The following is a 55,718-nucleotide window of genomic DNA, read 5'->3' as shown; positions in this document are numbered from 1 at the left end:
TGTCTTGCCAGTGGGATGCGCTACCATGGCCCTCCCTTTTTTTGTTGCCTGCCACCATGCACTGTCCCTTCTGCGGTGCCAACGACACCAAGGTCATCGACTCGCGACTGGTCGCCGAAGGCGAGCAAGTCCGCCGCCGGCGTGAATGCCTGGCCTGTGGTGAGCGTTTCACCACGTTCGAAACCGCTGAACTGGTGTTGCCGCGCCTGATCAAGACTGACGGTAGCCGCCAGCCCTTTGACGAAGAAAAACTCCGCGCCGGCATGCAGCGCGCCCTGGAAAAACGCCCGGTGAGTGTCGAGCGTCTGGAAGCTGCTTTGGTGCATATCAAGCACAAGCTGCGAGCCACCGGCGAGCGCGAGGTCAAGTCCCTGGTGGTGGGCGAACTGGTCATGGGCGAGCTGCAAAAGCTCGATGAAGTGGCCTATATCCGTTTCGCCTCGGTCTATCGCCGCTTCCAGGACCTCAATGAATTCCGCGAAGAGATCGACCGTCTCGCCCGCGAGCCGGTTAAAGAATGACGCCCACGCCTGAGCAGTCCGTCCTCGACGCCCATTACATGGCCCGAGCCCTGGAACTGGCCCGCAAGGGTTGGTACAGCACCCATCCCAACCCACGTGTCGGCTGCGTGATCGTGCGTGACGGCCAGGTGGTCGGCGAAGGTTGGCATGTGCGCGCCGGCGAGCCCCACGCTGAGGTCCATGCCTTGCGTGCGGCCGGCGAGCTGGCCCGCGGTGCCACCGCCTACGTGACCCTCGAGCCCTGCAGCCATCACGGTCGTACCCCGCCGTGCGCCGACGCCCTGGTGAATGCCGGCGTGGCGCGGGTGGTCGCAGCCATGCAAGACCCCAACCCGGAAGTGGCTGGCCGTGGCCTGCAACGCCTGGCCCAGGCCGGTATCGAGATTGGCAGCGGCGTGCTCGAAGGCGAAGCACGGTCGCTGAATCAGGGGTTTCTCAAGCGTATGGAGCACGGCCTGCCTTATGTGCGGGTCAAGTTGGCCATGAGCCTGGACGGACGCACCGCCATGGCCAGTGGCGAAAGCCAGTGGATCACCGGCCCGGCCGCACGTTCTGCGGTGCAGCGCTTGCGGGCCCAGGCCAGCGTGGTGCTGACCGGCGCTGACACGGTGCTGGCCGATGCCGCCCGGCTCACGGTGCGCGCGCAGGAATTGGGCCTGGACGAGGAACAGACCGCCCTGGCCCTGAGTCGCCCACCCTTGCGCGTGCTGATCGACGGCCGTCTGCGGGTGCCTCTGGACGCGCCGTTCTTCAAGGCCGGGCGGCCCTGGTTGCCACCTGCGCAGCCGTGGAGGAGCAATACGCCAATGGCCCTGAGTGCCTGATCGTTCCCGGGGCGGACGGAATGGTTGATCTGCGTCGCCTGCTGCTTGAGCTGGCGGGGCGTGGGGTCAACGACGTTCTGGTGGAGGCCGGCCCGCGCCTGGCGGGTGCCTTCGCGCAACAAGGCCTGGTGGATGAGTACCAGATCTTTGTGGCCGGCAAGTTCCTCGGCTCTTCGGCCCGACCGCTGCTGGACTGGCCGCTGGCACAGATGGCGGATGCGCCGGTGCTGAAAATCATTGAAATGCGCGCTGTGGGCGATGACTGGCGAGTCACCGCCATTCCTGTGCCATCAGCGAGCGTATAATTCCCAGCTTTCGCGCCGACAAGGCCCTGTTCTCGAGGAGGACTCCATGTTCACCGGCATTATCGAATCCATCGGCAGCATCCGTGCATTGACCCCTAAAGGCGGAGATGTGCGGGTCTATGTAGAAACCGGCAAGCTTGACCTGGCCGACGTAAAACTGGGCGACAGCATCGCGGTGAACGGCGTCTGCCTGACCGCGGTCGAGTTGCCCGGTGACGGTTTCTGGGCCGACGTCAGCCGCGAGACCCTGGACTGCACCGCCTTCCATCAATTGAAAAGCGGCAGCCGGGTCAACCTGGAAAAAGCCCTTACCCCGACCACCCGCCTGGGTGGTCACCTGGTCAGCGGGCACGTCGATGGCGTCGGTGAAGTGGTGGCGCGGGAAGAAAATGCCCGGGCCATTCAGTTCCGCATCCGTGCCCCCAAGGAGCTGGCCAAGTACATCGCTCACAAAGGCTCGATCACCGTCGACGGCACCAGCCTGACGGTCAACGCGGTCAATGGCGCCGAGTTCGAACTGACCATCGTTCCGCACACCCTGGCCGAAACCATCATGGACGACTACCGTCCGGGCCGGCAGGTGAACCTCGAAGTCGACCTGCTGGCGCGTTATCTGGAGCGCCTGCTGCTTGGCGACAAGGCAGCAGAGCCTTCCAGCGGCGGCATCACCGAAAGTTTTCTGGCCGCCAACGGCTACCTCAAATCCTGACTCAAGGGGGTGCCGCGTGGCGCTCAATAGCATCGAAGAACTGGTTGAAGACATCCGCCAAGGCAAGATGGTCATCCTTATGGATGACGAAGATCGCGAGAACGAAGGCGACATCATCATGGCCGCCGAGTGCTGCAAGGCTGAACACATCAACTTCATGGCCAAGCACGCCCGCGGCCTGATCTGCATGCCGATCACCCGCGAGCGCTGCGAGCTGCTCAAGCTGCCGCTGATGGCTCCGCGCAACGGCTCGGGTTTCGGCACCAAGTTCACCGTGTCCATTGAAGCCACTGAAGGCGTGACCACCGGCATCTCCGCCGCTGACCGCGCGCGCACTGTACAAGCGGCGGTTGCCAAGGACGCCAAGGCCGATGACATCGTCAGCCCCGGCCATATCTTCCCGTTGATGGCCCAGCCTGGCGGTACTTTGGCCCGTGCCGGTCACACCGAAGCCGCGTGCGACCTGGCGCGCATGGCCGGGTTCGACCCGAGCGGTGTGATCTGCGAAGTGATGAACGACGACGGCACCATGTCCCGTCGCGCCGAGCTGGAAGCCTTCGCTGCCGAACATGACATCAAGATCGGCACCATTGCCGACTTGATTCACTACCGGATGATCCACGAACGTACCGTTCAGCGGATCTCCGAGCAGCCTCTGGACAGCGAATTGGGCCAGTTCAACCTGGTGACCTATCGTGATTCGGTGGAAGGCGATGTGCACATGGCCCTCACCCTGGGCGAAATCTGTGCCGAACAGCCGACCCTGGTCCGGGTGCACAACATGGACCCGCTGCGCGACCTGCTGATGGTCAAGCAACCGGGGCGCTGGAGCCTGCGGGCCGCCATGTCCGCAGTGGCCGAGGCCGGCAGCGGTGTGGTGCTGTTGCTCGGTCACCCCCTGGATGGCGACGTGGTCCTGGCGCATATTCGCGAAAGTGCCGATCACGCACCGGCCAAGACGCCGACCACCTACAGCATCGTCGGTGCCGGTTCGCAGATCCTGCGGGACCTGGGTGTGCGCAAAATGCGCTTGATGAGTGCGCCAATGAAATTTAATGCGATATCCGGTTTCGACCTGGAAGTTGTAGAATACGTGCCCTCCGAATAAAAGCCGCCCGCCAAAGGCCTCTTGTTCGCGGTTAAAACATCACTGAGGGGCGCGTACTGAACGCGTCCCGGCTCTTTAAGAGATTTGTCGAATGACCCTGAAGACCATCGAAGGTACCTTCATCGCCCCCAAAGGCCGCTATGCCCTGGTGGTCGGCCGCTTCAACAGCTTCGTCGTCGAAAGCCTGGTCAGCGGCGCGGTTGACGCCCTGGTTCGCCACGGCGTGAGCGAAAGCGATATCACCCTCATCCGCGCACCTGGCGCCTTCGAGATTCCCCTGGTCGCGCAGAAAGTTGCACAGAAGGGTGAATACGCGGCGATCATCGCTCTGGGCGCAGTGATTCGCGGCGGCACCCCGCACTTCGAATACGTGGCTGGCGAATGCACCAAGGGCTTGGCCCAGGTGTCCATGGAGTTCGGCGTGCCAGTGGCCTTCGGCGTGCTGACCGTTGATTCGATCGAGCAAGCCATCGAGCGTTCCGGCACCAAGGCCGGCAACAAAGGCGCTGAAGCTGCCTTGTCCGCCCTGGAAATGGTCAGTCTGCTGGCGCAGTTGGAGGCCAAGTGATTAGCGACGATAGCGATCGTTTCAACCCGCGCGATCCGAAACCTGCGGACGCTGGCAAGCCATCCAAGAGCGCCAAGCGCCGCGAAGCCCGTCAGCTCGCGACTCAGGCGCTGTACCAATGGCACATGGCCAAGCACTCGCTGAACGAGATCGAAGCGCAGTTCCGGGTCGACAACGATTTCACCGACATCGACGGTGCCTACTTCCGTGAAATCCTGCACGGGGTTCCGGCCAGCAAAGACGAGATCGACAGCGCTCTCACGCCTTGCCTGGACATCACCATCGATGAGCTGGACCCGGTTGAGCTGGCGGTGTTGCGCCTGTCCACCTGGGAACTGCTCAAGCGCGTCGACGTGCCGTACCGCGTTGTGATCAACGAAGGTATCGAACTGGCCAAGGTCTTCGGTTCCACCGACGGTCACAAGTTCGTCAACGGCGTACTCGACAAGCTGGCCCCACGTCTGCGTGAAGCTGAAGTGAAGGCGTTCAAGCGCTGATTCGCGCTTGTGGCTGCCATGGGCGAGTTTGAGCTGATCCGTAACTTCTTCGCTGCCGCGCCTTGTGCGCAGGCCGGCGAGGGTGTTGCCCTGGGGATTGGCGACGACTGCGCCTTGCTGGCAGTGCCCCCTGGCGAGCAGTTGGCGATTTCCACCGACACCCTGGTGAGCGGTGTGCACTTCGCCGATCCCTGCGAGCCCTTTCTTTTAGGTCAACGCTCCCTGGCGGTGGCCGTCAGTGATCTGGCCGCCATGGGCGCCGCCCCGCTGGCCTTTACCCTTGCCCTGACCTTGCCGACGGTGGACGCCGATTGGCTGCAATCCTTTGCCCGTGGTTTGAATGCCATGGCGCAAGATTGCGGCGTGCGTTTGATTGGCGGCGACACCACGCGCGGCCCCCTGGCCTTGACCCTGACCGTGTTGGGTCGGGTGCCGGTTGGCCAGGCCCTGGTCCGCAGCGGTGCCCGGCCGGGGGATTTGCTCTGTGTCGGCGGTGAGCTGGGCAACGGCGCGGGCGCCCTGCCGCTGGTGCTGGGGCAACGCAGCGCCGAGCCGGCGATCGCTGAGCCGCTGCTGGCTCATTACTGGTCGCCCCAACCCCAGCTTGGCCTGGGGCAGGCACTGCGGGGCAAGGCCACTTCGGCCCTGGATATCTCCGATGGCCTGCTGGCCGATTGTGGGCACATCGCCAAAGCCTCGGCCGTGGGTCTGCAGATCGACAGTCAGCGCTTGCCGATGTCCCCGGCGCTGGTGAGTTTTCTCGGCGAGGCCGGAGCACGGGTCGCGGCCTTGAGCGGCGGTGACGACTACGTGCTGGCCTTCACCCTGCCACCTGCCGAATTGGCGCCCTTGCTGGCCGAAGGCTGGCCGGTGCATGTGGTGGGGCGGGTGGTCAGCGGGGAGGGCGTGACGCTGCTGGACGCCAGTGGGCAAGACATCACCCCGAGTCTGCGGGGCTATCAACATTTTCGGGAGACACCGTGACAGATCATCCCAAACAGGTTCCGGCTGAGTTCGTGCCGCCGTCGGTCTGGCGTAATCCCTGGCATTTCCTGGCCTTCGGCTTTGGCTCCGGCACCTTGCCCAAGGCGCCGGGCACCTGGGGGTCGCTGGTTGCACTACCCTTTATTCCGTTGTGGCAGATGCTGCCGGATTGGGGCTACTGGCTGATGCTTGGCATCACCATGCTGTTCGGCTTCTGGCTGTGCGGCAAGGTGGCCAATGACCTGCGGGTCCATGACCACGAAGGCATCGTCTGGGATGAAATGGTCGGTATGTGGATCACCCTCTGGCTGGTGCCGGAAGGCTGGTACTGGTTGCTCGCCGGGTTCCTGATGTTCCGCTTCTTCGACATTCTCAAGCCCTGGCCAATCCGCTGGATCGACCGGCATGTGCACGGCGGTGTCGGCATCATGCTCGATGATGTGCTGGCCGGGGTGTTTGCCTGGTTGGCGATGCAGGGGCTGGTGTGGTGTTTTACCTGAGGGATTGAACATGGGGTTCAGCCGCGCTCTGGTGCTGTTGCTCTGTTTCTGCGGGTATAGCGTGGCCTGGGCTGGCGAGTCACCGGCGTCGCTCGGGCCCATTCGCCTGGCCAGTGAGGAATGGGACGACTACACCGAAGCCAACGGCCAGGGCCTGGCGTGGGACATCCTGCGGGAAGTGTTCGAGCCGCAAGGGATCAAGCTGGACATCCGCAGCGTGCCCTACACCCGCTCGGTGGGGCTGGTGCAGCGGGCCGAGGTGGATGCCCAGGTCGGGGCTTATCGTGGCGAGTCGGTGGGCCTGCTTTACCCTCGCTGGAATTACGACACCGACCATATCTACTCCCTGGGGCTGGCGAGCAATCCGCCCCTGACCCAGGACAACCTCGGTGCTTACCGGCTGGTCTGGGTGCGCGGCTACAAGTATCAGGATTACTTGCCCAATGTCCGGCGCTTCAATGAGATTCGCCGGCGTATCGGCATTCTGCCGATGCTGATGTACAACCGCGCCGACTACTACATCGATGCCTTGACCGAGGTGAATTACGTGCTCGGCCAGGCTGAAGACCCTTCGCGCTTCCGGCTCAGCCATCTGGCCGAATTGCCGCTGTACCTGGGCTTTACCGACAACGAGCGTGGTCGCGCCTTGCTCGCGGTGTTTGATCGACGCATGGAAGAGTTGGTCAAAAACGGCCACCTGCGGCCGATTTTCCAGCATTGGAAGCAGCCTTACCCCTTTGAATCCGGGCGAGCGGTGTTGACCCCTTGATCAAACTTATCGATCTTTATCTCCGATAATTCAGCCTAAGCGTCTGTCGAAAGCTGCTGTTACAATGCCGCCTCTGCGAATCTCCAGTCCCAATACAGATCAGGAGCACAACGGTGCCCGTCGTTTTTGTTGCCGCTTCCAAGTTGCCCACCCCTTTTGCGCAATTCACCATGCATGGCTTTCTCGATGAAGCCACCGGCCGTGAGCACGTGGTGCTCAGCCTGGGTGATGTCGCCGATGGTGCCCCGGTACTCGGCCGGTTGCACTCTGAATGCCTGACCGGCGATGCCCTGTTCAGCCAGCGTTGCGACTGCGGCTCGCAACTGGAAGCCGCCCTGCGGGCCATCGCCCGTGAAGGCCGTGGCGTGCTGTTGTACCTGCGCCAGGAAGGCCGTGGCATTGGCTTGCTGAACAAGATCCGCGCCTACGAACTGCAGGACGGCGGTGCCGATACCGTTGAGGCCAACGAGCGCCTGGGCTTTGCTGCTGACCAGCGTGACTACGCCATGTGTCTGCCGATGCTGGAGCACTTGGGCGTCACCTCCCTGCGCCTGATGACCAACAACCCGCGCAAGGTCAAAGCCCTGACCGAGATGGGCATTCAGGTGGCCGAGCGGGTGCCGTTGCACACCGGGCATAACCCCCATAACAAGCTCTACCTGGCCACCAAGGCCAGCAAGCTCGACCACATGATGGGCAACGAGCACCAGGGCGAGGTCGACCGCGCGTGACCCGCGGCCAAGTGCGGCGGCGCCTGGCCGTCAGCTGGTGGCAGTACCTGGCGCTGGCCTTGCTGCCGCTGTTCGTGATCAATGCACTGTTTGGTCAAGGCGAAGCCCTGTTGCCAGTGTTGGCCATGCCGTTCTTTATCGCTGGCGTGGCCTCGATGTTTGTCAGTTTGCGGTTCTTTAGTGGCTACAAGCACGCCCTGATCGCCACCCAGAAAGCCCTGGACACCCCGGAAGAACCCGCCGCCTGGATCGAGCTGGCCGCGCGCCGTCGCCTGGCCTTGCTGGTGGCCGCATTGCCGGCGTGGGTTGGCACCTTGGCGGTCTTCGTCGGCCTGGAAGCCGTGCCGCTGTTTCTTCTGGCACTGTCCACCACGGTGCTGTTCTACCTCTACCGTATTCCACGCCAGCTCGGCTGATGCGCTGCTGGCTGGCGCTCCTGCTGCTGGTCCTGTGTGGCCCGGCTTTGGCAGTGGAGCGGGTGGTCAGCCTGGCCCCTTCGCTGTCGGAAATCGTCGTCGAACTGGGGGCCAGTGAGCTGCTGGTGGGGGTGCTGGATGCCGGCGAACGCCCTCCCGAGTTGCAAGACCTGCCGTCCGTGGGCCGCTATGGCCAATTGGATGTGGAGCGTCTGCTCAGCCTCAAACCCGACCTGTTACTGCTCTGGCCTGCCAGTGTTGGCCCGGCCCAGCGTGAGCAGTTGGCTCGCCTGGGCATTGCCACCTACGTTGCTGAACCCCACAGCCTTGCGCAGCTCACCCGGCAGATTGCCGAGATCGGCGAGCGCCTGGGCCGGCCCGAAGCGGGGCATAAGCTGGCGGCGCAACTGGATGCGCGGCTTGCTGAGTTGCGCCAGCGCTATCAGCGCCCGTCCCCCTTGCCGGTGTTCTATCAGGTCTGGGATCGGCCGCTGTACACCATTGGTGGCCAGCAGATCATCAGCGATGCCTTGAGTGTGTGCGGCGCACGTAACGTGTTTGCCGACCAGGCACTGCCGGCGCCCCAGGTCAGTATCGAAGCGGTGTTGGCGCGCAATCCCCAGGCCATCCTTGCCACCCGCCAGGCACAGCTGGACGCCTGGAAAGCCTGGCCGCAGATCGCGGCGGTGGCTCAGGGGCGGTTGTTAAGGGTGATGGATAACGGCCTGGAGCGGCCCAGCGCACAGATGGTCGCGGCGACCGCCGCACTGTGTGCCTTGATTGCACCGCAACGCTGATCGCCCCCGCGCCAGGGGGCGAACGCTGCGGCGGCTATCAGTGCCCCAGCAGTTGCAGGCGCTGACGCACCGAGGCTTCGATCCCGGCAGCGTCCAGGCCGCACTCGGCGAGCATCTGTGCCGGTTTGGCGTGCTCGACGTAAGCATCGGGCAGGCCCAGGTGCAGGATCGACTTGAGGATGTTTTCCTGGGCCAGGAACTCGCTGACCGCGCCGCCGGCGCCACCCATGATGGCGTTCTCTTCGACGGTCACCAGCAGTTCGTGGCTGCCGGCGATCTCGCGGACCAGGGCTTCATCCAGGGGTTTGACGAAACGCATGTCGACCACCGTGGCGTCCAGCTTCTCGGCCACATGCAGGGCTTCGGCCAATTGCACGCCAAACACCAGCAAAGCGACCTGTTTGCCCTGGCGACGGATCACACCCTTGCCGATCTCGATCGGTTCCAGGTCTTTGTCGATCGGCGCGTTGGGGCCGTTGCCCCGTGGGTAGCGCACAGCCGCCGGGCCGTTGTACAGATGGCCGGTGCTGAGCATCTTGCGCAACTCGTTCTCGTCGCTCGGGGTCATCACCAGCATGCCGGGGATGCAGCGCAGGTAAGAAAGGTCGAAACTGCCGGCGTGGGTCGGGCCGTCTTCGCCCACCAGGCCGGCACGGTCAATGGCGAACAGTACGTCGAGGTTCTGCACCGCGACGTCGTGGACCAGTTGGTCGTAGCCACGCTGGAGGAAGGTCGAATAGATCGCCACCACTGGCTTGGCGCCTTCGCAGGCCATGCCGGCCGCGAGGGTCACCGCGTGTTGTTCGGCAATCGCCACGTCAAAGTAGCGCAGCGGGAAGCGCTCGCTGAAGGCCACCAGGTCGGAGCCTTCCTTCATCGCCGGGGTGATGCCCACCAGGCGCGGGTCGGCGGCGGCCATGTCGCACAGCCATTCGCCAAATACGCCGGAGTACTTCGGCCCGCCGGCTTTCTTCGGCGCAGCGGCCGGAGCGTCCAGGGGTTCCAGCTTGGTGATGGCGTGGTAGCCGATCGGGTCGACTTCCGCCGGGGCGAAACCTTTGCCTTTCTTGGTCACCACGTGCAGGAATTGCGGCCCCTTGAGGTCACGCATGTTGCGCAGAGTGGCGATCAGGGTCGGCAGGTCGTGGCCGTCGATGGGGCCGATGTAGTTCCAGCCCAGTTCTTCGAACAGGGTGCCGGGGACCAGCATGCCCTTGGCGTATTCTTCGGTGCGGCGGGCGATTTCCCAGGCGCCGGGCAGGCGCGACAGGACCTTCTTGCTGCCCTCGCGCATGCTGGCGTAGGTGCGGCTGGAGAGGATCTTGGCCAGGTAGTTGGACAGCCCGCCGACATTGCGCGAGATCGACATGTCGTTGTCGTTGAGGATCACCAGCATGTTGGCGTCCACTTCCGGCGCATGGTTCAGCGCCTCGAAGGCCATGCCGGCGGTCAGCGCGCCATCACCGATCACCGCAATCGCCTTGCGCTCGCTGCCTTGCAGGCGGGCGGCAATGGCCATGCCCAGGGCGGCGCTGATGGAGGTGCTGGAGTGGCCGACGCCAAAGGTGTCGTACTCGCTTTCGGAGCGTCGCGGAAAGGCGGCCAGGCCATCCTTCTGGCGCAGGCTGGCCATGCGTTCGCGGCGTCCGGTGAGGATCTTGTGCGGATAAGCCTGATGACCCACGTCCCACACCAGCCGGTCGTCCGGGGTGTCGAAGACGTAATGCAGGGCGATGGTCAGCTCGATGACTCCGAGGCCGGCCCCGAAATGCCCGCCGGTCTGACCGACCGTGTAGAGCAATTCCAGGCGCAACTCATCGGCCAGGGTTTCCAGCTCGGCTTCACCTAACCGGCGCAGGCCGTCCGGCGTGTTGGCGCGGTCGAGCAGGGGCGTGGTCGGGCGTTTGCGGGGAATCTCATGAAACGTCGTGGGCATCAGGCGAATCGTTATAGGTATAGAAGAGGCGGCAGTTTACCTTAAGCATCGCAAGCTGCCCACGCGGAGCGCCGAACTTGGCCGATATGCAGCCTGTGCAGCGCGGCCTTTCAGTTACGGCGTTCGACGATATAACGCGCCAGCTCGCGCAACGGCTCGGCCGCCGCGTCAAAGGGTCGCAGGGCATGCAGTGCCTGGTCCCGCAGCTCCAGGGCGTAGGCCTTGGCCGCTTCGAGCCCGAGCAGGGCCGGGTAGGTCGGTTTGTCACGGGCGATGTCGGCGCCCTGGCGTTTGCCCAGGGTGGCGGTATCGCTTTCCACATCGAGGATGTCGTCCTGCACTTGGAACGCCAGGCCGATGGCCTGGGCGTAGGTCTGCAAGGACTTGAGTTCGTCTTTCTGCGCCACACCGCTGGCCAGGGCGCCGAGCTTGACGCTGGCCTCGATCAGCGCGCCGGTCTTGTGCCGGTGCATGTACTCCAGGGCCTTTTGGTCCAGCTTGAGGCCCACTGAGCCGAGGTCGATGGCCTGGCCGCCGACCATGCCTGCCGGGCCTGCCGCCAGCGCCAGGGCGCTGACCATCTGCAGGCGGATCTCGCTGCTGGCCTGGCTCAGGTTCGGGTCCAGCAGGGCACTGAAGGCCAGGCTCTGCAAACCGTCGCCGGCGAGGATCGCGCAGGCTTCATCGAAGGCTTTGTGGGTGGTGGGCTGGCCGCGACGCAGGTCGTCATCGTCCATGGCTGGCAAATCGTCGTGGACCAGGGAATAGGCGTGGATCAGCTCCACCGCGCAGGCCGCGCCGTTGGCTTGCTCGGGCTTGCCGCCCAGGGCCTCGCAGGCGGCGTAGGCCAGCAATGGACGCACGCGCTTGCCGCCATTCATCACGCTGTAGCGCATGGCTTCATAAAGGCGGGCGAGTTCGGGGCTTGGAGCGATGAACAGGGATTGCAGGGCGGCGTCGACGCGGGCCTGACTGCTGGCCTGATAGGCGGCAATCATTCTGGCTGTTCCGCATCGAAAGGTTGCTCCGCCAGTTCGCCATCGCGCTCCAGCAGGACCTGCACTTTCTGCTCGGCCTGGGCCAGGGCGGCCTGGCAGTCACGGGTCAGGCCGATGCCTTGTTCAAAGGCGGTCAACGAGTCTTCCAGCGACAGCTCGCCGTTCTCCAGGCGCTCGACCAGGGTTTGCAGGTCGGCGAGGGATTGTTCGAAATCTAAGGCAGCTTTTTTGCGGGCCATGGCGGCTATCCCGGTTGACGTTAAACCGGCGCGACACTAGCAGACAGAGGGTTTTGGGGCAAATGAGAAGCGCTTGCTGGCGCCTACCTGCCAGCACTCTTCGTGGGCTGATTCAAGCCTGAATCCGGGACGTTTGATGGGGCTTGGCAAGACTCACTCTGCGCAAGCGATGGTGACGGGATTCCGGGTCGGTGATGTCGCCGTAATGGCACGTGTGGCGGGGTTTTCAGGGCATTGCCGATTCCCTCGCAAAATCCCCTTTCGCCAATTGTGTAACAGACGCCAAGTCGCTAATCTGCCGCCTTTCCAGGGCCCACTGTCGCTGGGCTCTTTTCTGAATCTTTGCAGCTGCGCCGCGGACCTGGCGCCAGGGTTTTCCCATGCATGGCAGGACGCAGTACATGCGCGCTCTATCCTCCCTTCTGCTGGCCCTGGGCGTGGCCGCGACGGCGTTCGCCGAGCCTTCCGCCGAACTGCAGGAACCCCTGGCCGGCTGGCGTTATTCCGGGTTGCTGGACCGCAGCGAAAACCCGCAAGTGGCCTACCCGACGCCACCCATCGACCGTGGCATCCAGCGCAATCGCACCATGATAGAAGGCCAGCTCAAGGCCATCGGGCACTTGCGCCAGCCCCACAGCCTGTCGGTGAACGGTAATCCGCTGAACCTGTACACCGATGAGCAAGGGCGTTTCGGTCGCCCCTATGCCTTTGGTGCCGGCTCCAACAGCGTTGAAGTGCGCAGCTCCGAGGGCAAGTCCCTCAAGCGTGTGCAGTTCTATGAAGCCAACGACTCCAAGACTCCGGCGCGTATCCGCGTGGTGCTGGGCTGGGACGACCCCAAGGCGGAACTGGACATGCACATCATTACGCCCGACGGGCAGCATGCATTCTTCGGCCACCCGGGCCTGACCAATGGCGGTGGCCTCGACCCGGATGGCGTCGACGGCCCCGGCCCGGAAATGTTCACCATGACCGCGCCCCTGCACGGCACCTACCTGATTTACGTCAACTACTGGGGCAACTTCGGCAGTGGCGGCTATAACTTCGAGGCGGGCAGTAACCAGAACGAGATGATCACGTCGCAGATCAACCTGGTGCTCAACGAAAACACCGTCAACGAAAAACGCGAGACCTTTATTGTTCCGATGCGCGCCATTGGCGACCTGTTGCTGGTCAAGTCTTTCACCTATTGAACATCCCGCTCCACGGATGAATTGGGCTTTGTGAATCATGAGCGAAAACACTGCATCCCCGTCGGCCGGCGTGCCCGGCACAGAACAACCCGGCAAGCCGCGGCGCTGGCCGGCCCTGGTCATGGGCCTGTGCCTGGTGGCCGCGGTCGCCAGCGGCCTGGGTTGCAAGCCCAAGGCGCCGGTGGCGGAACTGGCCGGTGACAAGCTGGGCCTGAGCCGGCCCGACGGCCTGCTGGAAACCCACTCCCTGACCCAATTGCCCAAGGACCTGCTGGCAGTGCCGTTCCTCAAGGAAACGCTGACCGAGGACTTCGTTTTCTATTACGAAACCCACGCGGATCGCCTGGGCCTGATCGGCAGCCTGCGACGAATCATCTACGAGCATGACCTGAAGCTGCAGGACAGCCTGATCGAGCAGCTCTTCGACCAGCCGGCGGACGTGGCCCTGTGGCGCGGCGCCGACGGTCGCCTGAAAGACTTCCTGCTGGTGATGGACCGCGGCGGCCTGGCCAAGCTGTTGGAGCCCCTGGCCAAAGCGGCCCTGGACGACACCCAGTTGAGCAAGCTGGCGGACCTGAAAGTTTCCGGCGATGAAGTGGCGCTGTACCAGCTCAATTACAACGCCAGCCGTTCGCTGGCGTTCGCTTCCTACGGCGACAAGCTGGTGGTGCTGTCCAACCCGACCAAGCTCTACGACCCGGCCAGTGGCCCCAGTGATGAGCCGGGCAGTGTTTCCACCACCGCCCTGGAGGCCTTGCTCAAGGGCGACAAACTCTTCCCTGAAGCCTTTGGCCTGGAAGCGCGCAAGCCCGAGGTTCAGCAGCGCCTGACGGTCAACGCCAGTGTCCTGGCCATGGGGTACCAACGGTTTATCCCGAACTTCTCCGGCCTGCGCTTCGACATGGACGACAAGGGCTGGCACAGCTATCTGGCCATGGATGAGCTGGAAGACCAGCCGGACTTTGACTTCAAGCCGATCTGGCAAGCCATGCCCATGGGCGCCAGCGCCTGCGTGGCACTGCCCCTGGCCGCCGAGCAGCAACAACCGCTGCTGGTGAAACTGGGCGCCGACGCCTCGATTGCCAAGGCCCTGACCGAGCAGATGGCCGGTGCCGCCGGCCTCTGCTGGTACGCCGACTCGCGGCTGTACACGCCGCTGCTGGTGGCCAGCCTGAAAGATCAGGACAACGCCAAGCTCGACGCTGAACTGGGCAAGCTGTTCGGCTCCATGGTCGGTTCGCTGGAAGGCAAGGTGCCCGAGAAGGTGTTCCCGGTGACCGAGCAGCAGAACGGCGACAGCCATCAGTGGCAGCGCCAGGTCAGCTCCAATTTTGGCCAGTACCCAGCCGACCAGGCCAAGGATCCGCAGGCGATTACCGGCCGTGCCTTTATGCAGGTGAGCCTGGCCCGCCATGGCTCCACCCTGTTGTTCTCCCTCGACGACAAACTGGTGGGCAAGGCCCTGGGCACCCTGGACAAGCGTTTCCCGCCCCTGGCTGACGTGGTACCCAAGGACGTGCTGATGCCGGTGTACCTGGGCCCGGACTCCCTGGCCCAACTGATGCAGCAGGAAACCTTCGACAGCCTGCCCCAGGACATGGAGCCGGTGTTCAACAACGCCGCGCAAACCTACCTGGTGCCCAAGCTGCGCAAGCTCGGTGGCTACGGCAAGTACGCCCTGACCCTGCCGGAGGGCAGCGAGCCCAATGGCCATTGGCAATGGCTGCCCCTGCAATGGCGCGCATTGTGAGTGCATGGCGCAACCGCCTCGGCAGCCTCGGCCTGTTGGCCCTGCTGCTGAGCAATGCCGTGGGCGCGACCCAGGTTTCGTCGCTGGACGTGCAGCAGTCCCAGGTGTTCCGTGCCTGGTTCGTGCGCATTGCCCAGGAGCAACTGAGCCAAGGCCCGAGCCCGCGCTGGTACCAGCAGGACTGTGCGGGCTTGGTGCGCTTTGCAGCCAATGAAGCGCTCAAGGTCCACGACAACAAATGGCTGCGGGCCAATGGCCTGTCCAACCGCTACCTGCCGCCGGAACTGCAATTGAGCGAAGGCCAGCGTCGCCTGGCCCAGCAGTGGCAGCAGGGCGGCGGCAAGGTCGGGCCCTACGTCAACGCCATCAAGCTGATCCAGTTCAACAGCCAGTTGGTGAGCCGCGACCTGGGTCAGGCGCGCCCCGGCGACTTGCTGTTCTTCGACCAGGGTGACGACCAGCACCTGATGATCTGGATGGGCCGCAACATCGCCTATCACACCGGCACCACTACCCCCACCGACAACGGCATGCGCTCGGCTAGCGTGCAGCAACTGATGACATGGAAGGACACCCGATGGATACCCGACTCAGCCAACCCCAACTTCATCGGCATCTATCGACTGAACTTCCTCACCCAATGAGCGAATCCCGTATGTCCCGTTTTCTGTTTCGCCTGACTGTGCTCCTGACCCTGGTGCTGCCGGTGTCGCTCGCCAACGCCGAAGACACGGTGCGGCCGAGCGATTACACGCCGCTTTCCGGTGAGAGCTTCTTCCTCCTGGCCGACAGCAGCTTCGCCAGTGACGAGCAGGCCATGGTGCGCCTGGAAGCCCCGGGCCGGGATTACCGGCGGTTTCGCATGGAGCCCTATGGCGGTGCGGATATCCGCGTGTATCGGATCAACCAGCCCTTGGATTTCCTCAAGCGCCAGAAGAACCTGCACCGGGTGGTCAGTGACGGTCAGTTCAAGGGCGAGGGCCTGTCCAACACCCTGTCGTACCTGTGGGACAACTGGTACCGCAAATCCCGTCGGGTGATGCAGCGAGCGTTCTCCTACGAGTCGCGCAAGCAAGTCATCGACGAAGTCCCCGAGCTGCGCATGGGCAACTCCATGCTGGCGCCGACGCCTTATGACACGCATCCGCAGTTCGCCTTGATGCCGGGCCTGCCGCTGGTCACCCAGTTCCGTTACCCGCTGTGGCAGGCCCGGCCGATCCAGCCGCCCGAGGGCGTGAACCTGGCCGGTTCGTCCAGCGAGTTTGTCAGCGTTTCCCCAGGCAACGTCTACATCCCCCTGGGCAATCTCAAGCCGGGCCTGTACCTGGTGGAGGCGCTGGTCGGCAAGTACCGCGCCACCACCATGGTCTTCGTTTCCAACACCGTGGCGGTGAGCAAGATTGCCGGTGACGAGTTGCTAGTGTGGGCCGCGCGCAAACACGAAGGCAGCTCGGTGCCCAAGGTCAATGTGCTGTGGACCGACGGCCTCGGCGTGATGAGCAGCGGCGCCACGGACGCTGAGGGCCTGCTGCGCCTCAAGCACGTCAGCCCGGAACGATCCTACGTGATCGGTGAAGACGAGGAGGGCGGGGTCTTCGTTTCCGAGAACTTCTATTACGACAGTGAAATCTACGACACCAAGCTCTATGCCTTTACCGACCGGCCGCTGTACCGGCCGGGGGATTGGGTGTCGCTGAAGATCGTCGGTCGCGAGTTCAAGAACGCCCGGGATTCGGTGCAGCCTGGCGCCGCGGCGGTCAATGTCAGTGTGCTCGATGCCACGGGCACCGCCTTGCAGACCCTGGCCCTGAACCTGGATTCCAAGGCCGGTACCCAGGCGCGTTTCCAGTTGCCGGAAAATGCCGTGGCCGGTGGTTACGAACTGCGTTTCAGCTACAAGGATCAGGTCTACAGCAGCGCCTTCCGCGTTGCCGAGTACATCAAGCCGCACTTTGAAATTTCCCTGGCCCTGGCCAAGCAGGACTTCAAGACCAACGAGCCGGTCAAGGGCAGCCTGGTGCTGCTGTACCCGGACGGCAAGCCGGTGGCCAACGCCAAGCTGCAACTGAGCCTGCGGGCCCAGCAACTGTCCATGGTGGATAACGAGCTGCAATACATGGGGCAGTTCCCGGTGGAGCTGACCAGCACTGAACTGACCACCGACGCCAAGGGCAGTGCGACCCTGGATTTGCCTGCGGCAGACAAGCCCAGCCGCTACATGCTTACGGTCTTTGCCAGCGACGGCGCGGCCTACCGGGTCAAGACCACCAAGGAAATCCTGATCGAGCGCGGCGCTGCCAGCTTCAGCCTGAAAGCCCCGCAACGCTTCAGTGCGGTGGGCGACAAGGTGCAATTCAGCTACGCCAATGAAAATACCAGCGAGCAAGCCAAGACCCTCAAGCCCAACCGCTACGGCTGGGTACGCCTGGAAGACCAGAGCACCGGCGAAGGCAAGCTGGCGGCCGGCGACAGCGGGTTCAGCCTGGCCTTCGAGCGTCCGGGGACTTACAACCTGACCCTCAAGGACGAGCATGACCGGGTATTGGGCGGCACCAGCCACTCGGTCACCGGTGACGGAGTCAAGGCGGTGCCGGGCACCGTGGAAATCGTCCTCGACAAGCAGGAGTACAAGGCCGGTGACGAAGCCCTGGCGCTGATCACTTTCCCTGAACCGGTGAGCGATGCCTTGCTGTCCCTGGAACGGGACAAGGTCGAGGCCACCGCGCTGCTGTCCAAAGGCGGCGACTGGCTGAAAGTCGAGGCCCTGAGCCCCACCCAATACCGCGTGCGGGTGCCGGTCAAAGACAGCTTCGCGCCGAACCTGACCTTCTCCGTGCTGTACACCAAGGGCGGCGAATACAGCTTCCAGAATGCTGGCATCAAGGTGGTCACGCCGCAGATCGATGTGGCCATCGCCACCGACAAGGACAGCTACCAGCCGGGCGAAACGGTGATCGTGGACCTGTCCACGCAGTTCGCCGGCAAGCCGATCCCGGCCCATTTGACGGTCAGCGTGGTGGACGAAATGGTCTACGCCCTGCAACCGGAAGTGGCCCCGAGCATCGATCAGTTCTTCTATCACCCACGGCGCAACAACGTGCGCACCAGCGCCAGCCTGTCGTTCATCAGCTACGACGTGGCCCTGCCGGGCAGCCCGACGGCCCCGGGCAAGGCCAACCGTAGCGAGCGCGGGGTCAAGGTGCTGGAGCGTCCGCGACGTGAAGAGGTGGACACCGCCGCCTGGCAGCCGGAGTTGTTGACCGATGCCAGTGGCAAGGTCCGTTTCAGCTTCCGCATGCCCGACTCCCTGACCCGCTGGCGCATCACCGCGCGGGCGATTGCCGACGCCGGCCAAGTGGGGCAGAAGAAACAGTTCGTCCGCTCCGACAAGGCTTTGTACCTGAAGTGGAGTGGCCCAACGCGCTTCCGCTCGGGCGACAAGCCGGACCTTGGTGTCTTTGCGTTCAGCCAGTCGGAGAAGGAGGTCAAGGCCGAACTGGTGATCCATTACGCCGGTGAAACCCAGCGCCTGCCCCTGACCCTGAAGCAGGGCATCAACTATGTGGCCTTGCCTGCCATCACCCTGGGCAACGGTGAGTGGACGGCCGAGTTGGTGCAGGGCGGTAAGGCCGTGGATGCCCTGGCCGTGCGCCTGGCCACCCAGGGTGCCGGCTGGCAGACCGTGCAGACCGAGCGCCTGGACGTGGTCACGGGCGACACGCCGCTGGGCCTGCCGGCCGATGCCGCGGACATTCACCTGCACCTGGACGACAGCCCGCAAGCGCTGTTCCGTTCGGCCCTGGACGATTTGCTCGAATACCCTTACGGCGGTGTCGAGCAGACGGCCAGCCAGTTGTTGCCGCTGAGCGTGGCGTATCCGGCCTTGGCCAATACTCCGCAAGTGCGCGATCGTCTGCGCTTGATGATGCAGAACAGCCGCCTGCGCCTGGTGCAGATGGCCGGCCCCGAGGCGGCCTTTACCTGGTGGGGCGAAGACGCCGAACCGGACGCCTTCCTCACCGCCTACGCCTATTACGCCGACTGGAATGCCAGCAAGGTATTGGACCTGAACCTGCCGCCGGAGCATTGGCAGCGGGTGCTGGAGGTCTACGCCAAGCAGGCTGGCAACACGCCGCTGTTGCAGCGTGCGCTGATCCTGTCGTTTGCCCGGGAAATGAAACTGCCGATCAACACCTTGGTCAGCGGTTTGATGGATGACCTGGCCAAGGCCGGTGAGGGCCGAGATGCCGACGTGCAGGACGATGGCGGCGCCAGCCTGGTGATGGAAGATCCGGATTCGGCCCTCGGCCTGGCCAGTGCCCGAGTGCTCGCGGCGGCCCTGGCGCGGGACGCCAAGGTCACGCCGCCGGTGGCCTTTGTTCGTCAATTGGACGCCGCACAGCAGCGCCTCGACGTCAGTTCGCAGCCTTTCGTCCAGGCCTTGAGCCTGTCCCTGAAACCTTTTGATCAAGGTACTGCTCGGGCCTTGTTGCAGCGGTTGCTGCCGTCGCAATCGACCCTGGAGCGGGCCCTGGCCCTGACCTGGTTGCAACACAGCATTGCCCAGGCCGCGCCGGCCGCGACCTTGAGTCCTGGGGCGGGTTGGCAGGCGCAGCAGGGCGCCAGCGGTGAAACCTCCTGGGTCTGGCAGGGGCCGCAGGTGCCCAGCGTGCTGACCTTGGCCAATGCCCCGGAGCGTCCGTTGCAGGCGTCCCTGAGCTACCTCAGCAAGCAAGCGCCAGCGACGCCGCTGCCGGTGACCATCAGCCGTCGCCTGCTGCGCCTGGTGCCGGGGGATGAGGCCTTCACCTTCAAGCTGGAAGCCGTGGGCAATAAGCCGATCGCCAGCGATGGCCTGTACCTGGACGAGGTGATCATCGCCAACCGTGGGGCGCGGGGCTTGGCGTACGGCATGCTCGAAGTGCCGCTGCCGCCGGGCGCCGATGTCGAGCGCACCACCTGGGGCATCAAGTTGGCCGGGCCGGCCGGTGCCGAAGCGGCATCCCTGGAGAAAGCGCGCTTCGAGCCGGGCCAGATGGCTTACGCCGTACCGCTGGACAGCCTCAACCCGAACGGTGAAGTGCGCCTGCGGCACCTGATCCGCTTCTCGCAGAAGGGGCAGTTCAACCTGCCTGCGGCGCGTTTCTTCCAGGTCTATGCCCCAGAGCATCAGGCCCTGGAGCAGCCGTCAGCGCTGGGCCAGGTCACGGTCAAATAACATGACGCGGCGTTTGGCCTGGTTGTGGTTGTGCTTGATCCCGGTGCTGGCAACAGCCCAGGACGAGCCGCTGCGCCTGGCCTGGCAAAGCGGCCAGGGCAGCGAGCTGGTGCAACTGGGCACGACCCAGGTACTGGCCCGCGAGCCCTTGCCGACCGACCTGCAAACCCCGCTGGGCAGTGTGTGGAAACTCTTCGTCTATGCCTGGCTGGTGGACACCGGCGCCCATGAGCCGGCCTACGACTGCCTGGGCCATAGCAAGGAAGAAGTCTACTGCTGCACCGTGGGCGGCAGCATCGCCCGCGACCAGGCGCTGGTGCGCTCCTGCGGCCTGTACTTCGAACCCCGGCGCTTGAACCTTCAAGCGGCCGACTGGCGCCACTACTGGCAGACGCGCCAGGCCCCTGAGTGGTTGCTGAACCTTGAGCAATTGCAGCCGCAAACCCGGGTGCCGGTGCACGAGCTGTTGCGCATGCTGGCGCTGATGCCGGCCCAGGATCAGGCGCGCCGGGTGCTGCTGGACGTGGTGCTCAATGCCGCAGACGGCAGGCTGGTCGGCGCCCTCGGTGGGCGCTTGCGGGTCAAGACCTGGAGCTGGCTGGGGGATCAGGACGTGCAATCGCGCCAGGGCGGTTTTGCCGGCTGGCTGGTGGACGGCACGCCGCTCTGGGCGGGCGGCCGGGGCACCAGCCAGCGAGTGCTGAAGGACCATGTCGAGGCCCTCGCCAGCCTGTTGCCGACCAACCCGTCTGTGGATAAAGGGCGCTGCGTGGAAGTCAGTCTGTTCGCCCGCTACCCGCTGCAACGCCTGACACAACAGGGCCGGGCGGTGCCAGCCGGTGCCTTGCAAGGCGATTACCGGGTTGAGTTTGCCAATGGCAACCAGCTGGATATCCACAGCGCCGGTGAGTTGTTCCTGCTGCAGGAGGCGGGAGCGTCGCGCCTGGTGGCCCGCCTGGACCGGGAGGAATACGTCGCCCGGGTCTTGCAGCGTGAAGCCAGCAGCGAGCCGGTCGAGGCGGCCAAGGCCCTGGCCGTGGCCATCCGCACCTACCTGCTGCAGAACGCTGGGCGCCGTGGCGAATGCCTGAGCATCGACGACAGCAGCGGCCGGCAACGGGTCGCCCCACGCCCGGCCACTGCGGACGCCCGGCGCATCGCCGCCTGGACCAGCGACCTGGTGCTGGCGGGTACTCAAGTCACTTATCACTCTGATCTGAGCGCCCCGGACAAGCTCTCTTGGCAGCAGGCGGTGGAACAGGCCCAAGCCGGCCAGCGCTACGACAGCATCCTGCTGCATGCCTACCCGCGCGCCAGCCTCAGCCGCTGGGACAATCCGGTGGCATCCTGCGAGCCGCTGCCGGCGGCCCAGGACTGGCTGCAAAAGCAACGTCCGCGCTGGCGCCAGCCGCTGCAAAACGAAGTCGGCTACAACGAAGTCAGCCAATTCGCCGTGTGCCGCCTGGCCTTCGGCCGGCCCTATGTGGACCGCGAACGCCAGCGCATCTATGTGCGCGGCGTGCTGTCGCTGCAGGACCGCCTGGACCTGACCCACGAATACCTGCACCTGGCCTTTGAAGCCCACCCCAACGGCCAGGATGAAACCTACATCGAAGGGCTTGCCCGCCACCTTTTACTGGAATAGGCCATGAAATTTCCTGCTCCCCCGGTCCTCCTGTTCCTCTGTGGACTGTTCAGCCTGCCATCGGCCCTGGCCGACAGCGGTATTCGACTCGACACCCCCAAGGGCGGTTGGCGCAGCGGCTCGGCCGATGGCGAGCAGTTCACCCAGACCGTCAACTACCCGGCCTCATCGGTCAACACCCCCCAGGGCCAGGCCGACACCGCGCGCATTAGCGGGCAGATCAAAGCTGCGCCCAAGGATGCACGGGAGCCCGGCAAGCTGATCGTCAACGGCATCAGCATGCCGCTGAAAATCGACAGTGCCGGTGGCTTCGATCGGCCGTTCTCCTTCCCCAATGGCAGCAACAGCGTGGAAGTGCGCAGCCCTGACGGCCAACAGCGCAAGCGCGTGCAGTTCCTCAACAGCGGCGGCGGAGCCACGCCGCCGAAGCTGCGCGTGCTGCTGTCCTGGGACAGCGACAACACCGACCTCGACCTGCACCTGATCACCCCGGACGGCGCCCATGTCTGGTACGGCGACCGGGTGGTGCCCAATGGTGCGACCCTGGACGTGGACGTGACCACCGGCTACGGCCCGGAAATCGCCGCCATGCCCGCGCCGCTCAAGGGCCAGTACCTGGTCTATGTGAACTACTACGGCGGCGGTTACCGCAGTGATGACGACGAGGAGGGCGGCCAGAGCAACGCGGTGCAAGCCCTGACCACCGCCCAAGTCACCGTCATCACCGAAGAAGGCACGCCGAGCGAAAAGATCGAATCCTTCATCGTTCCCATGCGCGCCCCGGGCGAGCTGACGTTGGTGAAGACCTTTAGCTACCCGTAAGGGCGTGGGTTCGCGTTTATGCGGCGGTGGCCCATCAACGCAGCGGTTTAAAGCGCGGAGTCGAGCGTGGCGTCCGCAGATGGCAACATGCGAACGCCGAAACCCTCGGGCTTCGGCGTGTCGACAGGGTGGTGGGGCCTTAGAAGCTGTACTTGGCCGAGAGCATGAAGTTACGTGGATCGCCATACACGTTGAAGGCGTTCCAGGTGTTGCTGTTGATGCTCTGGTAGTACTTCTTGTCGAAGACGTTGTTGACGTTCAAGCGCAGGTCGAGGTGGTCGGTGGGTTTGTAACCCAGCATCAGGTCCACCAGGGTGTAGCCCTCTTGCTCGATGCGATAGCCGTCGCCCTTGTTGTAGGTGGTGTTCTGGCTGGTGAGGCCACCGCCGACCCGCCAGCGCTCCAATGCACCCGGCAAGGTGTACGTGGTGTTGAGCTTGAACAGGTGCCGCGGCAGGTCACTGTTGAACAGTTTTCCTTCATTGCTGGCCTGGGCGTCCTTGCGGTACTTGGCCGAGTTGTAGGTGTAGCCGGCGGATAGCTGCCAACGGTTGGTCAGGGCGCCGTTGACTTCCAGTTCCAGGCCTTCGCTGCGAACCTCGCCCGAGGCCACGTAACACGTGGTGCCGGCCGGGGTGCACCCCACATTGACGATGGAGGCGCGGTTCTCCTGGTCGATGCGATACACCGCTGCGCTGGCGTTGAGGGCGCCGTTGAAATATTCACCTTTGATCCCGGCTTCGTAGTTCTTGCCGGTAATGGGTTTGATGGGGGAGTTGTCAGCGTCCACCACCCCTTGCGGGCTGAAGATATCGGTGTAGCTGGCATACACCGAGTAAGTGTCATTCAGGTCGTAGATCAGCCCCGCGTAGCGAGTGACATTGCGCGTGACCTTGTCAGTCTTGGTGTTGCTGCCCAGGGTGTCGATCTGGTAGTCGTACCAGTCCAGGCGGGCGCCGAGGATCAGGTGCAAAGGGTCTGCCAGGCTGAAGCGGCCGGTTACGTAGGTGCCGGTCTGCTCGGTCTCGCTTTGCTGCTGCCAAGCGCTCATGTTGACGGCAGGCTTGGCCACGGTATGGGGGTTCCAGTTGTAGATGTCGATGTCCCTGGCGCTGACTACCGTGGTGCCGTAGCCCTCGAAGGTTTCCCGACGATGGCTGGCTCCCAGCACCAGTTCGTGTTCGCGTCCCAGGAGCTGGAACGGCCCACTGGCGAAGGCGTCGTAGCTGCTCTGGTCATTCTCGTAGCGGAATTTGCCGGTCATCTGGTCGAAGGTGTTGCCAGTGCCTGCGGTGGCATAGGAGGCGAACAGGTCGAGCTTGGACCAACTCTTGGTCGCGGCCAGGCGCAGCTTCCAGTCATTGTCGAAGCGCTGTTCCAACTCGGCGAACACACTGTTGTTGTCCTGGTCCCAGCGGCCCCAGTCGTTACCCAGGAAGGTCGAACGCGACAGCTTCAGGTCGCGGCCGTCGCTGCCGGTGGGCACGCCGCCCCAGGCGGTGTTGTTGTTCAGGTTCTGGTTGGAGGCACCGAAGGTGAAAAGGGTGGCGTCCGTCAGGTCGAACTCAGTAATGGCGTAGAACAGGCTGTGTTCCTTGTTCACCACGTCCTGAAAGCTGTTCTTGACCTGATAGCTGGTGACGGCGCGCCCACGTACCGTCCCCGCGTCGTTGAGGGCGCTGGAGGCATCCAGCTCGCCACGGTAGTTGTCCCAACTGCCGGCGCCGGCGCTGATGCTTGCCATGGCTTCTTTGGTCGGCCGTTTGCGCACCAGGTTGATGGCCGCTGAAGGGCTGCCGGAACCGGTCATCAGCCCGGTAGCGCCGCGAACCACTTCCACTCGGTCGAGCATGGCGGTTTCGGTGGCGGCGATGGTGTCCCGAGAGGTGTAGCTGGCGACGGTGGTCGGCAAGCCGTCGTAGAGGATGTTGTCGACGCTGAACCCCCGGGCGTAATAGGTGGGGCGTTCCGGGCCATCGTTGGACAGGGTCAGCCCGGGGACGTCCTTGACCACGTCATGGATGGTCTGCATGCCTCGATCGTCCATGCGCTGGCGAGTGACCACACTGACCGATTGCGGGGTCTGGCGAATCGACAGCGGCAGCTTGGTGGCTGTCTGCATGCTGCCGGTGGTGTAGGAGCCGCTGTCTTCGGTGGTCGCGCCCAATTGCTGGCCGGTCACGGTGGTCGCCCCCAGTTCCAGCGCGCCTTTGGCCTCGGTGAGCGGCGCCAGGCTATAACGGCCGTCGCTCTCGCGGATGGCCTGTAAACCACTGCCGTTGAGCAACCGATTCAGGCCCGCATCGATGCTGTAGCGACCTTCGAGCCCTGGGCTCTGGCGACCACGGGTCAGGTTGGCATCGAACGACAACACCACGCCGGCCTCGGCCGCGAAGCGAGTCAGCACTTGGCTGAGATCCCCCTGGGCCAAGTGATAGGCCTGCTCGCCGGCAGGCTCTGCATAAGCGTTTGCCGACAGGGCCAGGGGTAACATGACGGCGCCGCAGAGCAGTGCACGGCGCAGGCTCAGGTGTAGAGGGTGGGTGGCGAGAGGGGGCAATGCGGGTGGAAGCAGGGCTGTCATGGACGTGGTTCTCTTCAGGTGTCGGGCCGCACAGATAGGCCGTTCTCCATAAGTCGAACGAGAAGTGGAATTAATATCATTGGCGTTGAAGATTTTTTCGTCAGACGCGTCAGGCGGGTACCAGATTGATCCAGTAACGGGTGCGTTGCACCACACGCACCGGCAACGAACCGGACAAGGCACGGAGGATCTGGTCAGTGTCGCGCAGATCAAAGGTGCCGCTGATGCGCAAGTCGGCCACAGCGGGATCGCAGCGCAGCCAACCTCGGCGGTAGCGCCCCAGTTCGGCGACGAAAGCCTCCAGACGCTGATCGTTGGCGACGAGCAAGCCACGGCTCCAGGCACCTTCGGCGAAATCCAGCGTGGTGGGGGCGTGTACGGCCTGACGATCGAACTGGCACCGCTGGCCACTCGTCAGCAGTTGGGTCTGGCCTTCGTGGGTGGTGATCTGCACCTTGTGCTCGAACACGGCCACGGTCGTGGTTGTGTCTTGTTCCCTGACCGTGAAGCGCGTGCCCAATGCCAATACCCGGCCCTGGCGGGTCTGCACGCTGAATGGGCGCTGGTGGGGATCGGCGGCGGTGGTCACCATGATTTCCCCCTGCTTGAGCAGCACCAGGCGTTGCTGGCCATCAAACACAATGTCCACTGCGCTGTCGCTGTTGAGCAGCAGTTGGCTGCCGTCTTCCAGGGTCACGGGCAGGCGTTCGCCCACCTGGCTGCGGTAGTCGGCCAGCCACGGGTCCTGGCTGGCCTTGCGATAGCCGCCCCAGCCGAGGGTGCTGCCGCCGATCACCAGGGCCAAGCCCTTGAGCACACCACGCCGGCTCGTCTGGCGTTCACGTCCGGCCAAGTCCAGGGTGCGTTCGGCCAGGGGGCCGGGGACGCGCAGCATGCGTTGCTGCAAGCGTTCGGCCTGTTCCCAGGCCCAGGCGTTCAGCGGTGCGGCCTGCAACCAGGTTTGCCAGCCCAGTCGGTCGGCCTCGGTGGCGGCCTCGTCATTGAGGCAGCTGTACCAATGGGCGGCTTGTTCCAGGGCGGTCAGTTGGGCGGCGCTGATGGGTGGCATGTTTAGAGTTCGAGCTCGTTGCGCAGGCTGTAGAGCATGCAATGCTGCACGGCCTTGGCGATGTAACGATTGACCGTGACCAAGGACACTCCCAGGGTTTCGGCAATCGCCTTGTAGGTCATGCCATCCAGTTGCGACAGCAGGAAAGCCTTGCGCACATTGGCCCCCAGCGCCGCCAGCATGGCATCCAGCTCATACAGGGTGTCCAGCAGGATCAAGCGGGTTTCTGGAGACATGGCGCTGATTTCCGGTTGTTCGGCCAGCACCTGCAACCAGGCCCGTTCAAGGCGTTGGCGGCGGAAATAATCGATCATCATGCGCTTGGCGATAGTTGCCAGGTAACCCCGTGGTTCGCGCACCGCACTCAACTTGCTCGAGGCGTCGCGGGTGCCGAGGATGCGCACAAACACGTCCTGTACCAGGTCGGCAGCCAAGTGGTGGCAGGCAACCCGCGGTCGCAGCCAGCCCTGCAGCCAGCGGTGCTGCTCCTGGTAAATCCTGCTGACTTGCTCCTGCAGCACGGGATCCTGGCTCGGCATGACGCACTCAACGGTTCAAATGGGAAGGATTATCATTCTATGTGGCTTGCTCTGGCGTGAGCAAGCTCAGTGATGGCTCTTGTCCGCAATAGACGGTGGTATGCACCAGGGGCAAAGGGTGCGTTGGCAAGCTGGTGACTTTCAGGTGCGGCCGTCAGCGAACATCCTCGGCAACGCTAATAGGCCACGTCCTCAGCGAAATTGTCCGCAGAGCGCATTGCCGTCGTAGGTGTGCATCAGCGGCCCCAAGAACATGAAAGGGCCGCAGGCGTAAAACGGGTCGGACAGGCTTTGCTGGGTGTAGAGCAGTTCTGCTTCCCGACCGTTGATGTCGTTGCCGTAGGCATACTCGGTGTAGGAATGGCACACCGGCAGTTTGAGCGGGATCGGGACGAGCAGGGCCCAGACGGTGGTGCCGCACCATTCGCGCTGCTCGGAAAAGCGCACCGTGCGGGTGATCACCGGTGTTTGCTCGCGGTAGGTGAGCTGGGTGTGGGCCGGGGTTTTGCTGGTGACTTTAATGGGCATCTCTACCCAGGCGCCGACACAACCGCTCAGGCTGATCAGCGCGAATGCCGATATCAATGTGTTTTTCATGGGGCGCCTGGAGAGAGCAAGAAGAACGGCGGAGACCTGAGTCGTCGAGGCTGGCTATTTGGCCATCAAGGTCTCGATGGCCGACGCCTGGCATTCGCTTAGCGGGCCCTGGTGCTTCTTGATCCGGTGCACCCAGTCCGAGCCGGACAGTCGTTCCCCGCGACGTACCAGGCGGCCATGGTTGTTCAGGGCCTGGCGCAGGTCCTCGACCATTTTCGGGTACGAAGGGCCCCCATCGAAACGAATGCGCAGTGAGCCGATAAGCGAGCGCTTGACCCAGAATTCGGGTCGTTGCTTGGCACTGCTGTTGCTGAATCCAGCCTGTTGCAAGGCATTTTCTGGGTAGGCGTTCATTGCATATCCATCCATTGGAGATTCATCCCATCCTGGGGAACTGCACGTTGGCAATTCGCTGAAGGGCTCATGTTTTCATATGGCGGATCAATATGCGAAAGCTTTTCTTTCGTGAATGCCCGATTTGCCGCGCTGAACACCTGCGGGGCGGGTGAATTTGCTTCGGGCATTAAAAAGCCGGCTTGTGGCCGGCTTCTCGGGGACTGGCTTGGTTCATTTTTGGTAAACCGCACCAGCCTTCAAAACGTACATCCAGCTCTTGCGGCTGGCTGTGGGACTGGGCGAGAAAATCATCCGCTTCGTCGAGCGATCTGGCCGCAGGGCGGGTCGATGCGCAAATGTGGGGCGCAGCATACGCATATTTGCCGGGGATTCCCAGTGCGAAGCGCGCTCCAGAGGGCTTGGAGGTGGAAAAAATGCAAGGAAGGGTGGCTGGGCCGCTTTCTGGCGCCCACAAAAAAGCCCCGAATCACCGGGGCTTTCTCTTAACGCTTATGGCTAAGCGCTAGCTACTGCTCTTAACCCTTGTAAGCCGCAACCGACTTCAGGATCTCGGCGCGGGCTGCTTCTGCGTCGCCCCAACCTTCGATCTTCACCCACTTGCCTTTTTCGAGGTCTTTGTAGTTCTCGAAGAAGTGCTTGATCTGTTCCAGCAGCAGGGCTGGCAGATCGGTGTATTCCTTCACGTCCACGTACAGCTGGGACAGCTTGTCGTGTGGAACAGCGATGACTTTGGCATCGCCGCCGCCGTCGTCGGTCATGTGCAGGATGCCGACCGGACGAGCACGGATTACCGAGCCCGGGGCCACTGGGTAAGGGGTCACGACCAGCACGTCGAGGGGGTCACCGTCGTCGGCCAGGGTGTTGGGGATAAAGCCGTAGTTGGCCGGGTAGAACATCGGGGTGGCCATGAAACGGTCAACGAACAGGCAGTCGCTGTCTTTGTCGATTTCGTATTTGATCGGCGCGTGGTTGGCCGGAATTTCGATCGCGACGTAGATGTCGTTCGGCAGGTCTTTGCCAGCCGGAATCTTGCTGTAGCTCATTGGGCTTTGCCCCCGTTAGTTGACCAAATGACTTGGCCGGATTGACCAAAAAGTGGCGGCGATTATAGACGTACTCCGCTACCGACGCCACGTACCAAGGGTCGTAGGTTCTGCACGAAAATGGCCTGCGCGTCGATCATGCTGCCCGTCGGGTGCCTTCGGCATCCAGCAGAAACAGGCTGACCTTTGCTCGACGAGTTTTCGTACCGACCTACAACACTTGATCGTGTGGCTGATAGACCGGATCGCTGGCCTGAAGTTGCCGCAGTCGGGCGAGTGGATTCTGACGGTAAAACAGCTGCAACTGTTCATAGACTTTCGGATAGGCCTGCACCAGCAGATCCGGAGCGCTGAAGAAGTATTCGCTGGTCACGGAAAAGAATTCCGCAGGGTTCTCCGCCGCGTAGGGGTCGATGGCGGTTTCGGCGTCGGGGTTGAGCTCCAACTGCTGGTCGAGGTCGTCGTAGGCCTCTTGCATCACCTGCGCCCAGTCGCTGACGCGCATGTCGCTGTGCAGCGGCGGCAAGCCGTTGGCGTCGCCGGTGAGCATGTCCAGCTTGTGCGCCAGCTCGTGGATTACCAGGTTGTAGCCTTCCCAGCCGCCGCTGGCCATGACCCCGGGCCACGCCAGGATCACCGGGCCCTGTTGCCAGGCTTCGCCGCTGTGTTCGCCGTCCCATTCGTGTTCGATGCCACTGGCATCGCGATGGCGCTGGGGGCTGAGGAAGTCGTCGGGGTACAGGATGATTTCGTGGAAGCCCTGGTACCAGTTCAGGTCGCCCAGGTACATCAACGGCAATTGGGCTTGGGCTGCGAGGAGCAGGCGTTGTTCCTGGTGCAGTTCGACGCCGGGCAAGGCCGTCAGGTGCTTGTCCGCCAGGAACAGCACGCTGGCTTCGCGCAGCCACTGGTCTTCGGCGGCGCTGATGCCGTCGAGGAAGCTCAGGTGGTCTCGCACCCGCTGCCAGGTTTCATCGGCGACCGGGTGCTTGGCCAGGGTGCGCTTGCGCCGCCAGGCGCTGAGGGACCACATGGCCGTCAGTGGCTTTCGGTTTTGGCTGGGCTGCGGCTGAAGCGGCTGCGGAACACGCCGATGATCATCGGCACCAGGGACAGCAGGATAATGGCCACCACCAGCAGCGACAGGTTCTTCTTGATAAAGGGCACGTTGCCGAAGAAGTAGCCCAGGGTTACCAGGCCACCGACCCAGAGGATGGTGCCGGCGACGCTGAAGAAGACAAAGCGCGGGTAGGGCATTTTCGCGACGCCGGCGACGAAGGGCGCGAAGGTGCGGATGATCGGCAGGAAACGCGCCAGAGTGACGGTCTTGCCGCCGTGCTTGTCATAGAAATCGTGGGTTTTCTGCAGGTAGTCGCGGCGAAAGATTTTCGAATTGGGGTTGCTGAACAAGCGTTCGCCCGCCGTTCGGCCGATCACGTAATTGGTGCTGTCGCCGAGGATGGCGGCGAGCATCAGCAGGCCGCCCAGCAGCACCGGGTCCATGCCGCCCCCGGCTGCGACGGCGCCGGCGATAAACAGCAGGGAGTCGCCCGGCAGGAAGGGCATCACCACCAGGCCGGTTTCGCAGAAGATCACCAGGAACAGGATGGCGTAGATCCACGGCCCGTAATTGTTCACCAGCATGTCGAGGTAGACGTCGAGATGGAGGATGAGGTCGATCGGGTTGAAATCCATGCAGGCACCTGTGGTGACAGCCCGGCTCAGCGGGCCTGTGCGATAAGTCGGAGTAAGGGACTACAAGGGGGATGTAGGTTTTCTTACAGTCCGAAGAGGTCGGCATTATAAAGACTGAGATGTGAATTGCGCGTTGAGATTGTAGCGGGGGATGTCGCGGGGCGTGGGGTCCGGCGCCGAGGCACAGAGCCCCTCGGCGCCGCTTGGGGTCAGTTTTCGCCGATGGGCAAGGTGTAGTTCTTGAACTCGGTGTCTTCACGGAAACCCATGGATTCGTAGGTTTTCTGTGCCACTTCATTGTTGCTGCTGGTGGATACCCGCAGGCGCACGGCGTTGGTTTCCTTGGCCATCTTCTTCGCGGTACGCATCAGGTTGTCGGCCACCAATTGGCGCCTGGCATCCTCGGCGACGTAGATGTCGTTGAGAATCCACACCCGCTTGAGTGAGAGGGACGAGAAACTCGGGTACAGCTGGCAGAAGCCGAGCAGTTTGTTGTCGTCATCGGACAGCGCCAGGTAAATCACCGACTCTTTGCGGCGCAGGCGCTTTTCCAGAAAGGCCCGGGACGAGTCTGGATAGGGCAGGGCGCCATAGAATTCGCGGTACTTGACGAATAACGGGGTCAACAAATCCAAGTGTTCGAGGGTTGCTTGAGTAATCCGCATGGTGGCTCTCAACTTCAAGTGGATGTGACGGCAAACGGTTCATTACTCGGTGCAGCCGTGCTCGGATGCTGCCCAAAGCGCGTAAAAAGCGCAATCGTCTTGCAAAATCACCCGGGCGGCGGGCCCAGCAGGAAGTTGCCCGTGAGCGCTGCCGATGCATCGCTGTCCAGGGTCGGCACCTGGGCTTCGTCTTTCAGGTTGACCCCCGACAGTTGCCGTCGACAGGCCTCGCGCATCAGGTACAGCAGGCGATGGGCGGCCATGCCGTAGCTCAGGCCTTCCAGGCGTACGTTGGAAATGCAGTTGCGGTACGCGTCGGTGAGGCCGACTTTCGGCTGGTAGGTGAAATACAGCCCCAGGCTGTCCGGCGAGCTGAGGCCCGGTCGTTCGCCGATCAGGATCACCACCATCTTGGCCCCCAGCAATTCGCCGATTTCATCGGCCACCGCCACTCGCCCTTGTTCCACCAGGATCACCGGCGACAGCGACCAGCCTTCGGCGGCGGTCTGTTCTTCCAGGCGAGCGAGAAACGGCAAGGTGTGCCGATGCACGGCCAGCGCCGACAGGCCGTCCGCGACCACCACCGCCAGATCGACCCCGCCCGGATGGGCCTTGGCATGGTCGCGCAGGGTTTGTGCCGATTGATCGCTGAGTCGACGCCCCAGATCAGGGCGCTGCAAATAGGTGTGGCGATCCGTGGCGGCACTGTGCAGCAGCAGGCTGTCGCGGCCGCGCTCGGCCAATTGGCTGGCCAGTGCGCCATGTTCGAACGGCAAGTGCACGGCATCCCGAGCCTGGGCGTGGGCAAACTGGAAATCCAGTTGGGCCTGGGTTGGCAGGCTGGTGCCGGTGCGGCCCAGGGCAATGCGCGCCGGGGTCAGGCGGCGCAGTTCCAGCCACGGGTTCTGGCTGTCGGTAGGGTGCTTATCCATAAACCTGTTCCTTATCCCAGCTGTGCCAAGGCCTGGCGGAAGGCCGGCGGCAGGTTGTGGCCAAAATGTACCTTGCCGTCGGCTTGGGTAAAGATCCCGGTCTTGGCCAGCCACTGTTCGAACTCAGGTGCAGGTTTCAGGCCAAGGGTCTGCCGGGCGTAGAGCGCATCGTGGAAGGACGTGGTCTGGTAGTTGAGCATGATGTCGTCGGAACCGGGGATGCCCATGATGAAGTTGATGCCGGCCACGCCCAGCAGGGTCAGCAGGGTGTCCATGTCGTCCTGGTCAGCCTCTGCGTGGTTGGTGTAGCAGATGTCACAGCCCATGGGCACGCCCAGCAGTTTGCCGCAGAAGTGGTCTTCCAGGCCGGCACGGATGATCTGCTTGCCGTTGTACAGGTACTCGGGGCCGATAAAGCCGACCACGGTGTTCACCAAAAACGGCTTGAAGTGCCGGGCCACGGCGTAGGCACGGGTTTCGCAGGTCTGCTGGTCGATGCCGTGGTGGGCGTTGGCCGACAGTGCGCTGCCTTGGCCGGTCTCGAAGTACATCAGGTTCTGCCCCAGGGTCCCGCGATTGAGGCTCAGGCCGGCGTCATAGCCTTCCTGCAAGACATTCAGGTTGATGCCGAAACTGGCATTGGCCGCCTCGGTGCCGGCAATCGACTGGAACACCAGGTCCAGGGGCACCCCACGGTTGATGGCCTCGATGGAGGTGGTGACGTGGGTCAGCACGCAGGACTGGGTGGGGATTTCATAACGTTGGATGATCGCGTCGAGCATTTCCAGCAAGGCGCAGATCGAGGCAATGCTGTCGGTAGCCGGGTTGATGCCGATCATGGCGTCGCCGTTGCCGTACAGCAGGCCGTCGAGAATGCTCGCGGCGATGCCTGCCGGCTCGTCGGTAGGGTGGTTGGGTTGCAGGCGGGTGGAGAGGCGCCCGCGCAGGCCCAGGGTGCCGCGGAACTGGGTGACCACACGGATTTTCTGTGCCACCAGCACCAGGTCCTGGACGCGCATGATCTTCGACACCGCCGCGGCCATTTCCGGGGTCAGGCCCGGCGCCAGGGCCCGCAGGCTCTGCTCGTCGGCGGCGTCGCTGAGCAGCCAGTCGCGAAAGCCGCCGACGGTCAGGTGGCTGACGGTGGCGAAGGCCAGTGGGTCGTGGGTGTCGATGATCAGCCGGGTGACTTCGTCGGCTTCGTAGGGGATCAGCACCTCTTCAAGGAAATGCTTCAAGGGAATGTCCGCCAGGGTCATTTGCGCGGCCACCCGCTCGCCGTCATTGAGGGCGGCGACCCCGGCCAGATAATCCCCGGAGCGTGCCGGACTGGCCTTGGCCATGACGTCCTTGAGGCCATCGAAGCGATAGGTCTGGGTGCCGACGCTGTGGGAAAAACTTGCCATCTCAGTCTCCGTTCCAACGATGAAAGTGCAATGCCGAAGGCTGCAATCAGGATGCCAGCCCTGTGGCTCGGGCGCTGGCGTCAGGAATCACCGGCAGAGGCTCTGGTTTTGCCATGAGCGCCTGCCGCTGTCGAGGTCAAACCGTGGCTTTCTGGCCGACGGGCAGTGGCGCATCGGCCGCTGGCGCGCCCAAGTATTCCCCTGCGGCGATGATCCCCGCTGCCCGGTCCTGGGCCTCCAGTTGCAGGGCCTTGGGCACCGACAGCCAGTAGGCCAGGCCGACGGCAATAAAGCCGGCGCTGAGCTTGCCAATCAGCACCGGCAGGATGATGGTCGGCTGGAAGTTGGCGGTGAACGACAGGTGATCGCCCAGCAAGAACGCCGCGCACACGCCGAAGGCGATGTTGATCACTTTGTCTTTGGGCGGCATGAAGCGCACCAGGCGGAACATGGCCAGGATATTGGCAATGGTGGCCAGCATGCCGGCGCTGCCGACGGCACTGAGGCCGATCTTGCCGCCGAGGTTTTCCAAAGGCGTGCCCAGGTATTTGCGCAGCAGGTAAACCATGGGGAAGGCCCCCGCCAGCATGATGCCGATGTAGCCGGCTGTTTCCAGGGCGCGGGTCTGGTCCTCGGCGTCGGCGATGATCGGGTGGAACCCCCAGCCGCCGAACACCAGGGAGAAGAACCCAGTGAAGTACTCGACGATGGAGAACACCAGCACCAGCTTGATCGCCGCGTCCATGCCACGGCCAAAGATGATGAAGCCCTTGATCATCATGTCCGGCAGAAAGCGCAGGCCCAGGGCCAGGGCGACGACGAAGATCACGATGGGCAGCAGGTTGGCGTAAATGTGGCTCAGGCCCAAGGCCAGCTGATAAGCCGCTTCGCCATTGGTGCTGACCAGGTCCCGTACCAACGGGTTGCTGAACGCCAGGATCACGCTGGCGATCAGTACGCCGATGGGGATGGTGAGGATGCCGGACATGATGCCCAGGGCCATGTATTTGTGGTCTCGTTTGTCGAGCATGGCCAAGCCCATGGGAATCGAGAACACGATGGTGGCGCCGCCCATGAAACCGGTGATCAGGGCCATGACCAGGGCTTCCTTGCTGGCGGCCAAGGCCGAGGCCAACTGATACCCGCCCATGTCCGAGGCGATGATCATGGTCGCCGCCAGGGCCGGGTCGGCGCCCAGGGCGTTGAAAAACGGGCCGAACACACTTTCGATGACCAAGGTCAGGTAGGGGATGGAGGCCATGATCCCCGCCGCTGGCACGAAGATATGCCCGGTGGCGTGGATGCCTTCCATGAATTCTTTGCCCAGGCCTTGCTCGCTGTCGTAGATGGCGGCAAAGGCGCCCAGTACGGCGCAGAGCATGATGAGGTAGAGCACGTAGTTGCCGATCTGATCCATTGCGATCTCCCTTCTTATTTTTTTAGCAAAGCCCTCGGGGCTTTGTGCACGACGGTGTGGCGAGTGGCTGATGTTTTGCCAGCAGGTGCCCGTCCGGCGGTCTCAAGGGCGCCGGGGAGCAGGGATGGGTGGGTGGTGCGGGGAAGGCCTCCCGGCGACCGAGGTCGCCGGGAGAGCAGATCAGAAGAAGCCCAGTGGATTGATGTCGTAGCTCACCAGCAGGTTTTTGGTCTGTTGGTAGTGGTCGAGCATCATTTTGTGGGTTTCACGGCCAACGCCGGATTTCTTGTAGCCGCCGAACGCGGCGTGTGCCGGGTACAGGTGGTAGCAGTTGGTCCACACACGCCCGGCCTTGATCGCCCGGCCCATGCGGTAGGCACGGTTGATGTCGCGGGTCCAGAGGCCGGCACCCAGGCCGAACTCAGTGTCGTTGGCAATGGCCAGGGCTTCGGCTTCGTCCTTGAAAGTGGTGATGCTCACCACCGGGCCAAAGATTTCTTCTTGGAACACCCGCATTTCGTTGGTGCCCTTGAGCAGGGTTGGCTGGATGTAATAGCCGGTGGCCAGGTCGCCGGTGAGTTTCTCCACCTTGCCGCCGGTCAGCAGCTGCGCGCCTTCGCCTTTGGCGATTTCCAGGTAGGAGAGGATTTTGTCGAACTGCTGCTCGGACGCCTGGGCGCCGACCATGGTGTCGGTGTCCAGCGGGTCGCCACGCTTGATCGACTCGACCTTCTTCATCACCACTTTCATGAAGTCGTCGTAGATCGACTCTTCCACCAGTGCGCGGGATGGGCAGGTGCACACTTCGCCCTGGTTGAAGAACGCCAGCACCAGGCCTTCGGCGGCTTTCTCGATGAACTGCGGCTCGGCTTTCATGATGTCGGCGAAGAAGATGTTCGGCGACTTGCCGCCCAATTCCACGGTGGACGGAATGATGTTGTCGGCGGCGCATTTCATGATGTGCGAGCCCACCGGTGTGGACCCGGTAAACGCGATTTTGGCGATGCGCTTGCTGGTGGCCAGGGCTTCGCCCGCTTCCTTGCCGTAACCGTGAACCACGTTCAGTACGCCCGGTGGCAGCAGGTCGCCGATCAGCTCCATCAGCACGTTGATGCCCAGTGGCGTCTGCTCGGCCGGCTTGAGCACCACGCAGTTACCGGCGGCCAGGGCTGGCGCGAGTTTCCAGGCGGCCATCAACAGCGGGAAGTTCCACGGGATGATCTGGCCGACCACGCCCAATGGCTCGTGGAAGTGATAAGCGGCGGTGTGTTCGTTGATTTCGGCGCTGCTGCCTTCCTGGGCGCGGATGCAGCCAGCGAAGTAGCGGAAGTGGTCAGCAGCCAGGGGAATATCGGCGTTGAGGGTTTCGCGGACCGCTTTGCCGTTGTCCCAGGTTTCGGTGATGGCCAGCAGTTCGAGGTTCTGTTCGATGCGGTCGGCGATTTTCAGCAGCACCAGCGAGCGGTCCTGGGCCGAGGTCTTGCCCCAGGCGTCAGCGGCGGCGTGGGCGGCGTCCAGCGCCTTGTCGATGTCTTTGGCGGTGGAGCGCGGGAAGTCGGCGATCGGCTTGCCGTTGACCGGCGAGGTGTTGGTGAAATAGTTGCCATCGACCGGCGCTACAAATTCGCCGCCGATGTAATTGCCGTACTTGGCCTTGAACGAAACGATAGCGCCTTCAGTACCGGGGTGTGCGTAACGCATGGTGGGTAACTCCTGGCTTTTGTGCTTATTGGGGAGGACGCGCTGTTGCGCTTGAATAGCGTAGAGCAAAGGTCGGGCCAGTGCGTTGCGAGCCAGATGAATCAAGGGCTTAGCTGCGTTTCGGAAGACTCTGGAACGGCCCCGCGTGACGGATGTGGTACGGCCAGGGTGACACTTTGTACCGCTTGTGGCGCAGTCTGTGACTTGCCGGTCGCGCCAGCATTGCAATACCGACGGCGCAGGAGGATGCTCGCTTCCACGGGATTGCTCGATACCGATTGGCCGCCGCTGCCTCAGGTGCTTTTCGGTCCGGTCCAGGTGCGGACCCAGCAGTCGTAAACCCCCGCAAACCTGGGCGTTGTCCAGGTTTGCAGTTGTGAGTGCCGATGCCTGACGCCGGCTCTGCAACCGGACCCTACGGGGAGAATAATAAGAAATGCACAGCAATCATCTGAGTCGCCACGCCCAGCAAGTGTTGACCGTGGCCCAGGGCAAAGCCCATTTACAGGGTCCGGGTCGCGACCCATCCATTGCCCGTTCCTGGCTGCGTTGCCTGGAGGACTACCACCTCGACCCGGCCCAAGCCATGGCGCCTACGGTGCTGGAACACGGCCGTTTGCTGGAAAGCCGCGAGCGCTTGCAGGCGGTGCTGCAGATTGCCGGCAACGAAATGACCAGCCTGCACCAGCAGCTCTCAGGCGCCGGTCACGCCGTGCTGCTGACCGATGCCCGGGGCGTCATCCTCAACTGCATCACCGCACCCACCGAGCGCAAGATCTTCGAGCATGCCGGCCTGTGGCTGGGCGCCAACTGGAGTGAAGCTTGCGAAGGCACTAACGGCATCGGCACCTGCCTGGTGGAGCGCCAATCCCTGACCATTCACCAGGATGAACACTTCCGCGGTCGCCACACCGGCCTCACCTGTTCCGCCAGCCCGGTGTTCGATCCCCATGGCGAACTGCTGGCGGTGCTGGACGTGTCCTCGGCGCGCCAAGACGTTTCCCGGCAGAGCCAGTTCCACACCATGGCCCTGGTCAACCTCTCGGCGAAGATGATCGAGAGCTGTTATTTCCTGCGTTACTTCGACAACCAGTGGCTGCTGCGCTTCCATTTGCAGGCCGAGTCCGTGGGCCTGTTCAGCGAGGGGTTGCTGGCGTTTGACGGCGATGGGCGGGTTTGCGCGGTCAACCAGAGCGCGTTGAACCTGTTGGGCCATGGGCGTGACGGCCTGTTGGGCAAACCGGTGGAGTCGTTGTTCGACTGCTCCCTCGACGAACTGCTGGGGCGGGCCAGCGTCAATGCCAGCGCCAGTTGGCCGCTGCGCACCCGGGATGGGCGTGGTTTGTTCGCCTTGTTGCGCGGTCAGCCGCGGGGTGTACCGCAGGTGGCTGCACCCCAGGTTCAGGTCGTCGATCTGGCGCCAAGCCCGGCTCCGGGTGCCCTTTGCCTGGGGGATGCGGTGTTGCAGGAAGGGTTACGCAAGGCCTTGCGGGTCTTCGAGCGGGACGTGCCGCTGTTGATCAATGGCGAGACCGGTTCCGGCAAGGAGGCGTTCGCCAAGGCTGTGCACCAGGGTAGCCAGCGTTCGGACAAAGCCTTTGTTGCCCTCAACTGTGCGGCGATTCCGGAAAGCCTGATCGAGAGCGAGTTGTTCGGTTATCGCGGCGGCAGTTTCACCGGGGCGCGCAAGGAAGGCATGCGCGGCAAACTGCAGCAGGCCGATGGCGGCACCCTGTTCCTGGATGAGATCGGCGATATGCCCCTGGCCTTGCAGACTCGCCTGTTGCGGGTTCTGGAGGATCGCCTGGTGGTGCCCATCGGCGGCGAGCCCCAGGCGGTGGACGTGCGGATTATCAGCGCGACCCACCGCGACCTGCTGGAGCGGGTGCGCGAGGGCAGTTTCCGTGAAGACTTGTATTACCGTCTCAATGGCTTGGAAATCGCCTTGCCGGCGTTGCGCGAGCGCACCGACAAATCCCAGTTGCTGGACTTTCTCCTGGCGCAAGAAGCGGGGGAACAGCGAGTGCAGCTTGACGATGCGGCGCGCCAGGCCCTGCTGGGGTTCGATTGGCCGGGCAATGTCCGGCAATTGCGCACGGTGCTGCGAACCCTGGCCGCCCTGTGCGATGACGGGCTGATCGTGCTGGAGGATGTGCCGCTGTCCATTCGCCAAGCGCGCCCGCCGCAGCCCGCTGCCGCACCGTCCGAGTACCCGCTGGACGATGCCGAGCGCCTGACGCTGCTCGCGACCCTGGAACAGCAGCGCTGGCACATGACCCACAGCGCCGAGCAGTTGGGTGTCAGCCGCAACACCCTGTATAGAAAGCTGCGCAAGCACGGGATCGCCCGCCAGTCGGTCTAGGCGGGCGGTACCATCGGCCTGATCCTGCCTGCGATCGTGGGCCGGCTCGCAGCGGCGGCTAATCGGCCTCCCGGTCAGCTAAAGAGTGCGATTTTCGGCCCTCTAGGCTAACCTGCCGCGATGTTTTACGAGGTCGACTATGCACATTCATATTCTGGGTATCTGCGGCACTTTCATGGGCTCGATGGCGGTTCTGGCCAAAGAGCTGGGCCATCACGTCACCGGTTCCGACGCCAACGTCTATCCGCCAATGAGCACGCAATTGCAGGCTCAGGGCATTGAGTTGACCCAGGGCTACGACCCGGCCCAGCTGGACCCGGCGCCGGATCTGGTGGTGATCGGCAACGCCATGTCCCGTGGTAACCCGGCGGTGGAATATGTGCTGAACAAAGGCCTGCCTTATGTTTCCGGCCCGCAATGGCTGGCGGACCATGTGCTGCAGGGGCGTTGGGTATTGGCCGTGGCCGGCACCCACGGCAAGACCACCACCAGCAGCATGCTGGCCTGGGTGCTGGAGCACGCGGGCATGAGCCCCGGCTTCCTGATCGGTGGCGTGCCGCAGAACTTTGCCGTGTCGGCCCGCCTGGGCGGCACGCCGTTCTTTGTGATCGAGGCCGATGAGTACGACAGCGCCTTCTTCGACAAGCGCTCGAAGTTCGTTCACTACCGCCCGCGCACCGCAATCCTGAACAACCTGGAGTTCGATCACGCCGACATCTTCCCGGATCTGGCGGCAATCGAACGGCAGTTCCATCACTTGGTGCGGACCATCCCCAGTGAAGGCCTGGTGATCCATCCAACCACCGAACCGGCCCTGCAGCGGGTGATCGAGATGGGGTGCTGGACGCCAGTGCAAACCACTGGCGCCGGCGGGCAGTGGCAGGTCAAGCTGCTGCGCGAAGACGGCTCTGAGTTTGAAGTGATGTTCGACGGTGTTGCCCAGGGCGTGGTGGAGTGGTCGTTGACCGGCCAGCACAACGTCGCCAACGCCCTGGCGTGCCTGGCCGCTGCCCGCCATGTGGGCGTGGTGCCGTCCATGGGCATTGCCGCGCTGAGTGCGTTCAAGAACGTGAAGCGGCGCATGGAAAAGGTGGCCGAGGTCAACGGCATCACCATCTATGACGACTTCGCTCACCACCCGACGGCCATTGCTACCACCCTGGATGGGCTGCGCAAACGCATTGGTGACGCGCCGCTGATTGCGATCATCGAGCCGCGCTCCAACTCCATGAAACTTGGTGCCCACCGCGATGGTTTGCCGGAGAGCGTCAGCCAGGCCGACCAGGTGATCTGGTACGCCCCCGCCAACCTCGGTTGGGACCTGGGCGCAACGGCGGCCTTGTGCTCGGTGCCGTCGATTGTCAGTGACTCCTTGGAAGGCATCATTGAGCGGGTCAAGAGCCAGGCCAAGCCCGGCACCCAAGTGGTGATCATGAGCAACGGTGGCTTCGGCGGCCTGCACGGCAAACTGGCTGAGGCCCTGAGATGAACAATGGTCCGGAACGCATCACCCTGGCCATGACCGGTGCTTCAGGCGCCCAGTACGGCCTGCGCCTGCTGGACTGCCTGGTGCGGGAAGATCGCGAGGTGCACTTTCTGATCTCCAAGGCTGCGCAGTTGGTGCTGGCCACCGAGACGGATGTCTCGCTGCCGCCCAAGACCCAGATGATGCAGGCCTTCCTCACCGAGTACACCGGTGCGGCGGCGGGGCAGATTCGTGTCTACGGCAAGGAAGACTGGATGTCCCCGGTGGCGTCCGGCTCCGGTTCGCCGGCAGCGATGGTGGTGGTGCCGTGCTCCACGGGCACCTTGTCGGCCATTGCCACGGGGGCGTGCAACAACCTGATCGAACGCGCCGCCGACGTGACCTTGAAGGAGCGCCGCCAGTTGATCCTGGTGCCTCGCGAGGCGCCGTACTCCAGTATTCACTTGGAGCACATGCTCAAGCTGTCGAACCTGGGGGTGACCATCCTGCCGGCGTCGCCGGGCTTCTATCACCAGCCGCAGACCATCGACGACCTGGTGGACTTTGTGGTGGCGCGGATTCTCAACCTGCTGAATATCCCTCAAGACATGCTGCCGCGCTGGGGAGAGCACCATTTGAGCAGCGATGAATAAGGGCCTGTTGCTGGCCTTGATCGCCCTGCAACTGGGCGGTTGTGCCACGGTGCGTACGCTCGATGCGGCGCAGCCAGGCGCGCCGGTGGTGTATTCGGGAACCCGTCTGGACCTCTACGCGATGCAGGGCGGTTGCTGCGCCATGGACAGGTTTGGTGCCGAAGCGCCGAGTTATCCGGGCCTCGATCTGCCGGCCAGCGCCTTGCTCGACACGCTGCTGTTGCCGCTGTCGGTCTTGACGGTCTTGGGGGTGGGGTTTCAGGCTACGGGCGGCCTATAACGGACGACTTTAATGCGCTACTCCGACAAACCGCCCCCTCGTTGGAGCCGGCTTGCCGGCGATAGCCTCATCTCACTTTCATCACTTGCCCAGTTTGCGCAGCTCATCCGACTCGATGACCCGCACGCCGTCTTGCTCTTCCAGGGCCAGGCGCCACATGGCCCGGGCCAGTTGGCAGGCTTCGATGCCGTGGTATTTACCGGGAATCAGGCGTGACAACGGGCCGGCCAATTGCTCACTCAGGCGTGGTTCGATCCGCTCGCCCAGCAGCAACGAAGGTCGGCAAATAGTCAGTTGTGGCCAGCCCTGGGCCTTCAGCGCCTGCTCCATTTCACCTTTGACGCGGTTATAGAAAATCGACGACTTGGCATCAGCGCCCAAGGCGCTGATCACGATCAGGTGCCGTGCGCCCATTTCCCGTGCGCGTTTGCCGAAGGCTACTACCATGTCCAGGTCCACGGCGCGGAACGCCGCTTCCGAACCCGCCAGCTTGATGGTGGTGCCCAGGCAGCAGAAGGCGATGTCCACCCGGCCGCTGAGTTGTGGCAGAAAGACGGCGGGGTCGCCGACCGGGTTTTCCAGGTGCGGATGTTCGGCCAGTGGGCGCCTGCTGGGTGCCAGGACGCGGGTGACGGTGGGTTCGTTGAGCAGGCGGTCGAGCAAGTGCTCACCGGTGAGGCCGGAGGCCCCCGCGAGCAGAATGTGCTGAGGCGTCAAGTACATGATGAGTTCCCCCTTGATACAGTTTCAGCTTAGTTGCTCTTCGCTTCCGTGCTGCCTATAGAGACACTTTGTAGTGCCTTTCGTGCTTGCTGTTTGCGTAACTGTTGCCAATGGGTGATCACGCCTTTGGGGGCCCAGATTTGTGGTTCGGAGGCTTCGAAGTTGTCGGCCTGTTCACGTTCGGCGACGGTGGCCCGGGCCAGCTTGAAGGCTTGCTCCAGGTCGTCGGTCTGGTTCAGCGCCTGGGCGAACAGGGCGTCGCCGAAGTAGGTGAAGTCCGCCTCCTCGGAGCAGCCGAAGGACACTCGATCGGCCTTGGAGGCGGTCATGACCAGGGTTCGTTCGTCCTTCAGCGCGGGGATGAAACCGCCGGAATAGCAGGCAGAAATCACCACGATCTTGTCGCGGTTCTTCAGCGGGGCGAGGGCGGTGGCCAGCTCGTCCGCCGGCAGGTCGGCCAGCTCCAGGCGCGGCTGGTCGAGCACCAGTTCATGGGCGCTGGTGCCGTGGCTGGTCAGGTAGATGAACACCAGGTCTTCCGGGCCGCTGCGTTCTGCCAGGGCCTGGGCCGCACGGTGCAGGTTTTCTCGGGTGGCCATGGGCCGGTCGCCAGGTGGTCGCGATGGTTCACCAGGCGCACCTGGCCGTAGGCGCCGAAGCGTGAGGCCAGCATGTTGCTGACGTAGTCGGCCTCACGCAGGAACACGCTTTGTTTGCCGTCACCGGCCAGGGTCAGGCTGTAGAGTTCGATGGCCGGGGTAGATGCGGGCAGGCCAGTGAGGGCCTGGTCCAGCAGGCGGCCCTGGGCCAGTAAACCGAGCTCCAGCGGGTCGGGCAGCAGCTTGCCGTCGGCGTCGCGGACCCGCAGTCCGTTGATCCAGTCACCGCTTTGCACCGAGCCGTCGCGCAGCACCAGCACGCCGTGGCCCTGATAGTTATCGCTGTCGAAGCCGCCGATGTAGAAGCTGCCGTCGGTGAGGTTCAGGCGTCCCTGGCCGCTGAAGCGCCAGTCGCTGAATTGGCCCACGTAGTGGCTGCCGTCGACACCGATCAGTTCGCCGCGACCGCTGAGGGCACCTTCCTTGAACTGCCCGATCCAGACGTCGCCGTCGGCGTTTTCATAACGGCCTTTGCCATTGAGTTGGTTTTGTTTGAAGCCGCCGACGTAGATGTCGCCTTCGGCGCTGTTGAAGGTGCCTGGGCCCTCCAGTTGGCCGTTGACGAAACGGCCGCTGAACTGGTTGCCGCTGGCGTCGCTGCGTTGGCCCTCGCCGTTGGGTTTGCCCCGGGTGAACTGACCCTGGTATTGGCTGCCGTCTTCCAGTTCGAGGCGCCCGAGGCCCGAATACAGGTCGGCCTTGAACTCGCCGCGATAGGTCATGCCGCCTTCTTTGAGGGTGCCTTCGCCGTCACGCCGGCCCAGCTTGAAACCGCCGCTGTAGCTGCTGTCCTTGGTGGTCAGGCTGCCCTGGCCGTGAAACAGGCCCTGTTGGAACTGGCCGCGATAGACCTCGCCGTTGCTGCCGTGCCATTCGCCCTGGCCATGCCATTGACCGTTTTCGAACTGGCCGGCGTACCAACTGCCATTGGGGTAATCGATGCGTCCCTGGCCCTGGAGCAACCCGTTGACCAACTCGCCGCGATAGCGCCCGCCGTCCGGCAGCCGAGCATCGGGCGGCAGGAGGGATTCGCCATCGCCGCAAGCGGCAAGCAACAGGGTCAGCGTCAGGGGTACAAGTGAGCGCATAAGGGGATCCTGGTAATTAGGGGACCGAGTATGCCGCAGGCTTGTGACTTATATATAGAGAGGCGGTGCGAAACAGCGCGGGCTGTTCGCACCCAGGGGCTTCAGACAAAGCAGAGGGACAGGGGCTCGGCGATATAGGCGGGCTTTTCCTGGCCTTCGATTTCCAGGGTGGCGGTGGCCTTGAGCAGCCACTGGCCGGGTTTCTTTTCCAGGACTTCGGTCAGTTCGACCTTGAGCCGTACCTTGGAGTCGACTTTCACAGGCTGGATGAAGCGCACACTGTCCAGGCCGTAGTTGACCACCATCTTCAGGTTTTCCGGCAGGACGAGGATGTCTTCCATCAATTTCGGAATCAGTGACAGCGAGAGGAAACCGTGGGCAATGGTGCTGCCGAATGGGGTTTGCGCGGCCTTGACCGGGTCCACGTGAATGAACTGAAAGTCCCCCGTGGCTTCGGCAAACAGGTTGATACGCTCCTGATCGATGGTGAGCCATTCGGAACGTCCAAGTTCCTTCCCGACATAATCTTTGAGCTCTGCAACAGGAACATAGGGCATTGAGACTCTCCTTGGTTCATCGGCTTTTGTAGTGTTCAAGCGGCGTGGGCCTGAGCCCCAGACATCCACTTTAGATCAACATGGCCATTGGGTCGGGTCAACCCTCCATGCTTTTGGCGAATGCCGGTGCATAGCGGGCGCGTGCTTATAATGCGCGACGGTTTTTGCGAGGGACGCGGGATGTTGTTACGAGGTCTGACATGGCTGGTGCTCTTTCAATTGCTTGGCACGGCGCTCAATCACCTGATAGTGCCCGTGCTGCCGGGGCCGATCATCGGCCTTCTGCTATTGCTGGTGTACCTGGTGGTCCGCGGTGAAGTGGGAGAGCCGCTGAACCAAGCGGCCAGCAGCTTGCTGCGTTACCTGCCATTGCTGCTGGTGCCGCCGGCAGTGGGGGTGATGGTCTATGCCCGGGACATTGCCGCGGACTTCTGGGCAATCACTGGGGCGCTGGTGTTGTCCCTGGTGATTTCCATGGGGTTTGTCGGGGTGCTGATGCAGAAACTGGTCAAGCGCCAGGTGCACAAGGAGGGCGAGCAATGACCCTCGACTGGCAAGGCGCCTGGGCTGCAGTGATTCATCACCCGCTGTTTGGCATCGGCATCACCTTGGGTGCCTATCAACTGGTGCTGGCGGCGTTCGAGAAAACCCGCTGGATCTTCCTGCAACCGGTGCTGGTGTCCATGTTGCTGGTGATTGGCGTGTTGCTCGGCTGCGGCCTGACGTACGCCGAGTACCGCAAGAGCACCGAGATTCTGAGCATTCTCCTGGGGCCGGCCACGGTGGCCCTGGCGGTGCCGCTGTACCTCAATCTGCGACGGATTCGCCAGTTGTTCTGGCCAGTTTTTACTACGCTGGTGGTGGGTGGGGTAGTGGCCACCGGGTTGGGTGTGCTGCTGGGCTGGTGGTTCGGTGCCGAGCACATGATTTTGATGACCATGGCGCCCAAGTCGGTCACTTCGCCCATTGCCATGCTGGTGGCTGAGCAGATCGGCGGCGTGGCGGCGCTGGCGGCGGTGTTTGTGCTGATCACCGGGGTGGTGGGGGCGATTGTCGGCCCAGCGTTGCTCAATCGCCTGGGCGTCCATAGTCCGGAGGCGCGGGGCATGGCCCTGGGCATGACGGCGCACGCGGTGGGCACCTCGGTGGCCCTGCAGGAAAGTGACGAGTGCGGCGCCTTCGCGGCGCTGGCCATGAGTTTGATGGGGGTGGCCACGGCAGTATTGCTGCCGTTGGCGGTGTCATTGGTGGTTTAAGGATGTGTGTATGAGCCTGGCGCTTTTCCCGTTGAACACGGTGCTGTTTCCCGACTGCATCCTCGATTTGCAGATCTTCGAGGCGCGCTACCTGGACATGATCGGCCGCTGCATGAAACAGGGCGACGGCTTTGGCGTGGTCTGCATCCTGGAAGGACAGGAAGTCGGCCTGGCCCCCGAGGGCCATGCGCTGATTGGTTGTGAAGCGCGGATCACCGATTTTCACCAGCAGGGCAACGGGCTGCTGGGGATTCGGGTCAAGGGCGGGCGGCGTTTTCGGGTGCTGAGCAGTGAGGTGCAGAAAGACCAGCTGATCCTGGCCCAGGTGCAGTGGCTGGATGAGGTGCCGGAGCGTGCGCTGCTGGATGAAGACGCCGACCTGATCGCGTTGCTCAAGGCCTTGGCCGAACACCCGATGGTCGAAGCCCTGAACATGGGCGGTGAGGCCAGCGGCCAGCAATCATTGGCCAATCAGTTGGCCTATCTGTTGCCTTTTTCGGAACTGGACAAGATCGACCTGTTGCAACTGGACGATCCCCAGCAACGCCTGGATGCGATTCAGGCATTGCTGGATCAGTTGCAGGGCGAATTGTTCACCTGAGTGGCCCGCCGTTATCTGCGGTGTCCACCGCCCTCAATAGGCATAGCGCATCAGGGCGTGGGGTAAATGGCGCATCGACATGAATCCGCACAGGGCAATCATCGCCGGCAATACCAGCCACCAGGCTTTGGCCGGCATGGCCGCCAAGGGGGCTTGGCGCTGGATCAGGCTCAGGCTGGCGGCACAGATACAGGCGGCGAGCATGGTGCCCGCCAGAATGTCGCTGGGCCAGTGGGCGCCGAGGTAGACCCGCGAGAGGGCGATCGACGCCGCCGGCAGGCAGCCCAGCAGCAGCCAGGTCAGGCGCATACGCGGCGGCTGGCCGCGCCCGGCCAGTACCGCCAAGGTTAGAAACAGAGCGAAGGCGCCGGAAGAGTGGCCGCTGGGCATGCTGTAGGTGGTCAATGGTTCGGTCAGGACTTCAGGGCGCACCCGGGCGAAGAACCATTTGCTGCCGGTGTTGGCCAGGGCGGTGAGCAGCAGGGTGGCGCCGGCGAAGAGCGCCTGGCGCCATTGCCGGGTGGCCAGCAAGAGCAGGATCAGGGCGGCACTGATGATCAGCATGGCGTGGAATTCACCGACCTGTGTCAGCAGCACCATGATCCGGTCCAGTGGCTCGCTGCGGTGTTCTTGCACCAGGGCGATCAGGCCCTGGTCGAACTGGCTGAGGTAGGGGTAGCCGATAAACAGCCCCAGCAGAATCAACAGGCTCAGGCCGGCGATCATTAAGGTGGCCAGGCGATGGCGGCGCAGGGTGCCGGCGATGCCCAGTCCCAGCAAGACGGCCAGGCTCGCGGCCACGACCGCCGCCTGAGGCCAGAAGCCTTCCGGCAAGGGCAGGCGAATCGCCGCCCCGGTGGCCCAGCCGGGCAGCAGGTAGGCCACCGACCAGCCCGTTGCGGCCAGGGCGCTGACCGCCAAGAAACGCATAAAAGGCATGTCGAACATGCCGGCGACCATGGGCAGCATGGGGCGCAGCGGGCCGATAAAGCGCCCCACCAGCAGGCTGGCGATGCCGTAACGCTGGAAATAAGCCTCGGCACCGCTGATCCATTCTGGGTGATGGCGCAAGCCGGGCAGTCGCCGGATGCCCTGGTGGAAGCGTCGTCCCAGCAGGTACGACACCAGATCTCCCAGCAGCCCGCCGAGCAGCCCGAGCAACAACGTTTCCCCCAGGGGCAGGGCGCCGTTGCCGGCCAATACGGCAATGGCGAACAGCAGCACCGTACCGGGCACGATCAGCCCGGCAATCGCCAGGCATTCGATGCAGGCCACTATGAATACTGCAGCGGCCAGCCACTGCGGGTTCGCCGTCAACCAGCCGGTCAGGCCATCGAGCCATGGGCCCATAAATTCAACTCCATTGTTCTGAATACGTGGTTCTAAACGTGGGGCGGATGCCTGGGGGCGCTCAATCGATCAGGTAGTAATCGCGTCCTTCGACCTGGCCCCTGCGCAGAGGGTTCCGCGTGCAGTACGGGGCGTAGGCGGCGTCGACGAAGCGATACATCAGGTGTTCGTCGCGTCCCTTGGGAATCCCCAGGCGCGTGGTCTGGATGATCGTGCCGATCGGTTCACCGATGTCTTCGACCCAGAGCGCTTCGTGGTCGAAACGCTTGGCATCCCAGGCCGGAACCTTGAGCCCCAGGGCTTTGCACAGCAGGGTTTGCCCGGCGCACAGCTTGTGTTTGGGGCGCGGCTGGCCGCGGGCGTCCGGGTTGTTCGAGAGCATGTGCGCCAGGCTGGCAGGGCCGGAAAAGGCATCGACCCAGGGGTAGCCCGACTTGATCAAGACGGTAGCGTTTAACCTGTGATTTTTTAGGGTTCGTTTCATCACTGAGATCATACCGAATGCCCCGGCTTTTCTCACTCCGTGGGTGTTTGGGTCGGTGCTTGACGCAACCGCTCCAAACGATGCGTTAAAAGCTCTTGTAGTCCGATCAGGGTGGTTTGATGTGCGGGGACTTGTACCCGTGCAGAAAATCGCCGGATACGTGGTGTGTGGCCGCTACGCGGGGCGGTGCAGTGGCTCCGCATTCTGGTGACGCTTCGCTTTTTAAAAGAAAGTTAAAAGGCGAAATAAACCGCCAAGGTATCAAGGTTATTCCGCTTATGGATAAAACGGAAAATTGACACAATAAACGAAAAAAGCCCTTTATCGGGCCTTTTTTTTGACTAGCTTTAATATTTAAGCATGTCCACCAAGTCTCTATAATGCTTGATTTTATCATTAAATACGGCCATAAATTCAACGCCGCCGAGTTCAAAGCATGGGTGAAAAAGTGATTGTCTTGTTGCTTTCTTTTCTTGGCTTTCTACTTCTTGATAATCGTAAGCCTTACTACCAGCGATCAAAGTGAAGTAGCCAATGTTGCATTTTATTTTCTTGAAAACTCGACCGTTTTTCACAAGCGATATTCTTACAACGTATTCTCTTCTAACTTCTTGATATTTGAAAAAGTCAGTTTCAGGCTTATCTAAAAATACCTCCCACACTGCCGGGTCAAAATTGATTTTATTGGTGGCGTTCTTCTCAACATCTGATGCAAGATAATCAGTATATTTTTTTGTTTGAGAGAGCGAAGAAACTGGCTTATATGCTTTTGCAACGCAAAGTTTTATCGCCGCAAAATCGTAATCATATTCGTCAAGGTCAATAATATGAATTTTTTTTGCTCTCGCCTCTGTGTATTCATCCGACTTAAAATAGTCCTTAAATACAGCATTGGCGACGTTTATGCCCGTTGAGTAATTACTGATAATGAGATATTTATTTAGTCTATGATTAGAATAGGTTTTGTCTTTACTTAATACAGCAGCAGAACGGAACGCATCATAAGCTAATTGTCTAACGTCAAATTTTTTTGGTTTAGTGATAATTGTTTTTAACATAAGTCTCCTTTTTAAATTTCTTACTTTTATTAAATCATATTAAAAGACCTTGTCAAATTAAACCGCCAAACTTTTTAGTGTGAAAGATGTTATTGTCAAACCCTATTTTAAAATAAAGTTCGACCATAAATATATTTTAAACATGTTATTGACACGCAGTTAAAGGCTTAATCAAGCCATTAAATGACCGTTGCAAAAATACGAAAACTAAAAAATATCAAAATCTTCTAAAAATAAATTAGACAAAACTTTGTATAAATTATTTTCACGGAATAAACCGCCAAGGAATTGAAGACATAAAAAAGCCCCGGTGAAGGGGCTTCAAGGTGTCGCTAGGTTTTAGATTTTTTCGGCTTTCAACTTGTCAATCAAAGCTTCAAACGTATCGACCTCGTTTTTCTGCATCAAGTCAGCCAAGAACAAAGAATAAGTGGCAAAGCCTTTATCTTTCATTGCTTTACTAGCAATGCCTTGTTTCGCTTTCTTCAAGATGAACTCTACGCCATCGATCTCAACCTTATACTTATCCGTAGGCTCCTTGGGTGCCTTTGGTGCGTTGTCGCTCACGCTCTTGCCGGTTTTGGCTGGGGTTTCTACTTTGTAGTAGGAAAGCACCACACCAACAAAATCAGCCTCGTTATAGCCGTGTTTTTCACGCAAAGCATCCAGCTCTTCAACCAGATCAAGAACCTTAGCTTCGTTGGCGTCAGCTTTTAGGCTTTCAATCTGTGCTTCCAATGATTTTTGCTGTGCGAGTAGGTCAAGCAATTTAGACATTTTCAACGATCCTTGATGGTGTTCGCCGATCATAATTTCAAAAAAAAATCTTGTCAAAATAAACCGCCAAGGTTTAAGCAGTTAAGGTTTTTGATTTTAGATCCACCAGATGAGCTTTTGACGTTCTGCCCTACATCTTATATATAGATTTACGAAGTAAATATCTTTTCTTTTGTGAAAACGTTCGAATAAGCCCGCAAGAATAAGGAAATCTAAAAAATCCCGGTTAACGCTCCTTATTTATTTCCCCCCTTCCGGTTAACGCTCCTTATTTTTTCGTGCCGATTATCTTTTAAAATATGGGTAATTTCAAAGCATGATAATACGGTTAACAGCATTTGTTATTTTTTTACTGTCTTAAGCTTGTAATTAGTTTTTTTTGTGGTTAATTATAAGTATAACAAGGGTGAAAAATAACCATGAAATACATTTTAAAAGAGAATGGCAAAGAAAAAGAAGTGTTCAAGCTGAAAGGTTATGTATCAGTTCCTCGCGTTTTTCTAGCTCTTCCATTGTTCAACACAATAAACGCTCACAAAGAGCCGAGAGGCTTTGAAATAGCCAAAAACCACAATGCTAAAAACATACATATTGCTTCAACGTCGTTGACTATATTCAATGATTTTGAAGTATTTCTTTTTATTTTGCGAAAAGTATACAGCAGCAAAAGCAATGAATTTGAATTTACTCTTGATGAAATAATGAATGACTTTGATGTTAAAACATCACATAGAACAACGTATTTTTCGATCTTCAAGCAGTCAATTAGAAAGCTCAATAAGATCAATATTGAATATGAAGAAGAAACGGAAGATGGAACAAAAACTGTTTTTCTAAACTTCATCACTGGCGAGCTGACTAAAAAAAGTGGAAAGATTGAAGTATCAAAACGCTTTATTGAGTTTTTTGGTAGCCTCAAAGAGTTGTACGAGATCGACACGAAGATGCTGAGCTTATTAACTAATGAGTATCAGCGTATTCTTTATGTGTTGTACGTTTGTAATAGACGCAACAAAACAAACTATTTCAGTGTTGAAATGTTAAAAGAACGATTTCGCATCAGCGATAAAATGCCCAGCAAAACATTCATAATGAAAATAAGAAAGGCCAATGAAGCACTTCAAGAAATGGGCCTAATTGAAGACTTTAAAGAAGAAAAAAATAATCGAGTAACTACAAGGTTTTTAGTCGATTACAGTTATAAGTCGCTCTACAAGGATTTTAAAGAAAAAAAAGCAATTGCTGAAAAACTAAAAGCGTCGAGTATCGAAAAGAAAGCCGTTAAAGGTTTGAATTTAGATGCTTTTGAAAGTGATATACCTGACAGCTTCAAAGAAACAATCGAAGCGTCAAAAACAACAAATTAATGAGGTGAGAAAATGGAAGCAAAGGAAATCAAAGAAATAGATTTAAAACACGTCAGCATTGCCGCTCAGGCATTGATTACGCACATTGAAAGCATATTGCCAACCATCCCTAGTGATCGAGTGCGTCAGCTCGTAGCGATGAAGCTGGGCGATGCCATCAGCCAAGGTGGTAATGAGGCCATGTTGCGTCAAATTCTGTTGTTGGCTGTTACAGCAATCGAAAGTAGCGAATTGATAGAACATAAGATGACTACCGGCGATCTTGAATACAACCCTTTTACAGGGGAAATACTCAGCGAAATAAACGTTTTGCCAGCCGTTGTTGCTGTCATAAAAGTGCAAAAAGAAGTATTGAAAAGCAAAGCACCGAAATCAACACCAAGTGAACAAAAACCGCCAAGTTCAGCGGTTTAACATCGATCAGGAGAATGATGAATGTAAGAAATGTAATCACCTTTTTAACGCTGCTTTTCCTTCCTGCCGTTGCGTTCGCTGACGGTGATGCAACCGCCGCCCGTGTTGAATTGATTTCATCAAATATCGGATTGATCAAGCTCGTAGTTTTTTTGACCGGATTTATCTTATTTGTTAACGGTGCATACAAGCTGAAATTGCTAACCGATGAGGGCGGAAAAATGGGTAAAAGTGTTCCGCTTATTTACATCATCATCGGGGCTGTTCTTATGAATGTCACGTTAGCCATTGGCGTGTTCGGAAATACTTATTTCAAAGCCGGGGATTTCTGTTTTGTCGTGTCCGAAGGTGCGATAAATAACGCTTGTATGAATACTGAAGTTTCGGGGCTTACGGGTGAATTGAAAGCCAGAATTGAAAAGCTTTCGAGCGGAGGCACAGCCGAAAAATTCTTGGAGAATATCCAAATTATTATTGGACTTTTTCAAATTATTGGATTGATTTATTTTTCGGTTGGAGCCTATGGGATTGCACAAGTATCAAATGGTTCATCAAAAGAAAGTGGCTACGGTAAACCGATTATAACCATGTTTGCATCTGCGTTGATTGTCGATATACCGCACACCGCTCAAATGGCAATCAATACGTTGCACGATATAGGAATTAACTTTTAAAAACATAGGGGGAAATTATGAAAAATACGATGTTGCTTTTAACGCTTCTATTTTCAGTTAATGCTTTTGCTGAACCCTATAAATCTCGATTTGTATGGTCAGATAAGTGCGTTGATGGCAATTGCACAAGCTCAGAAATTGAAGCTGTAAACAGGGAAAATGCTGAAAGAGGTAGACAGCATTTATTGAATTTAGAAGAAGAGGAAAGAGAAAGAGAACGAGAATGGTCGCGTCAACATGCCGAAGACCAAGCCAGAGCGGATGCAGCCCCAAAATATGTACATACACCCAAAGGGCCTGTCATAACCTGCGTGCAAGAAGTTTACGAAAAAGCCACCGGTATTTTGGGCGATGATGCAACAAACCACATCGACGTTTCTATTATTTCGCCGGGTAAATGTAGTTTTGAAGTAAAAGAATTTGGAGACTTTGGGCGTGGTTGCGACAATCTAGCCGCACTTTCTAGCATTGCAAAAATGGGGTTTTATCAAGAAGAACAATGCAGATATGAAGCCGAAAGCTGGAAAGTATATTCACAGTATAAAGACGTAATTTATACCCCCGAATGGACTAATGCACTAAGTCGCGAATATCACAAAAAGTTGGAGCCAATTAAACAAAAGCACAGAGGCAACGTTGCTAAATTGCAAGATCAAGAAAAAGCGTTGAATAAATCCGAGGAATAAATAAGCCCAGAACAGGGTTTTTTGTTCGTATTTGATTTTTTAATATTATTATATATAATAATATTAACAACATCTTTTAATGAAATGAAAACATCGAAAATAGTAATTTTAGTTTTAGGTATAGCACTAGCCGCATTTTTTACTTCGATTTATTTTGCAGTAGCCGCAAATTTCTACAACATTCAATTTTTTTTATTGATCGCCATTCAAGGCCTTGGCATTTACGCATTGCTAGGTTTGAAGGGTGAAGCACAAAGGAGAGAAAACAAAACAAACAATAATGATGAGGTATCACAATGATCAAGCTTTCAATTTTAACAATCGCATTATTTGCTTCAATGTCAGCAAATGCGTCTTTCACTTACATGACAACAATTGACGCGAATATCGTTTTCGTCAAACCACAAACTGACGAAAGTATGTGTCAAGCTTCATCAAGATATATCAAAGATTATGCCCAAGGCTTGGGCGTGAATATTGACGTTGGTGCGGGGATTTCTGGAAGTGTGTGCAACGTTGATATTTACAATATCAGTTCATTTGCAAATGTGGGTCAGCTCGCTAGCGTGGGCAACTACGTCAAGTCGTTAAAGGCTGAAAACTACACAATGTCTAGTATTGTGTATGGGCTAAATGATGGAACCGGCCAGCCACTATTATGGAACGACAAAATCTACGCAGATACGCTATGGACTTTGAGATAAAAGAAAACGCCTTGAAGGCGTTTTTTTAATGTGGGCTAGGTTTTTGTAGTCGGCTTCTTTTATTTTGATGATGCTCACTTTCAGCATTTTGTTTTTTACTTTCTGCTTGTGCTGCAAGCACTCGCATTTCTGAAAGCATTTCACTTTGAACGCCTACTGTGTCTTTTGAAGTAAACACATCAACAGCAGCATTTACTGAACCCTCGAGCAAACCTACTGCTGCATCTCTGGTTGTTGATGCGGCTTCTTTTGCACTGCCTTTGGCACTATCACCGATTGAGGGTTTTTCATCAGGTTTTTCAGTGGGTAAAGCTTTGATATTGTTTTCTTCAATCGGCTTCTTAAAGGCTGAATTTTCAAGCTTCATTTTTTCAAGTTTTTCTTTATCTTCGGCAGTCGGTTTAAAACCTTTCAACGAATAGCCTTTTTGATCTAACCCCATCATGGAAAATTGAAGCCATGCAGCACGCTTAAAATCGTCCGTTCCTGACAGGTGCAAGGTTTGAGGTTTGCCGCTCTCTGTGAGCTTCTGCAAGCCCGCCTTGATCGCCATTAGGCTGTTAGTGTTGAAGTCAGCACGGCCCGCCACTGGATCATATTCAAAAGCTTTCTTATTCGTCCCTTTGTAAAAAAAATCAAGACCATCAGGCGTATCGAACCGGGTATCTAGCACACGATTAGATTTCTTGATCCTCTTTTCTGTGATGCTTGATTGCTCATCATGAAAATCGCCGCCAATGCTTCCATAATCACGCACAGGAGCCGTTTTCACTCCAAGACGTGCAAGCGTGTCACCGAACTGGGGATCGTCGCCAAAACGGGCTTTAAGAGCTTTGTAAGAAGCTCCAACCTCAGAGGCTTTGAAGATCTGGCCGTCTTTCTCCAGGGAATAGGCATTGTTCCCGTTGGTGATCAACGTGAAGCCGTCATTATCAAGAAATTCAAGGAACTCGCCAGCGGTCATAGCCTTATCAGTTGCGGCATTTACCGCTTCTTTAAATTTGGTCTTCTCGGACTTTATCCCACGGTTTTCAAGCCTGTATTCGTTTGAAGGTTGGGGATTTGTAGGCATTCCGGGTTTTAAGAAGTTTCTATTTTCAACGACTTTTAAACCGTTTTCGATTTCGGTTTTGTGAAGGGCTTTTTCAAACAAAGCATAATCATGTAATTGTTCGTATACCTTGCCGCCGTTATCTCTTTTATTCCAGATCAAGTGAACATGGATTTTATCTGTATCAGTGTGAACGGCCCAGCGGTGCCTGTGTTTGTCTATTTTAAGAACATCACGCCACACGCCCAACGCTAATTCAGCAGCTTTTTCGGGTGTGATTTTATCGGACACATCAAAGCTGATCATTTCGTGCAAGCCTTGAACTTCTTGTTTTCTTCCTGTTTTACCATCGTGTTTATTGTTAATCTGATCGCACTTCTTAACGCCAAGCTTCACATAGTCTTTTATGCTGGTGCCTTCAAATTTTACTTCACTACCGCCAACCAAAGCGGCTTTTGATAAGGCGTAATTCATCGTGCGGCCCATGGCTGCACTGTCAGGTAATTTACTTAATTTCTTTCTGATCATTTTGAGCCTCTCTTTTTGATTACTGTTTTTTTGGTTCTTGTAGAAATCCAATCAGAAAGATACTCGAAACGTGATGATGATTTTTCGATGACTTTCAAAGCAGCTACAACTAGCTTTTTGTTTGTTTCAGTAAGTTCTTCATCGGAATTCAATTTTGTAGCGATTTGGTTAATGTTGTTGCCGATGTCTTTCAACTCACTTTCAATATCTTTCAAGGTTTCTTGAATTTTTTCAGCAGAAGCAATTAACGCAGGGTTATTGAACTCAACGGTTTGAGCAAAGCCATCGTTAACAATCTTTTTGATTATTGCTGTTTTAGTCATTGAAAGACTAGAAGCGAGGTCGTTAAATTTCTGCATGTCTTCTTTTGAAATTCTTATTGATACTTTATCTTGTGCCATGTGTCTCCTGATCGGGGTTTATTTTTAATTTGGTGAACAAAGGCC

The 55,718-nt window shown here is 59.9% G+C and carries 54 protein-coding genes and 2 pseudogenes; 31 read left to right on the top strand and 25 right to left on the bottom strand.

The features are described from left to right. The first annotated feature begins 56 nt into the window (after positions 1 to 56). The 12 genes and pseudogenes from nrdR to M1B34_RS24125 all read left to right on the top strand — a co-directional run bounded on the left by nrdR (position 57) and on the right by M1B34_RS24125 (position 8,729). On the top strand, positions 57 to 521 hold the full coding sequence (gene nrdR / locus M1B34_RS24180; RefSeq protein WP_185039323.1) for a transcriptional regulator NrdR: 465 nt from the start codon (positions 57 to 59) through the stop codon (positions 519 to 521). Next, positions 518 to 1,650, top strand: a pseudogene (ribD, locus tag M1B34_RS24175) (bifunctional diaminohydroxyphosphoribosylaminopyrimidine deaminase/5-amino-6-(5-phosphoribosylamino)uracil reductase RibD). The gene nrdR and the pseudogene ribD overlap by 4 nt, the downstream one beginning before the upstream one ends. Before the next feature lie 46 nt (positions 1,651 to 1,696). After that, entirely contained in the window at positions 1,697 to 2,359 is a 663-nt protein-coding gene (locus M1B34_RS24170; protein WP_123334591.1) for a riboflavin synthase, read from the top strand. Between the two features lie 16 nt (positions 2,360 to 2,375). Continuing rightward, positions 2,376 to 3,467 (top strand): bifunctional 3,4-dihydroxy-2-butanone-4-phosphate synthase/GTP cyclohydrolase II, encoded by a 1,092-nt coding sequence (ribBA, locus tag M1B34_RS24165; RefSeq protein WP_123334593.1) that lies wholly within the window; start codon positions 2,376 to 2,378, stop codon positions 3,465 to 3,467. A gap of 91 nt (positions 3,468 to 3,558) precedes the next feature. Next, positions 3,559 to 4,035 carry a 6,7-dimethyl-8-ribityllumazine synthase gene (ribH, locus tag M1B34_RS24160; protein ID WP_095109665.1) on the top strand — a complete coding sequence of 159 codons (477 nt, stop codon included), beginning with the start codon at positions 3,559 to 3,561 and terminating at the stop codon, positions 4,033 to 4,035. Continuing rightward, complete coding sequence (gene nusB, locus M1B34_RS24155; protein WP_123334595.1) at positions 4,032 to 4,532, top strand: transcription antitermination factor NusB; 501 nt, start codon at positions 4,032 to 4,034, stop codon at positions 4,530 to 4,532. Before ribH ends, nusB begins: the two co-directional genes overlap by 4 nt. A gap of 18 nt (positions 4,533 to 4,550) precedes the next feature. Further along, complete coding sequence (thiL, locus tag M1B34_RS24150) at positions 4,551 to 5,516, top strand: thiamine-phosphate kinase (protein ID WP_268266407.1); 966 nt, start codon at positions 4,551 to 4,553, stop codon at positions 5,514 to 5,516. Then, complete coding sequence (locus M1B34_RS24145; RefSeq protein ID WP_123334599.1) at positions 5,513 to 6,016, top strand: phosphatidylglycerophosphatase A family protein; 504 nt, start codon at positions 5,513 to 5,515, stop codon at positions 6,014 to 6,016. The genes thiL and M1B34_RS24145 overlap by 4 nt, the downstream gene beginning before the upstream one ends. A gap of 10 nt (positions 6,017 to 6,026) precedes the next feature. Next, the gene (locus tag M1B34_RS24140; RefSeq protein WP_123334601.1) at positions 6,027 to 6,785 is read left to right on the top strand and encodes a substrate-binding periplasmic protein; all 759 of its coding nucleotides are present in this window, start codon (positions 6,027 to 6,029) and stop codon (positions 6,783 to 6,785) included. A gap of 113 nt (positions 6,786 to 6,898) precedes the next feature. Then, positions 6,899 to 7,516 (top strand): GTP cyclohydrolase II, encoded by a 618-nt coding sequence (gene ribA / locus M1B34_RS24135; RefSeq protein WP_123334603.1) that lies wholly within the window; start codon positions 6,899 to 6,901, stop codon positions 7,514 to 7,516. Beyond that, complete coding sequence (locus M1B34_RS24130; RefSeq protein WP_123334605.1) at positions 7,513 to 7,932, top strand: MFS transporter; 420 nt, start codon at positions 7,513 to 7,515, stop codon at positions 7,930 to 7,932. Before ribA ends, M1B34_RS24130 begins: the two co-directional genes overlap by 4 nt. Continuing rightward, a complete protein-coding gene (locus M1B34_RS24125; RefSeq protein ID WP_268266406.1) occupies positions 7,932 to 8,729 on the top strand; it encodes a cobalamin-binding protein in 798 nt (265 codons plus the stop codon). The genes M1B34_RS24130 and M1B34_RS24125 overlap by 1 nt, the downstream gene beginning before the upstream one ends. Positions 8,730 to 8,766: 37 nt before the next feature. Here M1B34_RS24125 and dxs read toward each other — a convergent pair whose 3' ends face one another. The 3 genes from dxs to M1B34_RS24110 form a co-directional block, all read right to left on the bottom strand. Continuing rightward, positions 8,767 to 10,665, bottom strand: coding sequence for a 1-deoxy-D-xylulose-5-phosphate synthase (gene dxs / locus M1B34_RS24120; protein WP_123334609.1), 1,899 nt, complete (start codon positions 10,663 to 10,665; stop codon positions 8,767 to 8,769). 110 nt (positions 10,666 to 10,775) lie between these two features. Next, positions 10,776 to 11,663, bottom strand: coding sequence for a (2E,6E)-farnesyl diphosphate synthase (ispA, locus tag M1B34_RS24115; RefSeq protein ID WP_268266405.1), 888 nt, complete (start codon positions 11,661 to 11,663; stop codon positions 10,776 to 10,778). After that, complete coding sequence (locus M1B34_RS24110) at positions 11,660 to 11,902, bottom strand: exodeoxyribonuclease VII small subunit (protein WP_022641260.1); 243 nt, start codon at positions 11,900 to 11,902, stop codon at positions 11,660 to 11,662. Before M1B34_RS24110 ends, ispA begins: the two co-directional genes overlap by 4 nt. Before the next feature lie 401 nt (positions 11,903 to 12,303). On the opposite strand from M1B34_RS24110, the gene M1B34_RS24105 reads away from it, so the two are divergent. The 6 genes from M1B34_RS24105 to M1B34_RS24080 are packed head-to-tail and all read left to right on the top strand — an operon-like array spanning position 12,304 to position 22,530. Continuing rightward, entirely contained in the window at positions 12,304 to 13,095 is a 792-nt protein-coding gene (locus M1B34_RS24105) for a YfaP family protein (RefSeq protein ID WP_123334613.1), read from the top strand. Positions 13,096 to 13,132: 37 nt separating this feature from the next. Next, positions 13,133 to 14,845, top strand: a complete 1,713-nt coding sequence (locus M1B34_RS24100) for a DUF2138 domain-containing protein (RefSeq protein WP_123334615.1) — start codon at positions 13,133 to 13,135, stop codon at positions 14,843 to 14,845. After that, positions 14,830 to 15,489 (top strand): DUF1175 domain-containing protein, encoded by a 660-nt coding sequence (locus M1B34_RS24095; RefSeq protein ID WP_425273539.1) that lies wholly within the window; start codon positions 14,830 to 14,832, stop codon positions 15,487 to 15,489. Before M1B34_RS24100 ends, M1B34_RS24095 begins: the two co-directional genes overlap by 16 nt. Next, a complete protein-coding gene (locus M1B34_RS24090; RefSeq protein WP_268266403.1) occupies positions 15,486 to 20,063 on the top strand; it encodes an alpha-2-macroglobulin family protein in 4,578 nt (1,525 codons plus the stop codon). The genes M1B34_RS24095 and M1B34_RS24090 overlap by 4 nt, the downstream gene beginning before the upstream one ends. Before the next feature lies 1 nt (position 20,064). Then, positions 20,065 to 21,708 (top strand): DUF2300 domain-containing protein, encoded by a 1,644-nt coding sequence (locus M1B34_RS24085; RefSeq protein WP_268266402.1) that lies wholly within the window; start codon positions 20,065 to 20,067, stop codon positions 21,706 to 21,708. Positions 21,709 to 21,711: 3 nt separating this feature from the next. Then, the gene (locus M1B34_RS24080) at positions 21,712 to 22,530 is read left to right on the top strand and encodes a YfaP family protein (RefSeq protein ID WP_268266401.1); all 819 of its coding nucleotides are present in this window, start codon (positions 21,712 to 21,714) and stop codon (positions 22,528 to 22,530) included. A gap of 139 nt (positions 22,531 to 22,669) precedes the next feature. Here the strand turns inward: M1B34_RS24080 and M1B34_RS24075 are convergent, their stop codons facing one another. The 13 genes from M1B34_RS24075 to exaC all read right to left on the bottom strand — a co-directional run bounded on the left by M1B34_RS24075 (position 22,670) and on the right by exaC (position 36,535). Then, the gene (locus tag M1B34_RS24075) at positions 22,670 to 25,114 is read right to left on the bottom strand and encodes a TonB-dependent siderophore receptor (RefSeq protein ID WP_268266400.1); all 2,445 of its coding nucleotides are present in this window, start codon (positions 25,112 to 25,114) and stop codon (positions 22,670 to 22,672) included. 109 nt (positions 25,115 to 25,223) lie between these two features. Beyond that, positions 25,224 to 26,183 (bottom strand): FecR domain-containing protein, encoded by a 960-nt coding sequence (locus M1B34_RS24070; RefSeq protein ID WP_268266399.1) that lies wholly within the window; start codon positions 26,181 to 26,183, stop codon positions 25,224 to 25,226. Between the two features lie 2 nt (positions 26,184 to 26,185). Next, positions 26,186 to 26,722, bottom strand: a complete 537-nt coding sequence (locus M1B34_RS24065) for a sigma-70 family RNA polymerase sigma factor (RefSeq protein ID WP_268266398.1) — start codon at positions 26,720 to 26,722, stop codon at positions 26,186 to 26,188. Positions 26,723 to 26,914: 192 nt separating this feature from the next. Beyond that, positions 26,915 to 27,319 carry a hypothetical protein gene (locus M1B34_RS24060; RefSeq protein ID WP_268266397.1) on the bottom strand — a complete coding sequence of 135 codons (405 nt, stop codon included), beginning with the start codon at positions 27,317 to 27,319 and terminating at the stop codon, positions 26,915 to 26,917. A 54-nt stretch (positions 27,320 to 27,373) separates the two neighbouring features. Continuing rightward, on the bottom strand, positions 27,374 to 27,673 hold the full coding sequence (locus M1B34_RS24055; RefSeq protein WP_268261974.1) for a hypothetical protein: 300 nt from the start codon (positions 27,671 to 27,673) through the stop codon (positions 27,374 to 27,376). Positions 27,674 to 28,191: 518 nt separating this feature from the next. Then, on the bottom strand, positions 28,192 to 28,719 hold the full coding sequence (ppa, locus tag M1B34_RS24050) for an inorganic diphosphatase (RefSeq protein ID WP_123334630.1): 528 nt from the start codon (positions 28,717 to 28,719) through the stop codon (positions 28,192 to 28,194). 211 nt (positions 28,720 to 28,930) lie between these two features. Then, positions 28,931 to 29,752: a M90 family metallopeptidase gene (locus tag M1B34_RS24045; RefSeq protein WP_268266396.1), complete on the bottom strand. Its 822-nt coding sequence runs from the start codon at positions 29,750 to 29,752 to the stop codon at positions 28,931 to 28,933. Positions 29,753 to 29,757: 5 nt separating this feature from the next. Next, a complete protein-coding gene (locus M1B34_RS24040) occupies positions 29,758 to 30,414 on the bottom strand; it encodes a DedA family protein (protein ID WP_123334634.1) in 657 nt (218 codons plus the stop codon). A gap of 209 nt (positions 30,415 to 30,623) precedes the next feature. Further along, positions 30,624 to 31,079, bottom strand: a complete 456-nt coding sequence (locus M1B34_RS24035) for a GNAT family N-acetyltransferase (RefSeq protein WP_123334636.1) — start codon at positions 31,077 to 31,079, stop codon at positions 30,624 to 30,626. A gap of 107 nt (positions 31,080 to 31,186) precedes the next feature. Then, entirely contained in the window at positions 31,187 to 32,011 is an 825-nt protein-coding gene (gene eutC, locus M1B34_RS24030) for an ethanolamine ammonia-lyase subunit EutC (RefSeq protein ID WP_268266395.1), read from the bottom strand. An 11-nt stretch (positions 32,012 to 32,022) separates the two neighbouring features. Continuing rightward, positions 32,023 to 33,417: an ethanolamine ammonia-lyase subunit EutB gene (locus tag M1B34_RS24025; protein WP_123334640.1), complete on the bottom strand. Its 1,395-nt coding sequence runs from the start codon at positions 33,415 to 33,417 to the stop codon at positions 32,023 to 32,025. A 136-nt stretch (positions 33,418 to 33,553) separates the two neighbouring features. After that, complete coding sequence (eutH, locus tag M1B34_RS24020) at positions 33,554 to 34,834, bottom strand: ethanolamine utilization protein EutH (protein WP_123334642.1); 1,281 nt, start codon at positions 34,832 to 34,834, stop codon at positions 33,554 to 33,556. Positions 34,835 to 35,014: 180 nt separating this feature from the next. Further along, entirely contained in the window at positions 35,015 to 36,535 is a 1,521-nt protein-coding gene (gene exaC / locus M1B34_RS24015) for an acetaldehyde dehydrogenase ExaC (RefSeq protein WP_123334644.1), read from the bottom strand. A gap of 436 nt (positions 36,536 to 36,971) precedes the next feature. Between exaC and M1B34_RS24010 the strand changes: the two genes are divergently transcribed. The 4 genes from M1B34_RS24010 (at position 36,972) to M1B34_RS23995 (ending at position 41,295) form a co-directional block, all read left to right on the top strand. After that, positions 36,972 to 38,897: a sigma-54-dependent Fis family transcriptional regulator gene (locus tag M1B34_RS24010; RefSeq protein WP_268266394.1), complete on the top strand. Its 1,926-nt coding sequence runs from the start codon at positions 36,972 to 36,974 to the stop codon at positions 38,895 to 38,897. Positions 38,898 to 39,036: 139 nt separating this feature from the next. Next, entirely contained in the window at positions 39,037 to 40,386 is a 1,350-nt protein-coding gene (gene mpl, locus M1B34_RS24005) for a UDP-N-acetylmuramate:L-alanyl-gamma-D-glutamyl-meso-diaminopimelate ligase (RefSeq protein WP_123334647.1), read from the top strand. Continuing rightward, a complete protein-coding gene (gene ubiX, locus M1B34_RS24000) occupies positions 40,383 to 41,015 on the top strand; it encodes a flavin prenyltransferase UbiX (RefSeq protein WP_268266393.1) in 633 nt (210 codons plus the stop codon). Before mpl ends, ubiX begins: the two co-directional genes overlap by 4 nt. Next, a complete protein-coding gene (locus tag M1B34_RS23995) occupies positions 41,008 to 41,295 on the top strand; it encodes a YceK/YidQ family lipoprotein (protein WP_123334651.1) in 288 nt (95 codons plus the stop codon). The genes ubiX and M1B34_RS23995 overlap by 8 nt, the downstream gene beginning before the upstream one ends. Positions 41,296 to 41,376: 81 nt before the next feature. Here the strand turns inward: M1B34_RS23995 and M1B34_RS23990 are convergent, their stop codons facing one another. The 3 genes and pseudogenes from M1B34_RS23990 to M1B34_RS23980 all read right to left on the bottom strand — a co-directional run bounded on the left by M1B34_RS23990 (position 41,377) and on the right by M1B34_RS23980 (position 44,322). Beyond that, positions 41,377 to 42,018: an oxidoreductase gene (locus M1B34_RS23990; protein WP_123334653.1), complete on the bottom strand. Its 642-nt coding sequence runs from the start codon at positions 42,016 to 42,018 to the stop codon at positions 41,377 to 41,379. Positions 42,019 to 42,047: 29 nt separating this feature from the next. Continuing rightward, a pseudogene (locus M1B34_RS23985) lies at positions 42,048 to 43,765 on the bottom strand (C13 family peptidase). Between the two features lie 101 nt (positions 43,766 to 43,866). After that, positions 43,867 to 44,322 carry a MaoC family dehydratase gene (locus M1B34_RS23980; protein ID WP_123334657.1) on the bottom strand — a complete coding sequence of 152 codons (456 nt, stop codon included), beginning with the start codon at positions 44,320 to 44,322 and terminating at the stop codon, positions 43,867 to 43,869. Positions 44,323 to 44,502: 180 nt separating this feature from the next. Here M1B34_RS23980 and M1B34_RS23975 point away from each other — a divergent pair, with 180 nt between their 5' ends. From M1B34_RS23975 to M1B34_RS23965, 3 genes are read left to right on the top strand one after another with little or no spacing between them, the layout of a single operon-like run. After that, a complete protein-coding gene (locus tag M1B34_RS23975; RefSeq protein ID WP_123334659.1) occupies positions 44,503 to 44,865 on the top strand; it encodes a CidA/LrgA family protein in 363 nt (120 codons plus the stop codon). Beyond that, positions 44,862 to 45,578: an LrgB family protein gene (locus M1B34_RS23970; RefSeq protein WP_123334661.1), complete on the top strand. Its 717-nt coding sequence runs from the start codon at positions 44,862 to 44,864 to the stop codon at positions 45,576 to 45,578. Before M1B34_RS23975 ends, M1B34_RS23970 begins: the two co-directional genes overlap by 4 nt. Positions 45,579 to 45,588: 10 nt before the next feature. Next, positions 45,589 to 46,179: an LON peptidase substrate-binding domain-containing protein gene (locus M1B34_RS23965; RefSeq protein WP_268261971.1), complete on the top strand. Its 591-nt coding sequence runs from the start codon at positions 45,589 to 45,591 to the stop codon at positions 46,177 to 46,179. A gap of 33 nt (positions 46,180 to 46,212) precedes the next feature. On the opposite strand, the gene M1B34_RS23960 is transcribed toward M1B34_RS23965, so the two are convergent. The 4 genes from M1B34_RS23960 to M1B34_RS23945 form a co-directional block, all read right to left on the bottom strand. Beyond that, positions 46,213 to 47,529 carry a bifunctional DedA family/phosphatase PAP2 family protein gene (locus M1B34_RS23960; protein WP_268266392.1) on the bottom strand — a complete coding sequence of 439 codons (1,317 nt, stop codon included), beginning with the start codon at positions 47,527 to 47,529 and terminating at the stop codon, positions 46,213 to 46,215. Between the two features lie 61 nt (positions 47,530 to 47,590). Beyond that, complete coding sequence (locus tag M1B34_RS23955) at positions 47,591 to 48,025, bottom strand: DNA-3-methyladenine glycosylase (RefSeq protein ID WP_268266391.1); 435 nt, start codon at positions 48,023 to 48,025, stop codon at positions 47,591 to 47,593. A 335-nt stretch (positions 48,026 to 48,360) separates the two neighbouring features. Further along, entirely contained in the window at positions 48,361 to 49,071 is a 711-nt protein-coding gene (locus M1B34_RS23950; RefSeq protein WP_268266390.1) for a hypothetical protein, read from the bottom strand. Positions 49,072 to 49,410: 339 nt separating this feature from the next. Then, positions 49,411 to 49,848: a hypothetical protein gene (locus M1B34_RS23945; protein ID WP_268266389.1), complete on the bottom strand. Its 438-nt coding sequence runs from the start codon at positions 49,846 to 49,848 to the stop codon at positions 49,411 to 49,413. A gap of 419 nt (positions 49,849 to 50,267) precedes the next feature. Here M1B34_RS23945 and M1B34_RS23940 point away from each other — a divergent pair, with 419 nt between their 5' ends. The 6 genes from M1B34_RS23940 to M1B34_RS23915 are packed head-to-tail and all read left to right on the top strand — an operon-like array spanning position 50,268 to position 53,693. Beyond that, positions 50,268 to 51,215: a RepB family plasmid replication initiator protein gene (locus M1B34_RS23940; protein WP_268266388.1), complete on the top strand. Its 948-nt coding sequence runs from the start codon at positions 50,268 to 50,270 to the stop codon at positions 51,213 to 51,215. 12 nt (positions 51,216 to 51,227) lie between these two features. Continuing rightward, positions 51,228 to 51,629, top strand: coding sequence for a hypothetical protein (locus M1B34_RS23935; protein WP_268266387.1), 402 nt, complete (start codon positions 51,228 to 51,230; stop codon positions 51,627 to 51,629). Positions 51,630 to 51,646: 17 nt separating this feature from the next. Next, positions 51,647 to 52,303, top strand: a complete 657-nt coding sequence (locus M1B34_RS23930; RefSeq protein ID WP_268266386.1) for a hypothetical protein — start codon at positions 51,647 to 51,649, stop codon at positions 52,301 to 52,303. A 17-nt stretch (positions 52,304 to 52,320) separates the two neighbouring features. Next, the gene (locus M1B34_RS23925) at positions 52,321 to 52,989 is read left to right on the top strand and encodes a hypothetical protein (RefSeq protein ID WP_268266385.1); all 669 of its coding nucleotides are present in this window, start codon (positions 52,321 to 52,323) and stop codon (positions 52,987 to 52,989) included. Positions 52,990 to 53,010: 21 nt separating this feature from the next. Continuing rightward, positions 53,011 to 53,289, top strand: a complete 279-nt coding sequence (locus tag M1B34_RS23920) for a hypothetical protein (RefSeq protein ID WP_268266384.1) — start codon at positions 53,011 to 53,013, stop codon at positions 53,287 to 53,289. After that, on the top strand, positions 53,286 to 53,693 hold the full coding sequence (locus tag M1B34_RS23915; RefSeq protein ID WP_268266383.1) for a hypothetical protein: 408 nt from the start codon (positions 53,286 to 53,288) through the stop codon (positions 53,691 to 53,693). The genes M1B34_RS23920 and M1B34_RS23915 overlap by 4 nt, the downstream gene beginning before the upstream one ends. Before the next feature lie 25 nt (positions 53,694 to 53,718). Here the strand turns inward: M1B34_RS23915 and M1B34_RS23910 are convergent, their stop codons facing one another. Next, positions 53,719 to 55,272, bottom strand: a complete 1,554-nt coding sequence (locus M1B34_RS23910) for a relaxase/mobilization nuclease domain-containing protein (protein WP_268266382.1) — start codon at positions 55,270 to 55,272, stop codon at positions 53,719 to 53,721. Beyond that, positions 55,269 to 55,673, bottom strand: coding sequence for a plasmid mobilization relaxosome protein MobC (mobC, locus tag M1B34_RS23905; protein WP_268266381.1), 405 nt, complete (start codon positions 55,671 to 55,673; stop codon positions 55,269 to 55,271). Before mobC ends, M1B34_RS23910 begins: the two co-directional genes overlap by 4 nt. Between the last annotated feature and the right edge of the window lie 45 nt (positions 55,674 to 55,718).

Source organism: Pseudomonas morbosilactucae, assembly GCF_023241715.1.
In the GTDB taxonomy this organism is placed as follows: Bacteria; Pseudomonadota; Gammaproteobacteria; order Pseudomonadales; family Pseudomonadaceae; genus Aquipseudomonas; species Aquipseudomonas morbosilactucae.
The sequence above is the reverse complement of the archived record's forward strand: the minus strand, read 5'-3'. Positions and strand labels throughout refer to the sequence as shown.

Bases quoted from the DNA above. Each gene is read 5' to 3' on its own strand.
- M1B34_RS23935 (WP_268266387.1), top strand. From the start codon at position 51,228: ATGGAAGCAAAGGAAATCAAAGAAATAGATTTAAAACACGTCAGCATT.
- M1B34_RS23975 (WP_123334659.1), top strand. From the start codon at position 44,503: ATGTTGTTACGAGGTCTGACATGGCTGGTGCTCTTTCAATTGCTTGGC.
- M1B34_RS24075 (WP_268266400.1), bottom strand. From the start codon at position 25,114: ATGACAGCCCTGCTTCCACCCGCATTGCCCCCTCTCGCCACCCACCCT.
- ribH (WP_095109665.1), top strand. From the start codon at position 3,559: ATGACCCTGAAGACCATCGAAGGTACCTTCATCGCCCCCAAAGGCCGC.
- nrdR (WP_185039323.1), top strand. From the start codon at position 57: ATGCACTGTCCCTTCTGCGGTGCCAACGACACCAAGGTCATCGACTCG.
- M1B34_RS23915 (WP_268266383.1), top strand. From the start codon at position 53,286: ATGATCAAGCTTTCAATTTTAACAATCGCATTATTTGCTTCAATGTCA.
- M1B34_RS23960 (WP_268266392.1), bottom strand. From the start codon at position 47,529: ATGGGCCCATGGCTCGATGGCCTGACCGGCTGGTTGACGGCGAACCCG.
- exaC (WP_123334644.1), bottom strand. From the start codon at position 36,535: ATGCGTTACGCACACCCCGGTACTGAAGGCGCTATCGTTTCGTTCAAG.
- eutC (WP_268266395.1), bottom strand. From the start codon at position 32,011: ATGGATAAGCACCCTACCGACAGCCAGAACCCGTGGCTGGAACTGCGC.
- M1B34_RS24125 (WP_268266406.1), top strand. From the start codon at position 7,932: ATGCGCTGCTGGCTGGCGCTCCTGCTGCTGGTCCTGTGTGGCCCGGCT.
- M1B34_RS23965 (WP_268261971.1), top strand. From the start codon at position 45,589: ATGAGCCTGGCGCTTTTCCCGTTGAACACGGTGCTGTTTCCCGACTGC.
- ispA (WP_268266405.1), bottom strand. From the start codon at position 11,663: ATGATTGCCGCCTATCAGGCCAGCAGTCAGGCCCGCGTCGACGCCGCC.
- M1B34_RS24010 (WP_268266394.1), top strand. From the start codon at position 36,972: ATGCACAGCAATCATCTGAGTCGCCACGCCCAGCAAGTGTTGACCGTG.
- M1B34_RS23970 (WP_123334661.1), top strand. From the start codon at position 44,862: ATGACCCTCGACTGGCAAGGCGCCTGGGCTGCAGTGATTCATCACCCG.
- eutH (WP_123334642.1), bottom strand. From the start codon at position 34,834: ATGGATCAGATCGGCAACTACGTGCTCTACCTCATCATGCTCTGCGCC.
- ubiX (WP_268266393.1), top strand. From the start codon at position 40,383: ATGAACAATGGTCCGGAACGCATCACCCTGGCCATGACCGGTGCTTCA.
- M1B34_RS24035 (WP_123334636.1), bottom strand. From the start codon at position 31,079: ATGCGGATTACTCAAGCAACCCTCGAACACTTGGATTTGTTGACCCCG.
- M1B34_RS24170 (WP_123334591.1), top strand. From the start codon at position 1,697: ATGTTCACCGGCATTATCGAATCCATCGGCAGCATCCGTGCATTGACC.
- M1B34_RS24060 (WP_268266397.1), bottom strand. From the start codon at position 27,319: ATGAAAAACACATTGATATCGGCATTCGCGCTGATCAGCCTGAGCGGT.
- M1B34_RS24055 (WP_268261974.1), bottom strand. From the start codon at position 27,673: ATGAACGCCTACCCAGAAAATGCCTTGCAACAGGCTGGATTCAGCAAC.
- M1B34_RS23925 (WP_268266385.1), top strand. From the start codon at position 52,321: ATGAAAAATACGATGTTGCTTTTAACGCTTCTATTTTCAGTTAATGCT.
- M1B34_RS24045 (WP_268266396.1), bottom strand. From the start codon at position 29,752: ATGTGGTCCCTCAGCGCCTGGCGGCGCAAGCGCACCCTGGCCAAGCAC.
- M1B34_RS23980 (WP_123334657.1), bottom strand. From the start codon at position 44,322: ATGCCCTATGTTCCTGTTGCAGAGCTCAAAGATTATGTCGGGAAGGAA.
- mpl (WP_123334647.1), top strand. From the start codon at position 39,037: ATGCACATTCATATTCTGGGTATCTGCGGCACTTTCATGGGCTCGATG.
- mobC (WP_268266381.1), bottom strand. From the start codon at position 55,673: ATGGCACAAGATAAAGTATCAATAAGAATTTCAAAAGAAGACATGCAG.
- M1B34_RS23940 (WP_268266388.1), top strand. From the start codon at position 50,268: ATGAAATACATTTTAAAAGAGAATGGCAAAGAAAAAGAAGTGTTCAAG.
- dxs (WP_123334609.1), bottom strand. From the start codon at position 10,665: ATGCCCACGACGTTTCATGAGATTCCCCGCAAACGCCCGACCACGCCC.
- M1B34_RS24090 (WP_268266403.1), top strand. From the start codon at position 15,486: ATGAGCGAATCCCGTATGTCCCGTTTTCTGTTTCGCCTGACTGTGCTC.
- M1B34_RS24080 (WP_268266401.1), top strand. From the start codon at position 21,712: ATGAAATTTCCTGCTCCCCCGGTCCTCCTGTTCCTCTGTGGACTGTTC.
- M1B34_RS24040 (WP_123334634.1), bottom strand. From the start codon at position 30,414: ATGGATTTCAACCCGATCGACCTCATCCTCCATCTCGACGTCTACCTC.
- ppa (WP_123334630.1), bottom strand. From the start codon at position 28,719: ATGAGCTACAGCAAGATTCCGGCTGGCAAAGACCTGCCGAACGACATC.
- M1B34_RS24065 (WP_268266398.1), bottom strand. From the start codon at position 26,722: ATGCCGAGCCAGGATCCCGTGCTGCAGGAGCAAGTCAGCAGGATTTAC.
- M1B34_RS23950 (WP_268266390.1), bottom strand. From the start codon at position 49,071: ATGTTAAAAACAATTATCACTAAACCAAAAAAATTTGACGTTAGACAA.
- M1B34_RS23910 (WP_268266382.1), bottom strand. From the start codon at position 55,272: ATGATCAGAAAGAAATTAAGTAAATTACCTGACAGTGCAGCCATGGGC.
- M1B34_RS23930 (WP_268266386.1), top strand. From the start codon at position 51,647: ATGAATGTAAGAAATGTAATCACCTTTTTAACGCTGCTTTTCCTTCCT.
- M1B34_RS24095 (WP_425273539.1), top strand. From the start codon at position 14,830: ATGGCGCGCATTGTGAGTGCATGGCGCAACCGCCTCGGCAGCCTCGGC.
- M1B34_RS24110 (WP_022641260.1), bottom strand. From the start codon at position 11,902: ATGGCCCGCAAAAAAGCTGCCTTAGATTTCGAACAATCCCTCGCCGAC.
- M1B34_RS24070 (WP_268266399.1), bottom strand. From the start codon at position 26,183: ATGCCACCCATCAGCGCCGCCCAACTGACCGCCCTGGAACAAGCCGCC.
- thiL (WP_268266407.1), top strand. From the start codon at position 4,551: ATGGGCGAGTTTGAGCTGATCCGTAACTTCTTCGCTGCCGCGCCTTGT.
- M1B34_RS23995 (WP_123334651.1), top strand. From the start codon at position 41,008: ATGAATAAGGGCCTGTTGCTGGCCTTGATCGCCCTGCAACTGGGCGGT.
- M1B34_RS24085 (WP_268266402.1), top strand. From the start codon at position 20,065: ATGACGCGGCGTTTGGCCTGGTTGTGGTTGTGCTTGATCCCGGTGCTG.
- M1B34_RS23955 (WP_268266391.1), bottom strand. From the start codon at position 48,025: ATGATCTCAGTGATGAAACGAACCCTAAAAAATCACAGGTTAAACGCT.
- M1B34_RS23945 (WP_268266389.1), bottom strand. From the start codon at position 49,848: ATGTCTAAATTGCTTGACCTACTCGCACAGCAAAAATCATTGGAAGCA.
- M1B34_RS24140 (WP_123334601.1), top strand. From the start codon at position 6,027: ATGGGGTTCAGCCGCGCTCTGGTGCTGTTGCTCTGTTTCTGCGGGTAT.
- M1B34_RS24105 (WP_123334613.1), top strand. From the start codon at position 12,304: ATGCGCGCTCTATCCTCCCTTCTGCTGGCCCTGGGCGTGGCCGCGACG.
- M1B34_RS24025 (WP_123334640.1), bottom strand. From the start codon at position 33,417: ATGGCAAGTTTTTCCCACAGCGTCGGCACCCAGACCTATCGCTTCGAT.
- M1B34_RS24100 (WP_123334615.1), top strand. From the start codon at position 13,133: ATGAGCGAAAACACTGCATCCCCGTCGGCCGGCGTGCCCGGCACAGAA.
- M1B34_RS23990 (WP_123334653.1), bottom strand. From the start codon at position 42,018: ATGTACTTGACGCCTCAGCACATTCTGCTCGCGGGGGCCTCCGGCCTC.